General features: G+C 39.8%; 51 protein-coding genes, 2 tRNA genes and 1 riboswitch (2 of these 54 cut by a window edge). Of the genes, 23 read left to right on the plus strand and 30 right to left on the minus strand.

Going from position 1 to position 57,671, the window contains the following annotated elements; translation table 11 throughout:
- Positions 1 to 290, plus strand: partial view of a metallophosphoesterase family protein gene (locus AACZ73_RS08555; protein ID WP_339877142.1) — the 3' portion only. It extends 220 nt beyond the left edge of the window; the window shows 290 of its 510 coding nt (coding positions 221–510); the start codon falls outside the window, past its left edge; it ends in the stop codon at positions 288 to 290.
- A gap of 223 nt (positions 291 to 513) precedes the next feature.
- Here AACZ73_RS08555 and AACZ73_RS08560 read toward each other — a convergent pair whose 3' ends face one another.
- On the minus strand, positions 514 to 657 hold the full coding sequence (locus AACZ73_RS08560; protein WP_339877143.1) for a hypothetical protein: 144 nt from the start codon (positions 655 to 657) through the stop codon (positions 514 to 516).
- A gap of 166 nt (positions 658 to 823) precedes the next feature.
- Here AACZ73_RS08560 and hisS point away from each other — a divergent pair, with 166 nt between their 5' ends.
- Genes hisS through AACZ73_RS08575 form a run of 3 tightly spaced genes read left to right on the plus strand, consistent with a single transcriptional unit; the run spans position 824 to position 3,567 of the window.
- Entirely contained in the window at positions 824 to 2,185 is a 1,362-nt protein-coding gene (gene hisS / locus AACZ73_RS08565) for a histidine--tRNA ligase (RefSeq protein ID WP_339877144.1), read from the plus strand.
- Between the two features lie 42 nt (positions 2,186 to 2,227).
- Positions 2,228 to 2,563: a YbaB/EbfC family nucleoid-associated protein gene (locus tag AACZ73_RS08570; protein ID WP_339877145.1), complete on the plus strand. Its 336-nt coding sequence runs from the start codon at positions 2,228 to 2,230 to the stop codon at positions 2,561 to 2,563.
- Complete coding sequence (locus tag AACZ73_RS08575; protein ID WP_339877146.1) at positions 2,560 to 3,567, plus strand: glycosyltransferase family 2 protein; 1,008 nt, start codon at positions 2,560 to 2,562, stop codon at positions 3,565 to 3,567. The genes AACZ73_RS08570 and AACZ73_RS08575 overlap by 4 nt, the downstream gene beginning before the upstream one ends.
- On the opposite strand, the gene AACZ73_RS08580 is transcribed toward AACZ73_RS08575, so the two are convergent.
- Positions 3,564 to 3,782 (minus strand): PspC family transcriptional regulator, encoded by a 219-nt coding sequence (locus AACZ73_RS08580; RefSeq protein ID WP_339865933.1) that lies wholly within the window; start codon positions 3,780 to 3,782, stop codon positions 3,564 to 3,566. The two genes, AACZ73_RS08575 and AACZ73_RS08580, sit on opposite strands and share 4 nt — an antisense overlap.
- Before the next feature lie 135 nt (positions 3,783 to 3,917).
- Between AACZ73_RS08580 and AACZ73_RS08585 the strand changes: the two genes are divergently transcribed.
- The 4 genes from AACZ73_RS08585 (at position 3,918) to AACZ73_RS08600 (ending at position 14,861) form a co-directional block, all read left to right on the plus strand.
- Positions 3,918 to 5,645 (plus strand): hypothetical protein, encoded by a 1,728-nt coding sequence (locus AACZ73_RS08585; RefSeq protein ID WP_339877147.1) that lies wholly within the window; start codon positions 3,918 to 3,920, stop codon positions 5,643 to 5,645.
- A 481-nt stretch (positions 5,646 to 6,126) separates the two neighbouring features.
- Complete coding sequence (locus tag AACZ73_RS08590; RefSeq protein WP_339877453.1) at positions 6,127 to 9,414, plus strand: TonB-dependent receptor; 3,288 nt, start codon at positions 6,127 to 6,129, stop codon at positions 9,412 to 9,414.
- Between the two features lie 51 nt (positions 9,415 to 9,465).
- Positions 9,466 to 11,196 carry a RagB/SusD family nutrient uptake outer membrane protein gene (locus AACZ73_RS08595; RefSeq protein WP_339877148.1) on the plus strand — a complete coding sequence of 577 codons (1,731 nt, stop codon included), beginning with the start codon at positions 9,466 to 9,468 and terminating at the stop codon, positions 11,194 to 11,196.
- 140 nt (positions 11,197 to 11,336) lie between these two features.
- On the plus strand, positions 11,337 to 14,861 hold the full coding sequence (locus tag AACZ73_RS08600) for a VCBS repeat-containing protein (protein WP_339877149.1): 3,525 nt from the start codon (positions 11,337 to 11,339) through the stop codon (positions 14,859 to 14,861).
- Here AACZ73_RS08600 and AACZ73_RS08605 read toward each other — a convergent pair whose 3' ends face one another.
- Positions 14,862 to 15,623: a creatininase family protein gene (locus AACZ73_RS08605; protein WP_339877150.1), complete on the minus strand. Its 762-nt coding sequence runs from the start codon at positions 15,621 to 15,623 to the stop codon at positions 14,862 to 14,864.
- A gap of 85 nt (positions 15,624 to 15,708) precedes the next feature.
- Between AACZ73_RS08605 and AACZ73_RS08610 the strand changes: the two genes are divergently transcribed.
- From AACZ73_RS08610 to AACZ73_RS08625, 4 genes are all read left to right on the plus strand, one after another.
- A complete protein-coding gene (locus AACZ73_RS08610) occupies positions 15,709 to 16,698 on the plus strand; it encodes a N(4)-(beta-N-acetylglucosaminyl)-L-asparaginase (RefSeq protein ID WP_339877151.1) in 990 nt (329 codons plus the stop codon).
- Entirely contained in the window at positions 16,695 to 17,438 is a 744-nt protein-coding gene (locus tag AACZ73_RS08615) for a copper homeostasis protein CutC (RefSeq protein ID WP_339877152.1), read from the plus strand. Before AACZ73_RS08610 ends, AACZ73_RS08615 begins: the two co-directional genes overlap by 4 nt.
- Positions 17,435 to 18,979, plus strand: coding sequence for a VCBS repeat-containing protein (locus AACZ73_RS08620; RefSeq protein ID WP_339877153.1), 1,545 nt, complete (start codon positions 17,435 to 17,437; stop codon positions 18,977 to 18,979). The genes AACZ73_RS08615 and AACZ73_RS08620 overlap by 4 nt, the downstream gene beginning before the upstream one ends.
- Positions 18,980 to 19,097: 118 nt before the next feature.
- Entirely contained in the window at positions 19,098 to 19,559 is a 462-nt protein-coding gene (locus tag AACZ73_RS08625) for a CBS domain-containing protein (RefSeq protein ID WP_339877154.1), read from the plus strand.
- A 263-nt stretch (positions 19,560 to 19,822) separates the two neighbouring features.
- Here AACZ73_RS08625 and AACZ73_RS08630 read toward each other — a convergent pair whose 3' ends face one another.
- The 4 genes from AACZ73_RS08630 to AACZ73_RS08645 all read right to left on the minus strand — a co-directional run bounded on the left by AACZ73_RS08630 (position 19,823) and on the right by AACZ73_RS08645 (position 23,509).
- Positions 19,823 to 20,995, minus strand: coding sequence for a PLP-dependent transferase (locus AACZ73_RS08630; protein WP_339877155.1), 1,173 nt, complete (start codon positions 20,993 to 20,995; stop codon positions 19,823 to 19,825).
- A gap of 102 nt (positions 20,996 to 21,097) precedes the next feature.
- Positions 21,098 to 21,200: riboswitch (SAM riboswitch) on the minus strand.
- A 59-nt stretch (positions 21,201 to 21,259) separates the two neighbouring features.
- Positions 21,260 to 21,820 (minus strand): aminoacyl-tRNA hydrolase, encoded by a 561-nt coding sequence (gene pth, locus AACZ73_RS08635; protein ID WP_339877156.1) that lies wholly within the window; start codon positions 21,818 to 21,820, stop codon positions 21,260 to 21,262.
- A gap of 80 nt (positions 21,821 to 21,900) precedes the next feature.
- A complete protein-coding gene (locus AACZ73_RS08640) occupies positions 21,901 to 22,479 on the minus strand; it encodes a 50S ribosomal protein L25 (RefSeq protein WP_339877157.1) in 579 nt (192 codons plus the stop codon).
- Positions 22,480 to 22,582: 103 nt separating this feature from the next.
- Positions 22,583 to 23,509: a ribose-phosphate pyrophosphokinase gene (locus AACZ73_RS08645; protein WP_339877158.1), complete on the minus strand. Its 927-nt coding sequence runs from the start codon at positions 23,507 to 23,509 to the stop codon at positions 22,583 to 22,585.
- Between the two features lie 676 nt (positions 23,510 to 24,185).
- Here AACZ73_RS08645 and AACZ73_RS08650 point away from each other — a divergent pair.
- The 3 genes from AACZ73_RS08650 (at position 24,186) to AACZ73_RS08660 (ending at position 29,005) form a co-directional block, all read left to right on the plus strand.
- Positions 24,186 to 26,903, plus strand: a complete 2,718-nt coding sequence (locus AACZ73_RS08650; RefSeq protein ID WP_339877159.1) for a M14 metallopeptidase family protein — start codon at positions 24,186 to 24,188, stop codon at positions 26,901 to 26,903.
- 149 nt (positions 26,904 to 27,052) lie between these two features.
- Entirely contained in the window at positions 27,053 to 27,775 is a 723-nt protein-coding gene (locus AACZ73_RS08655) for an EcsC family protein (protein WP_339877160.1), read from the plus strand.
- Positions 27,776 to 27,847: 72 nt separating this feature from the next.
- Complete coding sequence (locus AACZ73_RS08660; RefSeq protein ID WP_339877161.1) at positions 27,848 to 29,005, plus strand: aminotransferase class V-fold PLP-dependent enzyme; 1,158 nt, start codon at positions 27,848 to 27,850, stop codon at positions 29,003 to 29,005.
- A gap of 62 nt (positions 29,006 to 29,067) precedes the next feature.
- Here AACZ73_RS08660 and AACZ73_RS08665 read toward each other — a convergent pair.
- A tRNA-Gln gene (locus tag AACZ73_RS08665) sits at positions 29,068 to 29,140 on the minus strand.
- A 317-nt stretch (positions 29,141 to 29,457) separates the two neighbouring features.
- On the opposite strand from AACZ73_RS08665, the gene AACZ73_RS08670 reads away from it, so the two are divergent.
- Positions 29,458 to 29,703 (plus strand): hypothetical protein, encoded by a 246-nt coding sequence (locus tag AACZ73_RS08670; RefSeq protein ID WP_339877162.1) that lies wholly within the window; start codon positions 29,458 to 29,460, stop codon positions 29,701 to 29,703.
- Between the two features lie 56 nt (positions 29,704 to 29,759).
- Here AACZ73_RS08670 and rplI read toward each other — a convergent pair whose 3' ends face one another.
- The 4 genes from rplI to AACZ73_RS08690 form a co-directional block, all read right to left on the minus strand.
- Complete coding sequence (gene rplI / locus AACZ73_RS08675; RefSeq protein WP_091695020.1) at positions 29,760 to 30,203, minus strand: 50S ribosomal protein L9; 444 nt, start codon at positions 30,201 to 30,203, stop codon at positions 29,760 to 29,762.
- Between the two features lie 39 nt (positions 30,204 to 30,242).
- Positions 30,243 to 30,494 carry a 30S ribosomal protein S18 gene (gene rpsR, locus AACZ73_RS08680; RefSeq protein WP_057937597.1) on the minus strand — a complete coding sequence of 84 codons (252 nt, stop codon included), beginning with the start codon at positions 30,492 to 30,494 and terminating at the stop codon, positions 30,243 to 30,245.
- A complete protein-coding gene (gene rpsF / locus AACZ73_RS08685) occupies positions 30,491 to 30,862 on the minus strand; it encodes a 30S ribosomal protein S6 (protein WP_339877163.1) in 372 nt (123 codons plus the stop codon). The genes rpsR and rpsF overlap by 4 nt, the downstream gene beginning before the upstream one ends.
- A 128-nt stretch (positions 30,863 to 30,990) precedes the next feature.
- A complete protein-coding gene (locus AACZ73_RS08690; RefSeq protein ID WP_339877164.1) occupies positions 30,991 to 31,920 on the minus strand; it encodes a hypothetical protein in 930 nt (309 codons plus the stop codon).
- A gap of 21 nt (positions 31,921 to 31,941) precedes the next feature.
- Between AACZ73_RS08690 and AACZ73_RS08695 the strand changes: the two genes are divergently transcribed.
- Positions 31,942 to 32,532 (plus strand): SAM-dependent methyltransferase, encoded by a 591-nt coding sequence (locus tag AACZ73_RS08695; RefSeq protein WP_339877165.1) that lies wholly within the window; start codon positions 31,942 to 31,944, stop codon positions 32,530 to 32,532.
- Here AACZ73_RS08695 and AACZ73_RS08700 read toward each other — a convergent pair.
- Together AACZ73_RS08700 and apaG are read right to left on the minus strand one after the other, a co-directional pair.
- Positions 32,521 to 33,324: a class I SAM-dependent methyltransferase gene (locus tag AACZ73_RS08700; RefSeq protein WP_339877166.1), complete on the minus strand. Its 804-nt coding sequence runs from the start codon at positions 33,322 to 33,324 to the stop codon at positions 32,521 to 32,523. The genes AACZ73_RS08695 and AACZ73_RS08700 overlap by 12 nt on opposite strands.
- Positions 33,302 to 33,688, minus strand: a complete 387-nt coding sequence (apaG, locus tag AACZ73_RS08705) for a Co2+/Mg2+ efflux protein ApaG (RefSeq protein WP_339877167.1) — start codon at positions 33,686 to 33,688, stop codon at positions 33,302 to 33,304. Before apaG ends, AACZ73_RS08700 begins: the two co-directional genes overlap by 23 nt.
- A gap of 64 nt (positions 33,689 to 33,752) precedes the next feature.
- On the opposite strand from apaG, the gene ung reads away from it, so the two are divergent.
- Entirely contained in the window at positions 33,753 to 34,415 is a 663-nt protein-coding gene (gene ung / locus AACZ73_RS08710; protein WP_339877168.1) for a uracil-DNA glycosylase, read from the plus strand.
- Positions 34,416 to 34,447: 32 nt separating this feature from the next.
- Here the strand turns inward: ung and lepB are convergent, their stop codons facing one another.
- From lepB to mltG, 13 genes are all read right to left on the minus strand, one after another.
- Positions 34,448 to 35,521 carry a signal peptidase I gene (lepB, locus tag AACZ73_RS08715; RefSeq protein WP_339877169.1) on the minus strand — a complete coding sequence of 358 codons (1,074 nt, stop codon included), beginning with the start codon at positions 35,519 to 35,521 and terminating at the stop codon, positions 34,448 to 34,450.
- Between the two features lie 15 nt (positions 35,522 to 35,536).
- Entirely contained in the window at positions 35,537 to 36,259 is a 723-nt protein-coding gene (gene dapB, locus AACZ73_RS08720) for a 4-hydroxy-tetrahydrodipicolinate reductase (protein WP_339877170.1), read from the minus strand.
- 94 nt (positions 36,260 to 36,353) lie between these two features.
- Entirely contained in the window at positions 36,354 to 36,959 is a 606-nt protein-coding gene (locus tag AACZ73_RS08725) for a DUF5683 domain-containing protein (RefSeq protein ID WP_339877171.1), read from the minus strand.
- 2 nt (positions 36,960 to 36,961) lie between these two features.
- Positions 36,962 to 37,873 (minus strand): ParB/RepB/Spo0J family partition protein, encoded by a 912-nt coding sequence (locus tag AACZ73_RS08730; protein ID WP_339877172.1) that lies wholly within the window; start codon positions 37,871 to 37,873, stop codon positions 36,962 to 36,964.
- Positions 37,874 to 37,875: 2 nt separating this feature from the next.
- A complete protein-coding gene (locus AACZ73_RS08735) occupies positions 37,876 to 38,658 on the minus strand; it encodes an AAA family ATPase (protein ID WP_339877173.1) in 783 nt (260 codons plus the stop codon).
- Positions 38,659 to 39,000: 342 nt separating this feature from the next.
- On the minus strand, positions 39,001 to 40,023 hold the full coding sequence (locus AACZ73_RS08740; protein WP_339877174.1) for a type IX secretion system membrane protein PorP/SprF: 1,023 nt from the start codon (positions 40,021 to 40,023) through the stop codon (positions 39,001 to 39,003).
- Complete coding sequence (locus tag AACZ73_RS08745) at positions 40,020 to 44,957, minus strand: PKD domain-containing protein (protein ID WP_339877175.1); 4,938 nt, start codon at positions 44,955 to 44,957, stop codon at positions 40,020 to 40,022. Before AACZ73_RS08745 ends, AACZ73_RS08740 begins: the two co-directional genes overlap by 4 nt.
- Positions 44,958 to 44,988: 31 nt before the next feature.
- Positions 44,989 to 45,486, minus strand: a complete 498-nt coding sequence (locus AACZ73_RS08750) for a thermonuclease family protein (RefSeq protein WP_339877176.1) — start codon at positions 45,484 to 45,486, stop codon at positions 44,989 to 44,991.
- 293 nt (positions 45,487 to 45,779) lie between these two features.
- Positions 45,780 to 45,864 (minus strand) — tRNA-Ser (locus AACZ73_RS08755).
- 121 nt (positions 45,865 to 45,985) lie between these two features.
- Complete coding sequence (locus AACZ73_RS08760; RefSeq protein WP_339877177.1) at positions 45,986 to 47,791, minus strand: DUF885 domain-containing protein; 1,806 nt, start codon at positions 47,789 to 47,791, stop codon at positions 45,986 to 45,988.
- 154 nt (positions 47,792 to 47,945) lie between these two features.
- Complete coding sequence (locus AACZ73_RS08765; protein ID WP_339877455.1) at positions 47,946 to 48,905, minus strand: YihY/virulence factor BrkB family protein; 960 nt, start codon at positions 48,903 to 48,905, stop codon at positions 47,946 to 47,948.
- Positions 48,906 to 48,909: 4 nt separating this feature from the next.
- A complete protein-coding gene (locus AACZ73_RS08770) occupies positions 48,910 to 49,326 on the minus strand; it encodes a thioesterase family protein (protein WP_339877178.1) in 417 nt (138 codons plus the stop codon).
- A gap of 2 nt (positions 49,327 to 49,328) precedes the next feature.
- Positions 49,329 to 50,372: an endolytic transglycosylase MltG gene (gene mltG, locus AACZ73_RS08775; RefSeq protein ID WP_339877179.1), complete on the minus strand. Its 1,044-nt coding sequence runs from the start codon at positions 50,370 to 50,372 to the stop codon at positions 49,329 to 49,331.
- A gap of 87 nt (positions 50,373 to 50,459) precedes the next feature.
- Between mltG and AACZ73_RS08780 the strand changes: the two genes are divergently transcribed.
- The 4 genes from AACZ73_RS08780 (at position 50,460) to AACZ73_RS08795 (ending at position 54,762) form a co-directional block, all read left to right on the plus strand.
- A complete protein-coding gene (locus AACZ73_RS08780; RefSeq protein ID WP_339877180.1) occupies positions 50,460 to 50,879 on the plus strand; it encodes a (deoxy)nucleoside triphosphate pyrophosphohydrolase in 420 nt (139 codons plus the stop codon).
- An 18-nt stretch (positions 50,880 to 50,897) separates the two neighbouring features.
- A complete protein-coding gene (locus AACZ73_RS08785) occupies positions 50,898 to 51,527 on the plus strand; it encodes an L-threonylcarbamoyladenylate synthase (RefSeq protein ID WP_339877181.1) in 630 nt (209 codons plus the stop codon).
- 1 nt (position 51,528) lies between these two features.
- Positions 51,529 to 52,155 carry a WbqC family protein gene (locus AACZ73_RS08790; RefSeq protein ID WP_339877182.1) on the plus strand — a complete coding sequence of 209 codons (627 nt, stop codon included), beginning with the start codon at positions 51,529 to 51,531 and terminating at the stop codon, positions 52,153 to 52,155.
- A gap of 81 nt (positions 52,156 to 52,236) precedes the next feature.
- Entirely contained in the window at positions 52,237 to 54,762 is a 2,526-nt protein-coding gene (locus AACZ73_RS08795) for an ATP-dependent Clp protease ATP-binding subunit (protein ID WP_339877183.1), read from the plus strand.
- An 83-nt stretch (positions 54,763 to 54,845) separates the two neighbouring features.
- On the opposite strand, the gene AACZ73_RS08800 is transcribed toward AACZ73_RS08795, so the two are convergent.
- From AACZ73_RS08800 to AACZ73_RS08810, 3 genes are read right to left on the minus strand one after another with little or no spacing between them, the layout of a single operon-like run.
- Entirely contained in the window at positions 54,846 to 55,313 is a 468-nt protein-coding gene (locus AACZ73_RS08800) for a hypothetical protein (RefSeq protein WP_339877184.1), read from the minus strand.
- A gap of 58 nt (positions 55,314 to 55,371) precedes the next feature.
- Complete coding sequence (locus AACZ73_RS08805) at positions 55,372 to 55,656, minus strand: hypothetical protein (protein ID WP_339877185.1); 285 nt, start codon at positions 55,654 to 55,656, stop codon at positions 55,372 to 55,374.
- Positions 55,657 to 55,715: 59 nt separating this feature from the next.
- Entirely contained in the window at positions 55,716 to 57,428 is a 1,713-nt protein-coding gene (locus AACZ73_RS08810) for a helix-hairpin-helix domain-containing protein (protein WP_339877186.1), read from the minus strand.
- Between the two features lie 223 nt (positions 57,429 to 57,651).
- On the opposite strand from AACZ73_RS08810, the gene AACZ73_RS08815 reads away from it, so the two are divergent.
- Positions 57,652 to 57,671 carry the 5' portion of an EVE domain-containing protein gene (locus tag AACZ73_RS08815; RefSeq protein WP_339877187.1) on the plus strand. The gene runs 379 nt beyond the window's last position, so 20 of the gene's 399 nt are visible here — the first part of the coding sequence; it begins with the start codon at positions 57,652 to 57,654; its stop codon lies beyond the right edge, outside the window.

The raw sequence follows: 57,671 nt of genomic DNA on the forward strand, positions 1-57,671 counted from the left end.
TGGAAGGGGTAAAGGTGCTCATGACACACATCGGGGGCAAACCTCCCCGCTACGCAAAAGGCATAAAAATTAAAATCAAAGAATTTGTTCCACATCTATTTATCTGTGGCCATTCTCATATTTGTAAAGTAGAATTTGATAAGACAGTCAATTGCCTTTACATGAATCCTGGGGCGATTGGTCAGCATGGATTCCATGTGATGCGGACGATGTTACTGTTTGATATGGAGGCTGGTCAAGTAAAAAATCTCCGAGTGGTGGAATTGGGGAAAAGAGGGAAGGTTTTGTGAAGTTTGTAAGTGGTAAGAAGTGAAAAGTGGGAGAGTGGCAGTTTTCAGTCGCAGTCTCAGTCGGCTTTGGAACTGACCTCTGTGCCGTGGTTTGTGTCTCACAAACCACTTCAGTTTATATTATTTCTAATGTCTTGTGTCTAACATCTTAAGTCTCAAAAAAAACTAGAAACCAAAAAAGGCGATCATTTGATCGCCTTAAATGTTTTTGCAGAAATAATAATTATTTCCCGAAAGACTTCTTAAGTTCTTCAACGTCCACGTTTCTGATTACAGGCTGAGCAGACAATTGCTTGATCTTAATCACACGTGTGGTCTGAGATTGTCTTTTTCTTTTAAGTTTTCTCTTCAGTGTAGTAACTGCCATGGTCGTATATTTTTAATAGTATTGTTTCGAAACGAGTCGCAAAAGTAAATAAAGATTTCTTTTTAGCCTAAATTAATTTGGGATTTAATTCTTTGACTTTCACGATATCAGGGAGCGTTTCCTTTTTTTTGAATAAATTTGGCAGCTAATCACCAAAAAACAAGCTATGCAAAAGCCGAGTCTGCCAAAAGGAACCCGAGATTTTGGAACAATCCAGATGGCCAGAAGAAATTATATCCTAGACACAATCAAAGGTACTTTTCAACTTTTTGGCTACAATCAAATAGAGACTCCGGCAATGGAGAATCTTAGCACCTTGACTGGGAAATATGGGGATGAAGGTGATCAGTTGCTGTTCAAGATTTTAAATAGCGGAGATTATCTCAAAAATGTGGGTGCGGAAGATTTGGAAAATGGTTTCAAGCAGACGTTGACCAAAGTGTCAGAGAAAGGCTTACGATATGATCTGACTGTTCCATTTGCCCGCTTTGTGGTGATGAATAGAAATGAGTTGACCTTTCCATTTAAGCGTTTTCAGATTCAGCCGGTTTGGCGTGCAGATCGGCCTCAGAAGGGTAGGTACCGTGAATTTTATCAGTGTGATGCAGATGTGGTAGGGACTGATAGTTTGCTTTGCGAAGCAGAGATTATCCTGATGATCAGATCCGTTTTTGCAAAACTAAAACTGAATGATTACAGCATTAAGCTGAATAATAGAAAAATCTTAACTGGAATTTCTGAAGCAATCGGAGAAGCTGGCAAAGAAGGCCCGCTCTGTGTAGCTATAGATAAGCTGGATAAGATCGGCTGGGATAAAGTAAAAGAGGAATTAAGTGAAAGAGATTTTGCTGCTGATTCAATAGAAAAATTGACTCCGCTTGTGCAATTGGAAGCTGATCAGACCGGTAAGTTGGCTTTTCTTAAGGAGTTCTTAGCGACCAGTGATATAGGTCTTCAGGGAGTTAGCGAATTGGAAGAGGTATTTCAAATACTGACTGACATGGGTGAGAACCTGGATTTCGTTGATCTGGATATTATGCTTGCCCGAGGTCTCTCTTATTATACAGGGGCGATTTTTGAAGTAAAAGTGAACAATGTGTCCATAGGATCCGTCAGTGGTGGTGGTCGATACGATAACCTAACTGGAGTTTTTGGACTTTCAGGAATGTCCGGGGTCGGATTTTCCTTCGGGGTGGATCGTCTATATGATGTGTTGGAGGAGTTGGATTTATTTCCGCAGGATAGCATTCAGAGCACTAAACTGCTTTTGGCGCACTTTGATGAGAAAGCATTTGTTTATGCTTTAAGTCTTTTGAGAAAATTCCGGGAAGAAGGAATCAAAGCCGAGGTTTTTCCGGATGTGACTAAAATGAAAAAGCAATTAGATTTTGCAGATAAGAAATCTATTCCATTTGTTGGGATATGTGGAGATGACGAAATTAAAGCCAATGTAATAGCATTGAAAAATCTTGAAACTGGAACTCAGGAATCTGTTAGTTTAGAAGAGGCGATAAAACGATTAAAGTAAATTCAACATCATAATTTTATAGGAGATTTTAATTAGAAATATATGTTTGATATAATGGGCATGATGGGCAAAGTAAAAGAGGCCCAAGCAAAAATTAAAGAAACACAGGCCAAGCTTGTTTATCTGACGGCAACGGGAGAATCAGGTGCCGGGATGGTAAAAGTGACTGTAAACGGCGACAGGAAAGTTGTTAGCATAGAATTCGATGATTCCTTGCTTTCTCCAAAGGATAAGGAGATGCTCAGCGATCTGATCGTGGCAGCCACCAATATCGCGATGACCGCCATTGAAGTAAAAATCAAAGCGGAGATGAAAGCCGCTACGGAAGGCATGATTCCTAACATCCCAGGGATGGATTTAGGCGGCATGTTTGGATGAGCATCTGCGCCATCGTCATACTGAATTACAACGGGGAAGAAATGCTAAAGACATTTCTTCCTTCAGTTTGTATGCATAGTGCTTACGACGTTTGGGTAGTTGATAATTCTAGTACAGACAATTCACTTGATTATTTAGATAAAAACTATCCGAGGATTAAGCAGATAAAACTTGAAGAGAATTTTGGTTTTGCCGGAGGCTACAATAAGGGGCTTGACCTGCTAAAGGGTCAATATTCATATTATATATTGCTTAATTCGGATGTCGAGGTAACTCCTGCGTGGGATCTTGATCTGATCTCTTGGATGGAAGCAAATCCAGAATATGCTGCGCTTCAACCAAAAATTCTGTCTTGGAAAAACAAAGATACCTTTGACTACGCAGGAGCAGGTGGAGGTTTTTTGGATGCTTATGGCTATCCTTATTGTAGGGGGAGGATTTGGGACACTATTGAAAAAGATGAGGGGAAGTACAATGATATCATTGATGTGGATTGGGCATCAGGCGCTTGCATGGTGCTAAAAGCTGCACCTTTCCATGAATTGTTGGGTTTCGATACAAGTTTTTTTGCCCATATGGAAGAAATTGATCTTTGCTGGCGCTTTCGGAAATCAGGATGGAAAATTGGCTACAACGGAAATATCAAAGTGTTTCACCTAGGTGGGGCAACCCTGGATAGGGCAAATCCTAGGAAACTGTATTTAAATATTAGGAATAGCCTGAGTATGGTTTATAAAAATGAAAGCAGGAATAGGTTTGCGAAGATTTTTGTGGTCAAGTCTTTGTTAGAGCACTTAGCTGCGTTAAGTTACTTAACTCAGGGAAAAAGGGAATATTCGAAAGCGATAAAGAAGGGGTATAGTGACTTTAATTTAATGAAGGGCTCATTAGGGAGATTTCACCCCAATCTGGAAGGAAGAAAAGAGGTGGAACGAGTTGGAAAAGTCAATCTTATCTTTTGGAATTGGAAGATATTAGGAAAAAGGACCTTTGATGAACTTTAATCGAATAGAACTGGATTGTTCTTTTTTCTGAAAAATTTCCTGATTTTCATCGTCATCGCCATGCTTACATATAAAATGACAGGAGAGCCCATAGTAACGAAAGAAGCGTAAATAAAAAATAAGCGAATACTATCTATAGGGAAATTGAGCTTTTCACCCATGCGTGAGCAAACTCCAAATGCTCTTTCTTCGAAGAATATTTTCAGTTTTTCCATAATTATAGGTGGTTTCGTTTCAGTAAATTTAGTAAAACTCTTGCGATTTAATAAATAAGAATGATATACCAATTGTTTAGTAAAAGGCCGTTTCTCCTGATAGTGATATTATTGCCGCTCATCTGCAGTTCAATAATGGTGCCCGAGACTGATTTTTTAAAAGATTCCAGAGTAACTCCCGGCAAGCTGGAATTCTTCAGGGATTCCGTCCGTTTTGAAGTCACAGGGACGATTCCTATTGAATCCGCACTAAGTCCCAAGAACCCAAAAATAATTATTCTACTCAAATCGTCCGAAAATTCGATTCTCTTTGATGAGATAGAGCTGACAAAGAATGTAGCTGAATATGCTTATAAAAAATCTTTTGCCCTCGCATATGAGCCTTGGATGGAGGGAGCCTATTTAGAGACACAATTTTTTCAGGGAAAGAAGGAACAAACTGAACCATATCAGAAAAAGATTCTAGCGAGGGGAATTATTACTACTCCATTGTTGGCAAAAATTGGCCATGTCAATTCAGATGAACCTATTCCGCAAGTAGGACTTTTTATTTCCACTGGAGCCATGGATAGAGATATGTCCCGGACCAAAGAATTCCTGATTAGATTTGATGCTGGGTCCTCTTCAGTAAAAATGACAAATTCAAACACGCAGGCAATCGCTGACTTGAAGACTTTTTTGACAGAAAACAGCTCAGTGGTTTCTATGAGAGTAATAGGAACACAATCTCCGGAAGTATCAGAAGGGAGAAGCAGTAAGTTAGGGATTGATAGAGCAGAGTCTGTAAAACGGCTATTGGAGGAATCCAATATTAGGATTAGGGATTCTTTAATGCAGCTAAGTTCACGATGGAATGACTGGTTTGATTTTAGGCTGCAGCTGCGGGAATATGAAAAGCTCTCCACTCAGAGAAAGGATCAATATTATGCTGTTTTGCTAAATGGACTAGACTACGAATCTCAAAGTCAGTCCCTAAGGAAGATTGCTGGGTTCAGTCAGGTAGCTGCTGATTTATTTCCAAGCCTCAGGGCTGTTAAAATTGAGGTGGTGGCAAAGCCACTTCCAGGTCTTAATCAAGCTCAGTCAGCGTTGCTGCAAAAAGCTTTGGGAGAAAACGCAATTAGCTCTGGACTTGATCTGACTGACTGGGCCATAGCAGGTGAAACCGCACCTAGGCTTGAGGATAAAGCGGAGATTTACAGCAAGATGACAGAGTTATTTCGATCGGTAATTCCATATAATAATTTGGCAGTAGTGAAGATGCGTTTGGCTCAGCGCACCCTCGATGAGGAAGCAAAGAAAAAACTTTGGAAGGAAGCGGAAAACCTGCTTTATCAGGCTTCTAAAATTGGTACTGATCCTTATGTGCTACATAATCAAGGGCAAATTATGGTGCTGCAAGGCAAAACCTGGGATGCCTACAAAAAACTTTCAGATGCATCCGTTTTGACCCGGGATGAGGATTTTCTAAAGTATAATGAAAGCTTGAGAGGAGCCCTGGATATTATGAGAGGTGATTACAAGCTGGCAACTTTACGATTTGACTACGACTATACCGAACCCAAGGATTTTTTTAATAAGGGCTTAGCTTATTTTCTTTCGAAGGATTTTGCCAATGCTAGTTTATCCTTCGAGGAATCAGTGATGGCAGGTAGAAACTATGGATATGGTTTTTACGGATTAGCGATGATCGCTGCAGCAAGTGGTCAAACGGAGATAGCTTTGCTGCAATTGGATAAGGCAATACATGCAAGTGAATTAATTTATCAGAAAGCTTTGGTAGATCCGATTTTTGAAGAAATCAGGTCATCTGATGAATTTTTCCAAATTTTTAAGTCATCTGTTACCATAAATGAAAAATAAGTAACAATCTATTAATTATTTGCCTACAGTATTAATTCAAAAAGTGTGAATTGGATTATTCTGATTTTTGGTTTAGTCACGAAATACCTTAAATTGACGCAGTATTCGAGTCAAAAGATTCTAATTAGTGCAGTTAGCCTAAAAAAATCCAAATTTTATTTTAGCCTTTGAATTTGAAATTTGTTTTAGAATCTTTAACATTGATGCTTTAGTACAATTCTTGTAACCCAAAATATTTGCCTATGACCTATTCTACTTAAGAAGAAGTGTGCCCTCACCTATGCAGCATCACTTACAGATGCTCTCAAACCTAAAGGTTTCTCATTAGTTGGTTTTTAAAAAAGCCGCGGTATAGTCGCAAAAGAATCCTGCAAAGCAGGAGATGACCTTTTGCTATTATTTTGAGTTCAATCGCAATCGATTGCGATAACATAATAAAAAAGACAAGTTTTTGAAATTAATCTTGTTACCCAATCTATCTATGTTTATGAAAAATATTTACAAAAATCTAAGTGCACTTTTTGTGCTCTTAGTTCTAACTGGTGCGGCTGCCTTTGCGCAAAAAACCGTAACCGGTACAGTACTGGATGAGTACGACGTGGGACTTCCTGGTGTCTCTGTCTTAGTGAAAGGCACGACTACAGGTACAGCCACAGACATTGACGGAAAATTCTCCCTTAATGTGCCAAATGATCAGGCTGTTTTAGTTTTTTCCTTTATTGGATATGCATCTATCGAGCAGCCAGTTGGCAACAGAAGTATAGTGGATGTCAAAATGGCACCTGATGAAAGAACTCTTACCGAAATGGTTGTAACTGGTTATACCATTGACAGTCGTAGAGAGACAACAGGTGCAATTGCAACTGTGGATGCCAAAGACTTAGCAGTAATTCCTACTGGTAACGTAGAGCAGGCCCTACAAGGCCGTGTTTCTGGTGTTACTGTGATTACCAACGGTCAGCCAGGTACCACTTCAATTATACGTGTTCGTGGTTTTGGTGCCTTTGGTGGTAACCAACCTTTATACGTTGTAGACGGTGTTCCTGTAGGCTCCACTGATTTCCTTAACCCTGATGACATCGAATCAACTACGGTATTGAAAGATGCTGCCGCTGCTTCTATTTATGGAGCTAGAGCAGCAAGTGGTGTGATCATCTACACTACTAAAAGAGGTAGAAGAGGGAATCAAAAATTGAGAGTTGATTACAACGGTATGTACGGTGTGACTACTCCTGGTACAGGCATCGATATGATGAATCCTCAGGATCAAGCGGAATACACTTGGTTGGCTGAGACAAATGCCGCTGCTGCTGAAGGAAGAGAGCCGAACTATACACACCCGCAGTTTGGCACCGGAACTTCCCCAGTATTACCTTATTATATTCGAGTAGGTGCTCAAGGAGGACTTGCAGGTCCTTTCTCTCCAGACAGATTAGCGGAAGAAGCAGCTAAGTATAATGTTGACTATGGTAAAGGAGATATCTATCAAATTGTTAGAGCGGCTACTGGAGAAGGAACGGATTGGTACGATGCAATCACAAGAAATGCTCCATTAAACCGTCATTCCTTAGGAATTAATGGTGGTTCTGAATTTAGCAGATTCTTTATAGGATTAGGTATTCAGGATCAAGCAGGTATTCTATTAAACAACTCACTTCGCAGAATGTCCTTGAGAGCAAACTCTGAATTTGATGTGACTAAGCGAATCAGAGTTGGCGAAAACTTCCAAGCAACTTATAGAAGATCTTTAGGTATAAACGGTGGTAACGGTGGACAAGGGGTTTCTAGGGAAGAAAACTCTATTCTAGGTGCTTTCCGAATGTCTACCATCATTCCTATTTATGATGAGTTTGGAGGTTATGCGGGTACTGCCGCTACAGGTTTTAACAACCCAAGAAACCCTGTTGCAGAAAGAGATGCTCTAAAAGACAACAGAAGTTTTAATGCTAATATCTTCGGCAACGTATACGCTGAAGCTGATATCATTGACGATTTGACATTTAGATCATCTATCGGTGGTCAGTATAACAATTATTATTATTATAACTACTCAAGACGTCAATACGAAAACTTGGAGAACAACTCCGCTTTCGGATATGGTGAAGGGTCAGGTTATAATTTTGCTTGGACATTTACTAATACATTAGCTTACAAGAAAACATTTGAAAAACACTCATTTGATTTCTTAGCAGGTATGGAGGCTTTAAATACAGGTTCAGGACGTGATATGTCTGCTTCTGGTCAAAACCCATTCTCACAAGATCCGGACTTTATTACAATCTCCAATCTTCCGGTTTCTTCAAGACAAGTGAATTCAGGGCTTTACAGAGGAGTTAACTTCTACTCTATTTTCGGCCGTTTGAATTATACATATAATGATAAGTATTTATTCAGTGCTGTTGTTAGACGTGACGGATCCTCCAGATTTGGTGAAAATTCCAGATATGGTGTATTCCCTGCATTTTCCGCAGCTTGGAGAATCTCGTCTGAAGGTTTCATGGCAAGCTCTACATGGATAGATGAATTGAAAATCCGTGGTGGTTGGGGACAAATGGGTAACTCCAATAACGTAGACCCTAACAACCAGTATTCTCTATTTGGTGGTGATATCGGGGCATCCTCCTATGATATTTCCGGATCTAACTCTTCCGCACTTATCGGGTTTAGAAGAACTAGAATTGGCAACCCGAATGCTCAATGGGAAACTGCAGTTACTCAAAATATCGGGTTTGACGGTACTTTCTTCAATGGCCGTATGGATGTGATATTTGATTTATGGAAAAAAGAGACTAAGGATTTGCTATTCCAGGTTCCGATTCCTGCTACTGCTGGCTATAATGCATCTGCACCGGCAGTGAACATTGGTGAAATGCTAAACCAAGGAGCTGATCTATTGGTGGCTTTCAAAGGAAATCTTTCCAGTGATTTCACTTATGATGTATCTGTTAATGGTTCACTCTTAAAGAACGAGATTGTTTCTTTGGCACCTGGTTTAACCGTGATTACTTCTGCTAATCCAGCATTTAGAGGCATTGAGCCTATTAGAAACATGGTTGGTGAGTCACTTTCTTCATTCTTCGGATATGAGGTAGAAGGATTGTTCAGCTCTGCAGAAGATGTTTCATCCCATGCTACTCAAGATGGTGCTGGTATTGGTCGATTCAAGTATAGAGATATCAACGGTAGAGATGCGAATGGCAATTTGACAGGTCTGCCTGATGGCAAAATTGATCCAGATGATAGAAAAATCCTTGGATCTCCAATTCCAAAATTCACAGGTGGTATGAACTTCACCTTGGGTTACAAAGGTTTTGACTTATCTGCATACGTGTATACATCATTAGGAAATGAAATTTGGAATCAGTCCAAGTGGTTTACTGATTTCTATTCTACTTTCGAAGGTGCAGCTACTTCCGAGCGTTTAAAAGATGCTTGGACTCCTCAAAATCTGGATGCTACCATTCCGATTGTAGAAAAAGCAGCGAATTTCTCCACCTCAAGTGTGGGTAATTCATTCTACGTAGAAGATGGTTCTTATTTAAGGCTTCAGAACGTTACTCTTGGTTACACTTTACCAGCTCCATTATTGGAAAGATGGAGACTTGAAAGACTAAGAGTTTTTGCTTCCGCAAACAACCTGTTTACAATCACAGGATATGAAGGACTTGATCCTGCAGTAGGTGGAGATGCTGATTTGACGTTTGGTATCGATGTAGGTAACTATCCAGTTACTCGTGGTTATACATTCGGTGTGAACCTAAGCTTCTAAGCTTAAGCCTCAACTAGAATCGAGTTATAGAAACTATAATTGATTAAAAACATGAAAAATATAAAATTAAAAGTCGGCGCTCTATTAGCATCCACAGCATTGATGGTTGCAGTGAGTTGTAGCGATGATTTTCTGGAAATTGCGCCAACAGGCTTATTGTCTGAGGCACAGCTAACCTCCCTAGCTGGATTGGACGCCTCCTTGATTGCTGCGTATTCTCAAGTAAATGGTAGAAACTTCAGAATGGCATCTCCTTCCAACTGGGTTTGGGGAAGTATCAGAGGTGGAGATGCAAATAAAGGAACTGACCCTGGGGATTTCAATACGATTAACCCAATTCAGCGTTTTGAAACCGATGCAACCAATGGAAACTTATTTGAAAATTGGCAAGGTCTATATGAAGGAGTTGCTCGTGCAAATAACGTATTAAGACTGCTATTGAATAAGTCCGATGATGTATCAGATGCCGATGTTCAGCGTATATCTGCTCAGGCAAGATTCTTAAGAGGTCATTACTACTTCCAGTTAAAGAGAAATTTCGACAACGTACCTTATATAGATGAGAATATTGATTACGGAACTGGACTGGAAGATGTAGTCAATAATGTGGATATCTGGCCAATGATTGAAGCTGATTTCCAATTTGCGGCAGACAATCTTGCGGCGACTCAATCTCAAGTTGGTAGAGTGAATTCTTGGGCTGCTAAAGCTTATTTAGGCAAGGTTTACTTATATCAAGATAAATTTGCTCAGGCAAAAACAGTTTTTGATGATGTAATCGCAAATGGTGTGACAAGCGGAGGTGAAAAGTATGGATTGATGGCTGATTATGGTAATCTTTTCAGAGGTGAATTTGACAATGGAAAAGAATCCGTTTGGGCTTACCAAGCGGCAGCAAATACAGGTTCTGTAAACAATGCGAACCCTGAATTTGATTTAAATAATCCATATAACTCAGCAGCTCCAGGCGTATGCTGTGGTTTCTTTGCACCTAGTTTTACTTTTGTAAACTCTTTCCGTACGGATTCAAATGGTCTTCCTTTACTCGATGGATCATACAATACACCAGCCAATCTTGTAAAGAACGATATGGGTATAGCTACTGATGAAGCATTTACCATCGATCAAGGCCCAATTGATCCACGTGTAGATCATACTGCAGGTAGAAGAGGTATTCCTTATATCGATTGGCAAGTGCATCCAGGACAATCCTGGATTAGGCAACAGTCTTTCTCTGGTCCATATTCTGTAAAGAAATTCGTTTACTCTAGGACAGAAGTTGGAACATATCAGGATAACAGTTCATGGACTCCAGGTTACACAGGTATCAATGTTAACATTATCCGTTTTGCTGACGTGATATTAATGGCAGCCGAAGCTGAGATAGAAACTGGTGGCCTTGAAAAAGCTAGAGAGTATGTGAACATGATTAGAAATAGAGCAATGAATTCCAATGTTATGAAGCTTGATGGCTCTGGAATGGCAGCTAACTATAAGGTTGGTCTTTATACTGCCCCATGGTCAGATGCTGCTGCAGCTAGAAGAGCAGTTCGTTTCGAAAGAAAACTTGAATTAGGAATGGAAGGTCATAGATTCTATGACTTGGTAAGATGGGGTACTGCATCTGAAGAGTTGAATGCTTACTTATCATTTGACGGAGCTCGCTTATTGAACGCTTTAGGTGGAGCAACTTATACTGACAAACATTCTATTTTGCCTATTCCTCAAAACCAAATAGATCTCGTTGGACCTGATAAATTGATTCAGAATCCAGGTTTCTAAATTATTAATTGAATACTTTAAAGGGGAGGCATTAGCTTCCCCTTTTTTTTGGCATCAAAGGCTAAAAAGCACTTGAAATATTTCTGGTATGGCCTAAAAATGCTAATTTCAGCACAACCCAAGTACCAACCTATTTACTCATGAAGTTCTCTTATTCTGGCCTTTTGGTTTTACTCCTTTTGGCATTTTCCTCTTGCAAAAAAGATTCAACGTTATTTGAGCTTATTCCCGCAAGCAAAACAGGTATTGAGTTTAACAATGAAATAGTAGAAACGGATTCATTCAATATACTTACAGACGAATATATCTTTAACGGTGGAGGGATAGCTGTTGCGGATTTCGATAATAATGGACTTCCAGATTTATTTTTTACAGGAAATCAGGTTGCGAATAAACTATACCTTAATTCGGGCAAATTTAAATTTGAAGATGTTACAGAGGCTGCGGGAGTTGGGGCCGATGACCAATGGTGTACGGGTGCTGTGGTAGTAGATATAAACGGAGACGGCTGGATGGATATCTATATAGCATCAGCTATGAAGCTAGGTCCGGGCGAAAGAAATAATTTACTCTTCGTCAATCAAGGGAAAGATGAATCGGGATCTATTTCTTTTAAAGAAATGGCTTCTGATTATGGTATAGCTGATGCAGGAAATGCAATGTGGGCTGCATTTATTGATTATGATTTAGATGGAGATCTGGATCTCTATGTCCTAAATAACCAACAAAGTCGAAGCGTACCAAGTAATTACCGACTGAAAATCACAGATGGGTCAGCAATCAATAATGACTCTTTTTATAGAAATAATGGCGATGGTACCTTCACAAATGTCACCCTAGAAGCAGGAATTACCATTGAAGGATATGGTTTGGGTGTTTTGGTTTCTGATTTGAATAATGATGGTTGGCCTGACATACATGTAAGCAATGATTATGTGACCAATGATATTTTGTACATCAATAATCAGGATGGTACTTTTTCCAATCAATCCAAAGATTTCCTAAGACATCAGAGTCAGTTCTCTATGGGAGCTGATATTTCCGATTTTAATAACGATGCGAAGCCGGATATTATCACCCTTGATATGCTTGGCGAGGATAATTACCGGAAGAAAACGACCATTGGAAATAATTCCTATCAAGTATACATAAGCAACGAACAGTGGGACTACGAATACCAATATGTTCGAAATATGTTGCATATGAATAATGGCGAAGGAATTCCATTTAGCGAAATAGGGATGTTGGCAGGCATGTACCAGACGGATTGGAGCTGGGCTCCCTTATTTGGTGACGTCGACAATGATGGTTACAGGGATTTGTTGGTGACCAATGGTTTTCCTAGAGATATTACCGACAAGGATTTTGCTAACTATAGAGCGGATGTAGGAAATATAGCATCAAAACGCCAATTGCTCGATTCTATACCAATCGTAAAAATTCCTAATTATGCATTTAAGAATAATGGTGATTTAACTTTTGCCGATGAGGGAAAAGCTTGGGGATTGAACAAGCCTTCCTTTTCAAACGGCGCGGCCTTTGTGGATTTGGACGGAGATGGTGACTTGGATTATGTGGTAAATAACATTAATGATCCGGCATTTGTGTTTGAAAATACCCTGAAAAATTTAGATGGAAAGAATAACTTTTTAAGGATAAAACTGAATGGCCCAAAACTTAATCCCCAGGGGTTAGGCACAAAAGTTCTGCTTACAATGCCAGGGGGAAATCAGCTTTACCAAGAGCAGCAAGTAGTAAGGGGATATATGTCATCCATCGAAGAAGTGATGCATTTCGGAATTGGGAATGTGTCTGAAATCTCATCTATCAAGGTGATTTGGCCGGACGGCAAAGAAATAACGCAGGAGAATATCAAGCCAAATCAAGTAATTGAAATTAAATATTTGGATGCAAAGCAAGGTAAGAATCAGTTAGCCATTATAGATTCAGCCCCGTCTAATGCACTGTTTGCAGAAGTTTCCTCGGAAAAAGGTTTGGAATACACCCACGAAGAAGAAGATAAAGTTGATTTCAATATTCAGCGGGTAATTCCACACAAGTTGAGTCAATATGGACCAAGTCTAGCCGCTGGAGATGTGAATGGAGATGGCTTGGAAGATTTGGTTATTGGATCGGCATCTGGCTTTGCTCCGCAACTGTTTCTTCAGGATGTGGATGGAATGTTTGCTGCCAAGGAATTGATTTCTGAAGATGGCAATTTCTTTGAAGAAATGGGGATTTTGCTAGTTGATGTGGATAATGATTCTGACTTGGATATGTATTTGGTTGGGGGAAGTAATGAGTTTTTGGGCGATGCGACTGAGTACAATGACAGACTGTTTTTGAATGATGGAAAAGGAAACTTTAGCTTAGATAAGAATTTTTCTTCCGTAAAGGCCAGCGGATCTGCTGTTCGTGGAGCTGATTTTAATGGAGATGGATTCATGGATTTGTTTGTAGGTGGCAGGACTCCGGTGACCCAATATCCTTTACCGGAAAGAAGCTTTCTTCTAAAAAACATCAATGGCCAATTTCAGGATGTAACTGATGAAGTAGCTCCCGGGCTTCGCAAAGTGGGGATGGTGACGGACGCCATCTGGTCGGACGTGGATGCTGATGGTCTGGTAGATCTTGTCGTAGTAGGGGAGTTGATGGAGATTACTATTTTCAAAAACTCAGGAGACAAGCTTACCAAACTTGAAGGAACAGGGCTGGAGAATTACTTAGGCTGGTGGAATTCTATCACAGCAGGAGATTTTGATCAAGATGGCGATACTGATTTTGTAGTAGGTAATCTTGGTGAGAATAATTCCCATCACCCTACAGCAGAAAGGCCGGTTAAAATTTACGCCAAGGATTTTGATAATAATGGAAGCGTAGATCCCATTACTTTTGCTTACTACAAGGACCGCGAAGGCAACTACAATTCTTTCCCGAGTCATTTCTGGGGAGATTTATATGGGCAAAGTCCAATGTTCCGAAGGAAGTTTGAGCGCTATAAGCTATACGCTTTGAGCACAGAACAGTCTCTTTTTACTGATCAGGAAAAACAAGATGCGCTTATCCTTACTGGCAATTATGACAAGACAGCTTACATTGAGAATCTGGGAAGCGGCAAATTTCAGGTAAGCAGACTTCCTACTTTAGCACAAATCGCCCCAGTAAATGGATTAATAACTGAGGATGTAAATGGTGATGGGTTTCCGGATGTTGTGATGATAGGAAATGATTATGGCAACGAAATCTTTGTGGGCCGACTTGATGCCCATTTAGGGTTGGTTTTACTAGGGGATGGCAAAGGTGAATTTACACCGATGAGTCCACAGGAAAGTGGATTTATGGTTCCGGGTGATGGAAAAGCTTTGGTGAAAATCGCATCTTCAAAAGGTGAGCCTCTATTGGTAGCTTCTCAAAATAGAGGAAAGTTGCTAGCATTCCAGAATAGTACTTCACAGGGTAGCCGTACAATTGCTCCAGGACAGGAAGTGATGGCTGTTATTTTAGAATTGGAAAATGGTCAAAAACAGCGAATTGAAACCAGCCTAGGATCTGGGTTTTTGTCACAATCAGGAAGACAAATAGTTCTTCCAATAGGACTAAAAGGAATTCAATTGCAGGACTACAAGGGGAATCTCAAAGACGTTGATATGAGTTCCTTGGAGTAATTACTTATACATTTCCCCTGACTTTGCTTTGCAGATATCCACCATCAGTTCAGCTACTTTATCGGTAACATCTTCAAAATATTTCCTCCCTTTTTCAGGGGAGGATTTTTTTGGGTTACCTATTCCAGTGTCTTCTGATACTTCAGACCATTTCCGCTCGGCCCATGCCCATTTCTCCTGAACTCCTTTTATTACAGATTTTTTCTCAGATCCATCCCCGGCTTCCTCCAGTGGCAAAACCAATTCTGGATTTAGATGCATTATGATGGAAGTCTCCATCTCATCTGCATGGTCTCCTGACTCATCGAAGTATTTTGCCTTATCCAAAGCCTGAAACCAGTTGCAAGTGAACAGCATCATTTCTGGAAATTTCAGCCCAAGTTCTCGAAGCATGGTTTTGAAGTCATTACCACCATGGCTATTTACAATTAAGAGCTTCTTAGTTCCTTGTCGATCAAGAACCGTTATAATATCCTGAAGGATCATCAGCTGGGTACTTGGATTCAGGTTGATGTCAAGATAAATATCCGACTGACCAGTGTTTACACCAAAAGGAATGGTTGGCATGATCGTGACGTTAGCTCCTTTTTCCCAAGCCTTTCTGCCGGATTCTCTTGCTACAGCATCCGCCTCGTACACATCAGTGCCATATGGCATATGGTAATTATGAGCTTCTGTTGCTCCCCAGGGTAATACAGCTAGTTCAAAACGATGATTTTTAAGAGTCTTCCAGTTGGATTCGGCAAGGATGTATGGGGTCATAAATTGATTTTAAAGGAAATGAAGGATAGTTAGCCTATTTACCTTCAATTTTGATAATTTGAGGCCTGATTCTAAATTAAGTCTAATGTCACAAAGAAGAAAATTTATCAAGCAATCCTTAATGGGATCTGCATTATTTATACCTGGAGTTTCTACTATTGCTGAGGCTAAAATACCAACACTTCTTGAAGGTGAAAAACCACTAATCCTTTCTACCTGGAATCACGGTTTACCTGCAAACGCCGCGGCTGTAGAAAAGTTGAAATCAGGTGGAAGTATAATAGATGCAGTGGAAACTGGTGTAAAAGATACGGAGCTTGATTTGAGTAATCTGTCAGTAGGTTTACAAGGCTTACCAGATCGGGAGGGAATTACCACACTTGATGCTTCGATAATGTCTGGAGACGGTTCGTGTGGAGCAGTGGCGTTTGTAAGGCAAGTGAAGCATCCCATTTCACTGGCAAGAGTAGTGATGGAGAAAACACCCCATGTAATGATAGTAGGTGAAGGTGCCAGACAATTAGCAATTGCTGAGGGTTTTCCAATCGAGAAAGAAGAACTAAGTCCGAAAGCTAAGGAAGAATACGAAAAATGGAAAGTTACGAGTAAGTACAAGCCTGTAATTAATATTGAAAATCACGATACCATCGGGATGATCGGAATGGATGCTAAGGGTAACCTAGCGGGGAGCTGTACTACTAGTGGTCTTTCTTATAAAATGCACGGTCGAGTAGGAGATAGTCCTATCATCGGTGCCGGATTGTTTGTTGATAATGAAGTCGGGGCGGCTACAGCGACCGGGCTTGGGGAGTCTATCATTCGGATTTGTGGAAGCTTTTTGATTGTGGAATTAATGCGCCAAGGCAGGACTCCTCAGGAAGCTTGTGAAGAAGCTGTGAAGCGATTGATCGCCAAAAACAGCAAGGATATAAAAGATATACAAGCTGGTTTCCTTGCCATGAATAAAGATGGAGAAGTAGGGGCTTTTGCAGTTCACCCTGGATTCAACTTTGCGCAGGCCACTTTGCAAAAAAACTTAATGATTGATTCAGGCTCACATTTCAAAAAAGGATGAGTAAGATAATCTTAGAATCTCCGGTTTTTAATGTGGAAGCTGCTATGGATGCAGCAAATTTTGGAGTAAACCGACTGGAGCTATGCGCCAATTTTCCTGAAGGAGGAGAAACACCCAGCGCAGGGATGCTTAAGTTTTTAAAGACTGAGATTGATATTCCGGTTTTTGTTATGATCCGGCCACGAGGTGGTGATTTCGCCTACTCCCAAAAGGAATTGATGGTGATGAAGAGGGATATAGAATTGTTGGGTGAGCAAGGCGCGGATGGTTTTGTTTTTGGGGCGTTGGATAAGTATGGATTTGTCGACATTGATTCTTGCAAATCATTGTTGCGAACTGCTTCCGGAAAACCATGTACTTTCCATAGGGCTTTTGATGCTTCAGCAGATTATTTCGACTCGTTGGAGAAAATAATTTCCTGCGGTTTTGATCGGATTTTAACTTCTGGTGGAAAGAATTCTGTCACCGAGGGACTAGAGACCTTGAAAGAATTGCTTATTAAAGCCCAGGATAGAATCAGCATAATGCCTGGGGGAGGCAGCAAGCCAGAGCATGTAAATGAGTTGAGAAAAACAGGTTTTCTGAAAGAGATTCATGCTTCATGCAAAACCTTCAAGCCCTCTACTAATCAATTTATTAATCCGGATTTGTCATTTTCGGATGATCCAAAATCCTTTACACATCATCTAAGGATTGATCAGGAAGTTGTGGGGCGGTTTTTGAGGGCAATAGGAGAATGAGGTTTAGAAGCTGGATTGTCTTGTTTTTTGCATCATTGGCATTTTCATGTAGCCCGATTTCGGAGCGGAAGCAGCCGCCGCCTTCCTTGGAGCAACTTGCCGCCACAGATCTGAATCTGAATGGAGAGCAATTGGCAAATGCCTACTGTGCAACTTGCCATCTGAAACCGGAGCCGGAAATCTTGGACAAAAATACCTGGAAGGAAAAGGTGTTGCCAGATATGCGAAAGCGTATGGGGTTAATATTGCCGGAGGATTTTGGTCAACCACTACCGGAAGACAGTGGAGTGCCAGCAGGCATATATTCTAAGCAACAGTTTATAAGAGCAAAGGACTGGGAGAAAATCTTATCCTATTACATAGAGGAATCTCCAGATTCGCCTTTGCCGCAGGCTGAAAAGGCAATGCCGGGTGAAGGTATTCCAGGTTTTGATGTGTCTAGACCAGATTTTCAAAGAATAAAAGGTAATCTATCCACTATGCTCAGAATCCATCCATCGACCGGAGATTTGTGGCTAGGTGATCGTCTGGAGATGATCTATATATTGGACTCTCAAAACGGATTTAGAATCAAAGATTCTATCCCCACTGAAGTTGCGCCAGTGGATATCAATTGGAATTCAGATAATTCCTTTGATTTGCTGACAATGGGACGAATGGATCCTTCCAACGACACCTTAGGGAAAGTCATCAATTTTAGGAAAGATGGAGCTGAATGGAAGAGTGAGGAGTTGTTGGCAAAGCTAATTCGTCCGGTAAATTTGACTCTGGCAGACTGGAATTCTGACGGTGAATCCGATAGGGTAGTTTCGCACTTTGGTAATCACTTCGGGAAATTGAGTATCTATCTTTCAGGCAATCCAGACCCAAAAGAAGTGATTTTAAATGCCAATCCTGGGGCTCGGAGAACAATGGCTGTGGATTTTGATAAAGATGGCGACCTAGATGTGATTGGTCTGATGGCGCAAGCCAAAGAAGGTGTATATGTTTGGTTAAATGAAGGGAGTGGGGTATTTAAGGAAAGAGCATTGTTACGCTTTCAACCAGCATTTGGATCCAGCGATTTTAGATTTGAAGATGTGAACCAGGACGGTCATCAAGATATCATAGTTGTAAATGGTGATAATGCTGATTTGTCTCAGGAGCCTAAATATTTTCACGGAGTCCATGTTTTTTTAAACGATAGTGAAAATGAGTTTGAAGAATCTTGGTTTTACCCTATGTATGGTTCAAGTGGAATCGAAATAGCGGATTTTGATGGAGATGGAGATCTGGATTTCTTCATTTTAGCATTCTTTCCTGAAGAATTTCAGGACCCCAAACAGAATTTGGTGTATTTCAGGCAGAACGATAAAGGCGAGTTTGATCCCTTCGTGATGAGTCAAAAGATAGAGGGGAATTGGCTTACCATGACTTCTGGAGATGCAGATTTAGATGGGGATATTGATGTAGTAGTGGGAGCATTTGAATTTGACGATCTTTATAAGGGAGCAAAAAATGTCTGGAAGCCTTTTTTATATTTCCAGAACCAAATGAACTAAAATTTTGAATAGTTACAATATGTGGAAATTAAGTATTGATTAATCATATTTTTTAAACTATTATTTTTATTTGTGATTCATTATCGGTAATTTATTCTTTCATCCTTAATTTTATTTTATGGTAAAAAGTTATCAAGGGGTTAGAGTGGCAGAGCCTAAGAAGGCCCCGATTCCTCAAATTCTAGTCAAAGAGTACATGAGTACTAATTTGATCACCTTCCACCCAGATGACACCATTGATCAAGTGATGGAAGTGCTTACTAAGAAAAGGATTTCTGGAGCTCCAGTAATTGATTCTTCGGGAGCATTGGTAGGGATTATTTCTGAGGTGGATTGCCTAAAAGAAATTATTAAAGGAAAGTATACAAATACCCCGAAATTTCCAGGAAAGGTAAGTGAGCACATGTCTGTGGATGTAATGACACTTTCTCCTGATTTATCGATTTTTGATGCTGCCTCCGAGTTTTTAGAGCATAAAATCCGAAGATTTCCAGTGATGAAGGATGGTAGGCTGTTAGGGCAGATTAGTCTTTCAGATATAATTAGGGCTTTTCCGACGATGAAACATACGACTTGGTAATTGGTAAGTTGGTTTAAAATGTAAAAGCCCACTGGTATTTTAGTACATCAGCGGGCTTTTTTGTGTTGTTTAAAACCTATGCTTACCTCCGCTATTCAACCAATAAGGTCAAAAGCAGTCTTGGATATGTTTAATTTTATAATTGAGGCAACTTCGGTCTTCCCACCAAATAAGTAAAGAATCCAAGGCTACTAACATCACTGTGAATAATCTTAAAATCTAAATATCATATTGATTTTCACAAATACTGAAATCATATCAGATTACTTTGAGGAATCAATAGCTCTTTCCACATCCTGAATAATGTCTTCGTAATGCTCCAGGCCTACCGATAATCTCACTAATCCATCAGAGATTCCAACTTGAGCTCTTTCTTCAACAGAAAGTTTGCTGTGGGTAGTCGAAGCCGGGTGAGTCACTATGCTCCGGCTGTCCCCTAGATTTGCAGTGATGGACACCATTTGAAGCTGATCAATAAAACGCTGAGCACGCTGGACGCCACCTTTTAGGTCCAAAGTAATTACACCACCACCTTGACTCATTTGTTTTCTTGCAATTTCGTATTGAGGATGGGATTTTAAAAATGGATATTTTACAGCTAGCAGTTCTGAATTGCCTTCGAAATACTCGGCAACTTTCAATGCATTACTGCAGTGTCTGTCCATTCTCAATCCCAGTGTTTCCATGCTTTTTGCAAGGATCCAGGCATTGAATGGCGAAATGGAGGGGCCAGTATGTCTAGCAAAAAACTGTACTTCTTTCATCAGGTCTGCCTTTCCCAAGATCAATCCGCCAAGTACCCGCCCTTGTCCATCAATGTATTTGGTAGCACTATGCGTCACGATATGAGCTCCCCACTTTGCAGGTTGCTGTAAATATGGTGAAGCAAAACAATTGTCCACTACTAAGATTAAATTGTGAGCAGCAGCGAATTTTCCCGCCCACTCCAGATCGATTATCTCCAGCCCAGGATTGGAAGGAGTTTCGATGAAAAGCATTTTAGTATTAGGCTGAACAAGTTTGTCCCAATTCAGATAGTCAGAAATATCGCCGTAAGTAGATGTGATTCCCCATTTAGGAAATACTCTGGTTAATAACTGATGCGTAGATCCGAAAAGCGAACGAGCAGCCAGCACATGATCTCCTTGCTGAAGGAGCGCTGCTATGCTTCCAAACATTGCTGCCATCCCAGATGCGGTTGCGAATCCATCTTCAGTGCCTTCCGCTGCGCAGACTTTCTGGATTAAGTCGCTGGAATTAGGATTGGCATATCGGGAATAGATGTTCCCGTCAATTTCATCTGCAAAAGTGGCTCTTGCCTCCTCAGCCGAATCAAATGTAAAACTGGATGTTAGATAAATCGGAGCTGAATGCTCGCGTTGGCTGGACTTGGATGGTGAAATTCGTATGGAGTTCGTTTCAAAGTGCTTACTCATTTATTGATCAGTTTAGAATTTACATTACTAATCAAGCAGATTTGAGAAAATCAAACCCAGAGGCGGAATACGAACTAAAAGGGATTATTTGTAAAGTAAGCCAATCTATAGTTCCCGCGTAGGGTAGGATTTGGCACCGTTCTCCGTTTCGGGATGGTTGCCAGAGGGTCATAGAGCCTAATCTCTCGCCTCTTCTTTATAAATCAGTTGCCTGAAGTGGTGCAAAGAAAGACCTTGATTTGTTGAATTCCAAATCTTATTTGATCAATCGTTAAATTGATTCATAGTTCGATCAACTCCGATAGCACAAAAACTCAGGGTCATCTCTATAGCTTTGTCCATGATGGTAGGTAATTCTGCGAATTCGTCAGAAGTGAATTTGCCCAAAACAAAATCGATCTGCCTTCCTTTAGGGAAGTCATCACCTATTCCCATTCGTAGTCTTGAGTAGTTCTGGCCCCCTGTCAATTCCTCAATATTCTTAAGCCCATTGTGGCCAGCTGCGCTGCCTTTTGGTTTCATACGAAGTTTTCCAAAAGGAATAGCTACATCATCCACGATCACAAGCGTGTTCTCTTTGGCAATCTGAAGTTCCTTCATCCAGTAGTTCATGGCCTTCCCACTTAGATTCATGTATGTAGTGGGTTTGATCATGTGGATTGTTCTGCCTTTGTGTTTAAATTCTGTTTTGAAGGCAAGCCTATCGCTTTTCCATGAACATTCTTTTGCGTCAGCAAGTCTGTCCACTGTCAAAAATCCGATATTGTGCCTAGTAAGTTCGTATTCCGGGCCAATATTACCCAAGCCAATAATTAAATATTTCATTGTACAATTGCGAGAAAGGGTCGAAAATAAAAAATCCTGCCCAGTGAAAGGCAGGATTTATGTCAATTTCAATTGGAAGATTATTCTTCTCCGGCTTTCTTGCCTCTAAGAGCTCTTGGTACACCAATAGTCACAATAGAAACGTTAGGGCTTGTAAGGATTTCGAAACCTTCAACATCTAAATCTTCAACTTTGAAAGATTTACCCAAATCAAGATTAGAGATATCTACAGGGATAACGTCTGGAAAATCTTTTGCAAGACCTTTTACTTTCAATACTCTTGTTTTTAACTCCAACTTACCACCTTTTGCAAGTCCTGGTGAGCTACCTGAAACTTTTACAGGGATCTCAAACTTAATTGGCTTGTCTTCAGCATAAGCAACAAAATCAGCGTGTAGAATTGCTTCACTAACTGGGTGATATTGCGCATCTTTCAATACGGCTTTGATGATAGTTCCTTCGATGTTCAAAGAAACCATGTGCACTTCAGGAGTGTAAATTAAGTCTCTGAACAGAATGATAGGAGAGTAGAAGTGAATCTGCTCTTTGATACCAGGTCCGTAAACCACGCAGGGAACATTACCTGATTCTCTCAATTCAGAAAGACTGGCACCGTCGAGATTTGCTCTTTTAAACCCTATAATCTCTAAATTTTTCATATGTATTGATTTTTAATTTCTATATAATTCCGCGTTATGGATTGTCATCCCTCCTTGAGATGCATCTCCTTGCTCGATTACACAGTATTTTTAATATTGGTTCTTAGATAAACAAAGAACTGATAGAAGTATTTCCTGTCACGGCGTGAATAGCCTTTGCAAATAGGTCAGCGACTGTCAATACTTTGATCTTGGATGATTTTTGCCTAGGAGTAATGGTGTCTGTAATCACCAATTCTTCCAAAACTGAGTTTTCGATGTTTTCGTAAGCTTTGCCTGAAAGTACCCCGTGCGTTGCAATGGCTCTTACTGAATTAGCTCCTTTTTCCATGACAATCTGAGCAGCTTTGCAGAGCGTTCCCGCTGTATCTACCAAATCATCCACTAGAATCACATCTTTACCCTCAACATCCCCGATAACTTGCATGGAAGCAATCTCGTTGGCTCTTTTTCTGTGCTTGTCACAGACCACCATTTCTACTTCAAAATGCTTGGCATAAGCCCTAGCTCTAGCTACTCCCCCCACATCCGGAGACGCGAAAATCATATCCGGAAGTCTTAGCGAATTCAAATAGGGCACAAAAATAGCTGATCCATTTAAATGATCCAAAGGTATATCGAAAAAACCTTGAATTTGTCCGGCATGTAGATCACAAGTCATGATTCTGTCCGCTCCTGCCGATGTGATCATATTTGCAATAGCTTTCGCAGCAATAGAAACCCTAGGTCTATCTTTCCTGTCTTGCCTTGCATAGCCAAAATAGGGTATCACTGCGCATACTTTATAGGCGCTGGCTCTTCTGGCAGCGTCTATCATCAAGCATAGTTCTAGTAAATTATCACTTGGAGGAGTAGTGCTTTGGACTAGAAATACGGTGCAGCCTCTGATGGATTCATCAAAACTTGGCGATAATTCTCCATCGCTAAATTTGGAGAGAGTGAGCTCTCCCAATTTTTTACCATAATTTTTGGCGACTTTTTCTGCAAGTGATTGGCTATTGGTGCCTGAAAATATTTTAACCTCGGACATGGTTCGATGTTTTTGACGGGAAAGATTTGGAATGGGTTTAAGAGCAAAAGTAGTGATTTTTGAATGGAAGGCTAGGATGTCGAGATTTGAATCATAAGAATATTATGAGATTTGCAGTGATTTCAGGTAGTTAATTTCCAGTTAAAAGTGCCGTTATCATCCTGATCAAATTAACTACAGGCGATAGAGACTTTGCAAATAAAATTTTAAAAAAAATAAAGTTAGTCTAGTTCCTATCCGAATAGAAATTGGTGTAGGTAATAATCTGACTATACGCAATGTTGCCAGTTAAATTAAATTTTTTCCTTTTCGGGCCGGAAGACCAATGACCGAAGTGGCCTCAACTCATAAGTTTAACATATCCTAAATTGCTTTTTCCTCTTAACTGATAGAAATGCGGATATACATAATTAATGGTTTATTATTAAATGGTATTTTATTCCAAGTTGTTTAAACCTAGAAATTTGGCAGGTACCGTTTATTCTTTAATAAGAAAATCGACTCAAAAAATCAGATTTTTTGTTGAAAAGTAGTATCACGCGTTTAAAATTCACCGCAATAGTTCCATTCCTGTAATATTTTAGGAAAAGAGGGATTTGATCCGTGATAGACTTTTTTTTCATACTATTTTAGAAAAGTATTACGCAGAATATTTATAAAACCAACCCACAAGCATATGAGATTAAGATTTACTTTTCTATTGCTGCTTTATGCCCTATCCTTTGGCATATTCGCACAAAATGTACCTACCCCAAAATCACATTTTGGATTTGATATCGGCGATGATTATAAGCTTGCCAATTTTACCCAAACAGAAGCATACTTTAAGAAAGTAGCTGATGCCAGCGACCGCGTTCGCATGGTCGAAATTGGTAAGACCGAGTACGGAAGATCGCAGCCAATGATGATCGTGACCTCCCCGGCTAATTATAATAAGCTTGATCGATATAAAGAAATTTCCCAGACCTTGGCTCATGCTGAAATCACTAAAGAGGAAGCTGAAAAACTTTCGGTAGAAGGCAAGCCTGTCGTTTGGATCGATGGAGGATTGCATGCTAATGAAGTAGTAGGCCCGCATCAATTGATCGAAACACTCTATCAATTAGCGTCCAGAGATGATGCTGAGACCTTGAAGATTTTGGAGGATGTCATTGTACTGATCGTTCATGCCAATCCGGACGGAATGGAAATCATGTCAGACTGGTATATGAGAAAGGAAAATCCGGAAGAGCGTGATCAAAATATTCCCATTCTTTATCAAAAATATGTAGGGCATGATAACAACCGTGATTTCTACATGAACAATATGAGTGAGGCGGCGAATATGTCCCTTCAGCAATACGTAGAGTGGATTCCTCAGATAATTTACAATCATCACCAGGCTGGACCTGCTGGTACAGTAGTGGCAGGTCCTCCATACAGGGATCCTTTTAATCATGTGTTCGATCCATTAATCATCACAAGTCTGGACGCAGTGGGAGCAGCGATGATTAACCGCATGCATCAGGAGGATCGACCTGGATATACTCGTTTAGATGGCTCGGTTTTTTCTACCTGGTGGAATGGAGGTCTCCGTACGACTCCTTACTATCATAATATCATCGGTATTTTGACGGAGATCATAGGAAATCCCACCCCTTCCAAAGTTCCTTTGGTTCCTGAGCGACTGATTCCAAATAATGGAACACCTTATCCTATCACTCCTCAGGATTGGCATTTCAGAAGATCAATTGATTATTCAGTCTCCTTGAACTATGCGATATTAAACCATGCTGTAAGACATGGGGATGAATTGCTTTACAACATCTGGTTGATGGGCAAAAAGGCCATTGAAAAAGGCAGCCAAGATAATGTAACCATGTATCCAAAATACGCGCAAGCCGTGGAAGAAGCATTTGCCAAATCGCAAAAAAAGAAAAGTGATGACGATGAGGATGCTGCTTTTTATGGCTACAGATCAGGTTTACCGGAGCAATTTTATGATTCAGTCTATTTGGATCCAGCAAATAGGGATCCACGTGGCTACATACTTTCTGCTGATCAGCCGGATTTCCCAACTGCGGTGAAATTCATGAATGCGCTGATCAAATCAGGTATTTTGGTTGAAAAAGCCACTGCTGATTTCACTGTGAATGGTAAAGAATATCCGGCTAACTCGTTTATCGTTAAAACTTCGCAGGCATTCCGCGCGCATGTAATTGATATGTTCGAGCCACAGGATCATCCAAACGATTTCCTATATCCTGGAGGTCCCCCTATCAGGCCATATGATGCTGCAGGCTGGACACTTGCTTATCAGATGGGAGTAGAGGTGGATCGTTTCTATGAAGGCTTCGATGGTCCATTTGAGCATATACCTTATGGTGAGATTCAATCTCCCCCAGCAAAAACTCTCGCCAGCGGATCTGGATATCTTCTGGATGCTAGAAACAATAACAGCTTCATGGCTGTCAATGATCTTCTTAAAGCTAAAGTGAAAGTTTATAGAACCAGCACTTCAGTGGATGGATTACCAGTTGGTTCATTCTACGTAAGCGGAGGTAAAAAAGAATTGGAAGTAGCTGCCAAGGAATATGGCGTGTATCCTGTACCTGCTGCTTCCATGCCAAAAGGAGCAACGCAGATCCAACCCGCACGTATTGGCTTGTACGATTACTATGGGGGGTCGATGCCTTCTGGTTGGGTTAGATGGATGATGGAGCAATTTCATTTTGAATACCAGCTTGTGTTTCCGCAGGAGATCGATGCAGGAGATTTGAATGATAATTACGATGTGTTAGTATTTATAGGGCCTGGTATTCCTGGAGTAGGCGCTAGAGGATATTCCAGATCTATGCCGAAGCCTGAAGAAATAGATGAGCAATACAGACACATGCTTGGAAGTTTTTCTGCAGACAAATCTGTTCCGCAGATTAAAGAATTTTTGGAGCAGGGTGGAGAAGTAATTACCGTTGGTTCTGCCACTGATTTGGCTTTCCACCTAGATCTTCCAGTGGAAGATGCATTAGTAGAAATAGGAGCAAATGGTCAAGAAAAATCTCTGAGTGGTGAGAAATATTACATTCCAGGCTCAGTGCTGGAAATGTATGTGGACAATTCTGTACCTATCAATTATGGAATGGGTGAAAAGACTTTCATCATGTTCAATAGAAGTCCAGTCTTCAAATTAGCTCCTTCTGCTGCTAATATTGGGGTGAAGCCGATCGCATGGTTTGGAGAAGAAGAGCCATTAAAAAGTGGTTGGGCTTGGGGTCAATCCTACCTTAAAAATGGAGTGACAGCCTTCGAAGCGCAAATAGGCAAAGGCAAGTTCTACGCTTTTGGGCCAGAGATTACTTTCAGAGCACAATCCCACGGAACATTTAAGATGTTGTTTAATGGACTATATCAATAAAAATTTTACTATTAGATAAACAAAAGCCATCGTAAAAGATGGCTTTTGTTTTTTAGCTGAGGGTTTAAAAAATCCGTACTATGCTAGAGTAGTTAGTAAAATATCAAAAAGTAAATTTTCTTAATAAAACCGGATCGAAATTAAACTAAATGGATAATTATCTCCAATACACAGAAGCTGAGTTAGGACTCTGGTTATTCCAAATGAAGAAGCGTCCAAGTCTCGGTGGGCGTCTGACTCATGGAGTGCAGAACAAAATCAATGAGTGGATTCCTGAGAAATTTCATACCGTAGTGACAACAGCGATTGAAAATATGGTGAAGGCGGTGCTTACCGGTTCTGGCTGGATAGTACCAAATCCTTCGAAAGAACTACCATTTAAGGTAAGGGAATTGAAAGTCCGAAACCGGATCAAGTGGTATAGAAATACAGCTTCTGCAGAAGGAGCGATCACAGGAGCAGGAGGGATTTTACTTGGGTTCGCAGATTTTCCTGCTTTTCTTACCATCAAAATGAAAATGCTATTTGATATAGCTTCCCTTTATGGTTTAGATACCAAAGATTACCATGAACGCTTGTATCTCTTATACATTTTTCAGTTGACTTTTTCGAGTCAGGCAAGGAGGAACGACCTGATTGGCCTTGTGGAAAATTGGGGTGAATTTTTGGATACTTTACCCCCAACTTTAAATGAATTTGACTGGAGAACTTTTCAGCTTGACTATAGGGACTATATAGATTTGGCGAAGCTTGCACAGCTAATTCCAATAGTTGGAGCAGGAGTTGGAGCCGTTGCAAATTATCGGCTCACAGAGCAGCTCGGGAAAAATGCCATGAATGCTTACCGACTTAGGATTTTAAAAAAGGCATAATCACTTTTCACACCCAGTTCCCTAACTTAACAAATCTAATTTTAACTAAATCTAGATTCCAAATTTTAAACTATGGACTCTCAAAAACACCTTTTTAGTCTTGACCCGACTATTCGTTATCTCAACTGTGGGTACAAAGGACCTCTTATGAAGGCCTCAGAGCAAGCTGCTGTCGATGCTTTGATAAGGGAAAGAAATCCTGCTAGTATTAAGCCTGAAGATTTCTTTAATGGAGCAAAAGAGGTTAAAGGCCGATTTGCTGAACTTATTAATTGTGATCCGCTTCAGGTAGCATTAATCCCTTCCACTTCCTACGGATTTGCTACTGCGTTAGGAAATATTACATGTGAGCCGGGTCAGCACGCAATCGTTTTGGAGGATGAGTTTCCCAGTGGTCACTTTTCCATTAAAACCTGGTGCGACAAAAATCAAGCAATACTAAGGGTAGTAGGACCAGATAAGGATGCCCCCACACCAGGAGAAAGTTGGAACAGAAAAATCCTGGATAGCATTACATCTGAGACAGCCGTGGTGCTGATGTCATCTGTCCATTGGATGAATGGCCTGAAATTCGATCTGGAGAGTATAGGGCAAAAATGTAAGACCGAAGGAGCGATATTCATTGTAGATGGCACCCAATCCACTGGAGCTGCAGAAATGGATGTCAAACGCTTTAAAATTGATGCCTTGATCTGTGCCGGTTACAAATGGCTTTTTGGGCCATATGGAATGGGGATTTCCTATTTCGGACATGCCTTTGATGGAGGTAAACCCCTCGAAGAATCTTGGCTAAATCGCACTAATTCTCAGGATTTTGGGAATTTGACAAAATACGATCATGAGTATACTGAGGATTCGGGCAGATATAATGTAGGAGAGATGAGTAATTTTATTCTTTTGCCTATGCTTAATGAATCCTTGAAGCAGATTAATGAGTGGACTGTAAAGGAAATCGGGAATTACTGTCAGGTGCTTACCCTTCCTCTCTATAAATATTTGTTAAGCAGAGGTGTTACAGTCGAAGAGGAACAATTTTCTTCCCATCATCTTATAGGTTTAAAACTTCCAAAGGAATTTGATTCTGAGCTATTGGTAAATAACCTGCAAGAAAATAAGATTTCTGTATCCAATCGTGGAGGAAATCTGCGAGTGTCTGTCAATGTGTTTAATACTGCAGAAGATATTGAGAAGTTAATTGATGCTTTGGAAGCTAGCCGACTGATAATCTAACTTTCAATTTTATAAAGGAGCATAAAAAAAGCCGCTGAATTTCAGCGGCTTTTTACTTTCTGTTGGTCTACCAGGGCTCGAACCTGGACTCTTCTGAACCAAAATCAGACGTGTTGCCAGTTACACCATAGACCAGTTTTGGATGAGATTCCTTTAGGTCTCTATTAAAGTGTCACAAAGGTAGAGTCTTGCTTCTTTTTTTCCAAGTCTGTATTTAAACATTTTTGAGTTTTTAGGCTAATTGCCTTTTAATCAGCTGAAAATAATGGTCAATTTAAAGTTAATGACTTCATATTTTTCATGACCAGTAATTTTTATTAATCAGGGAAGATTAGTTAGGAAGGATTATTAAATTGTGATATTGTTAACAGTGAGTGGGTTATATTGTATTATTGGAAATATATATTCATTTTTGTCTCAATTTATTAGAACCTACCAAACCATTATTAACTATGCAAGTTGACAAATTAGAGAAATTAATACCTGAAGTGGTACAGAAGTTATCAAAATTAAAATCCGGAGAAACTTTATCTGAAGAGCTTACTTGGTGCTGGGGAAGTTTTCAAAATGACAATAATCCAGTGGGGGTAATTGAAAAAGGACAGGCAGCTCTTGAGCTGCTAAAAGAAGCCAGAGAAAAGAATAGTAAGGCTGTGTCGAAGAAACTGGTAGAAAGTCTGGAGAAAGCACTGAATTAAGCATAAAAAAAACCCCGAAAATTCGGGGTTTTTATTTTTATCAAAGTAGCGGAGGATTACTCTCCTGATACGTTGAATTTAACGTTGGTTTTCACTTCTCTGTGAAGGTCAACTTCTGCAGCAAACTCTCCAGCACCGTCTACCGGTGTATTGATAGAGATTTTCTTTCTGTCGATGTCGATACCTTGAGCTGCTAATGCATCAGCAATCTGAAGAGTTGTTACTTTACCGAAGATTTTACCTGACTCACCGATTTTCGCTTTGATCTCTAAAGTAAGAGCTTCAAGTTTTTCAGCGATGTTCTGAGCTTCAGTTTTAATCTTTTCTGCTTTGTGAGCAGCTTGCTTGATATTCTCAGCAAGAATTTTCTTGTTAGAACCAGTTGCAAGTACTGCGAAACCCTGAGGAATCAGGTAGTTTCTTCCGTACCCTGGCTTTACAGCTACCAAGTCATTCTTATAGCCAAGACCTTTGATGTCTGTTTTTAGTATGATTTCCATTTGTAATGATCTTTTGTGATTGGACGATACAAGACCGAATTATTTCAACCCATCGGTTACGAATGGCAACAACGCCAAATGTCTTGCTTTTTTGATAGCCTGAGCTACTTTTCTCTGGAATTTCGCAGAGTTACCAGTAAGTCTTCTTGGAAGAATTTTACCTTGCTCATTTACGAACTTCAACAAGAAATTAGGATCCTTGTAGTCAATGTACTTGATGCCGTGCTTCTTAAATCGGCAATACTTTTTTCTGATTTCGCCTCTATTGATTGGCTCGTTTACTAGTGTCATTTGGTGGCTTCCTCCTTAGCTTCAACTTTTTTGTTAAACTCTCCTTTTCTTCTTCTTTCGGCATAAACAATTGAATGCTTATCCAAAACAGTAGTCAAGAATCTCATCACTTTCTCATCTCTTCTAAATTCTACTTCGAATTTGCGGATAAGAGTAGGATCGGCCTTGAATTCAACCATAACGTAGAAACCTGTAGTCTTTTTCTCAATAGCGTAAGCCATTTTCTTAAGACCCCAATTTTCCACATTAATAACGTCTGCCCCCAGTTCTTTTAACAAGTTCACAAACTTGTCGACAGTATCCTTCATCTGAACATCAGATAAAACGGGAGTTAAAATGAATACCGTCTCGTAATTTCTTTGGAACATTTTTTTAATGTGTTTAAGGAATTTAATAAACAGGATGCAAAAGTAGGGGAAATACTCCTGTATTCCAAACAACTAGCTAAACCAAAAGTAACATTAGAACAAAAAAAGCCTCCCGAAGGAGGCCTTGATTATTTTACTGTGAAAGTCTTTGAGCCGACTTCATAGTTGTCTACGAAAATTTTAACTTGATGAATTCCTGAAATATAATCAGAACCTTTCTCATAAAAGAATGTAAGTTCCTGCTCGGTATTGTCAAATATGATATCCTGTTTTACAGTATAGAACTGTTCTGCTCCATCCATCACAAACGTTCCTGATCCTTTTGCTACATCAAAAATAGGTTGCGCATTTGGTGCCAAAACCTGCACGTATATGTTTCTTGGTCCCTTTTCGGCAACTTTATTATCAGCTAAATTGAAGCTCACTTTGATACGTTCGATTTGACGGTTTTTAAAGTCTTTGGTAGTTTCCACACGTTCTTTACCCCTAGAATTCACCGCAGCTATTTCAATGTTCTCGGCCTTAAGTACTGAAGCTACATTGACTTTGGCTTGGAGATCCTCTTTTTGAATATTTAGTTGGGCTACTTCTTCCTCTATCTCTGCCTGGGTAGTTTTGAGATCTTGGTTTTCGGTGAATAGCTGCTGATTCATGGCTCTTAATTCCAGAATTTCCTGGTCTTTTTCCACAATCATAGAATTGTAGCTTTTTATTTTCTCATTCAGAGCGACTATCTCTGAAGAACTTCTTTGCCTTGAAGTATTCCTTTCGGCGATCAGCTGGTCCCTAACTTCTTCAAGAGCCTTCACGTCACCACCTAGCTTTTCGATTTCCTGAATTCTAAGATCCAATTGATAGGTAACTGAATCCAGACGTTTGTTTAAATCGTTGTTTTCGGTAGAAAGTAAGAGGATTTCTTCTGTCTTCTTAGTACGGTCTATGTAATCCGTATAAAGTTTTATTCCGCTTATTATGACTAAGAGTATTAAAACAATTATGATTATGTTTTTCCCTTGGTCTTTCTTTTCAGGAGAGTTTTTTTCAAATTCAGTATTCATGATTCATTTAAAGGCTATATAATGGTTTTTTTAGATAAAGATTATTGGACTGACAGGTATTCTTCGGGCAAGACCATATGGGATATAGGATTTGCCTCTCCACCACTTGTGCAATATTTAGACCAAATTGAAAATAAGGATATCCGAGTAATGATTCCGGGTGCTGGCTCGGGTTATGAAGCAGTTTATGCTCTTCAAACTGGTTTTACTGATTTTCATATTTTGGATTTTTCTAAAAGTCCTTTGGAGCGATTTGTTGCCTCAAACCCTGAATTCCCAATGAATCATGTTCATCATGAAAATTTCTTTAAACACGAAGGTCTTTATGATTTGATTTTAGAGCAGACATTTTTTTGTGCCCTTGATCCTTCGCTAAGAATTATGTATGCTAAAAAAATGCAGGAGCTACTAAAACAAAATGGTAAGCTAGTAGGAGTTTGGTTTGATCGGGACTTTGACTTGGACGGACCACCTTTCGGTGGGGAGGCAAAAGAGTATAAAGATCTTTTTGAAAAGTATTTTGAAATTAAAACAATAGCTCCTTGTTATAATTCAATTTCCGAACGATTGGGCTCGGAAGTGTTTTTAATTTTAGAGAATTCAAAAATCTAATATGTAATCTGCTTTTTCACCTGAAAAGTCAAAAAATAGAATTCCACATTCATAAAAATCCAAGGAGAGCTTCACTTCTGGTTTGTTCCTGATTTCCTGCCATGCTTTTTCCATTCCTTTTGACCAATGAATATCTCCGATAGCAATGATAGATTTTGAATGTGTTTTTTCAAGTATTTGATTGAAATAATTTAAAGTACCCTCATAGGTGTGGGTAGCATCGATTAGGGCAAAGTCCACTTTTTTCACATTTTTAAGATATGTAGGCAAAGTTTTGCATAGCTCTCCTGTGATTATCGAAAGGTTTTTGAAATCTTTTGCCGGCTGAGCAATTCTCGCAATTTCCTCACATCCTTCAAAGGAGTAGAGTTGTCCTTGGGTTACCGTGGAAAGGTATCGACTGCTAATGCCTGTGCAAGTCCCTAATTCAAGTACAGTTTCTGCTGGAGTTAATGTGCAAAAAAATTGGTACAGTTGGGCAAATTTTCGATTGCTCGTACTGTATTTGGTAATGTCAGATACTTTCCTTTTTGCAGTATTAACACTTTTAGACCCTGCACCAAAGTCTTGCACCTCTATCACTTCCTTTGAAAGGAGAAGTTGTTCTCTGAAAACTTCTATTTCGAGATCAATTTCTTTTCTGTTTTTAATAAAGCTGAAAAGGTTTTGATAGGTTGTAAATAAAAAGGGAGACTGAAGGGAATACTTGTCTTCCTTTTCAAGCCAATATTTAAAATAGGAAATAAGTGGAGGAACTTTGTTCAACAAATCAATTGTGGAAGTAATTTGCAATCATCTGAAATTCTGGAATTACCACTTCAAATTGAGTTCCATCAAAAAGTTTTTCCATGTAATAAACTCCTGTCATTTTACCCAAGCCGGATTTTAAGTTACATCCTGAAACGTAGCTATGAGTTTCGCCTGGTTCCAGTATAGGCTGTTGGCCAACTACTCCATCACCTTCTACGATCTTCTTTTCTTCTGCTGCATCAGAGATTTCCCATCTTCTACGCATTAGCTGCACAGTTTGGCTGCTTTTGTTTTCTATAGTTACTTTGTACGTAAATACAAAATGATGCTGATGTGGGCTGGAAAATTCAGATTGATAGGTGACTTCAACACTCACCTGAATCCCAGATGTAACTGCACTTACCATATATGTAGAAATTTAAGAGCCTGTAATTTTACGATTTATAATTTGAATATCAATCCAATACTAGATGGAAGTAAAAATAGAACCAAGCTGGAAGAGTGCTTTAGATTACTTATTTGAGAAGAAATATTTTAAGGATCTGGTGTCTTTTGTGAAAGACGAATATGCTACCACAAAAGTTTACCCGCCTGGAAAAGAGATTTTCAACGCTTTCAATCATACTCCGATTGATTCTGTCAAAGTTGTAATTCTTGGGCAGGATCCATATCATGGACCTGGTCAAGCGCATGGACTTTCTTTCTCCGTAAAGCCAGGGGTACCTTTTCCGCCTAGTCTTCAAAATATTTTTAAGGAGATTGAAACCGATTTGGGAAAACCTATGCCTTCAAATGGCGATCTAACCAGATGGGCCGAACAAGGAGTTTTTTTATTGAATGCTACACTTACGGTTCGTGCTCATCAAGCTGCTTCTCATCAGAAAAAGGGTTGGGAGGAATTTACAGATGAGGTGATACGGAAGATTAGTGATTCCTGTGAACATGTGGTATTTATGTTATGGGGATCATATGCTCAGAAGAAGTCCATATTAATAGATTCTTCAAAGCATCTGGTGCTAAAAGCACCACATCCAAGCCCACTCTCTTCTTACCGAGGGTTCTTTGGTTGTCAGCATTTTTCTAAAGCCAATAATTACTTAATCTCAAATGGAATGAAACCGATCAATTGGTAAAAAAAAACCCTGAATTCATCAGGGCTTGTAGTTTAATTTATTCCGTTGAAAATCCTACTCCAGCGAATTTTGCTAAACATTGATTCGTGCTTGTCAAGAGAAAGCCATAAGAACCAAGCTTTGCCTACTATGTGATCTTCCGGGACAAATCCCCAAAAACGAGAATCCAATGAATCGTGGCGATTATCGCCCATCATAAAGTAATAATTCTGTTTAAACGTATAGCTATCAACTTTTTGTCCGTCGATAAAAAGCTGGCCGTCTTTTGCTTCTACGTTTTCTAGTCCTTCATAATTAATTATGGTGGAACTGTATCTCATTACATTATCTGCATTCATCTGGATTGTCCAGTCCTTAGCAGGAACCTGAAGTGGCCCATAATTATCACGATTCCATCCCAAGGCTAATCCATCAGGAAAAACGGTTGAATCTCCAGAATTTTTCTCAATACGCTTGGTTACTGATGTAACCACAGGAGATGATTTTAATCTATTGATCACTTCGTCCGTGGCGAATACCAAATAGCCTGAATTGTCACTAAAAACGTAATGACTTTCTGGATTGATTCCATAATCATTAAAAAAGTCTTCTGTGAGAGGCCGGTTAGTGATCACATCGTATGAAAATTGCATCTCAGCAGGTATAGGTGCAAGTTCATTATTCACATACGCATCCCCTTCCCTTACTTCTACTATATCACCTGAAATGCCAATGGCGCGTTTGATGTAGTTGGTTTTGAGATCGGTTGGATATTGGAACTCAACTGGGTAATTGAATACCACCACATCATTTCTTTCCACATCGGAAAAGCCTGGTAGCCTATAGTACGGCAGTTGGATCGCATCTGAATAAGATGGAATTTCTGTACCCCATACTTTCTGATGGGTAAGTGGAACTTGCAAAGGTGTAATCGGGAATCTAGTCCCGTAGTGCATCTTACTTACGAAAAGAAAATCACCTACTAAGAGTGACTTTTCCATGGATGCTGTGGGAATTGTAAATGGTTCTAGTAATAGCCAACGGATCAAACTCGCTGCTACTACTGCAAAAATCAATGCATCGCCCCATTCCCGGGCAGCTGATTTTTTCTTTGTTGACTTACTCATGATTCGTTTTTAAGATCAGAAAGATAGGAAATCATCCATGGAAAATACACCTTTCTTTCCCTGAATCCACTCAGCCACCAAAATTGCGCCAAGAGCAAAGCCCTGTCTGCTATGTGCAGTGTGTGTGATTTCAATATCATCGATTTCAGAAGAATAGCGGATAATATGTGTTCCAGGGGCTGGATCTATTCTCTTGGATGTGATCGGAAGAGTGTGTTCATTTCCGGGCGCACCATCGGACAGATTCCAGGCAGTCAGCTTACTTATGTTTTTGATTATTCCTTCGGCCAAAGTTATGGCTGTGCCTGAAGGAGCATCTTTTTTGGCAGTATGATGAATCTCTTCCACGGAGCTGGTATAGCCTGTAGTTTCGTTCATAAGCTTGGCAAGCAACTCATTGACTTTGAAAAAGATATTTACTCCGATGCTATAATTTGAAGCATAGAAAAAAGCTCCATTGTTATCCAAGGTAAGTTGATCGATATCAACCTTTTGGTCTAACCAACCCGTGGTGCCCGATACGATGGGAATTCCATTTTTAATAGCCCATTTTATGTTTTCAACGGCTGATTCCGGCTGACTGAATTCGATCGCTACATCAATGGCGGCTAGGTCAAGAGAATCCAAATCAGCAAGGTTTTCTATATTGATTTTTCCTGCAATACTATGGCCACGCGATTCTGACAACTGACCAATCAGTTGTCCCATTTTACCATAGCCTAGAAGTAAAATATTCATGTGTTAATAAATTGAGTTGTATGGAAATAGGAAGCCATGAAAGTTACAATATCATTTCATTGTATGATAGCCTTCAAAATGCTCGATTTCATAATTAAAAGTTGAGTTTTACAGATAGCCCAACGGATCGATTGTTGGATGAAAAACTTTCATAATGGGGTTCAAATTTTAATGCGATATCATCAGAGACATCAAATCCAGATAAATGGGCGTCCACGTTTGCATCAATTAAATTTAGAGCATAGATCCCAACCAAAACCAAATAACAAAGATCACGGCTTTTTCTCCAATAGTTAACATTTCTTACTAAGCCATCACGATTTAAACTAGGAAAGTCAGTTGGCAGTTCATCATCAAAGTCAGCCAATGCCTGCTTGAAAATCTGGTACCTTCTATTATTGAAATTAATAAAATAAACATCTGTGATAATGCCTCCATAGATAAGCGGGACTTTCCATGCCTTTCCGTTGTAAACCTGCCCTGCTCCTGGCAGAATCGCAGAAAGAATAGTGGCTTTTCTTGGATTTTTGGGCAGTAAGGAATAGTCGGGCTTTGCTTCTGACTTTTCTGTAGTTGCCACTGGTGGTTCCGATTCTTGGGCAAATGAAACTGAATCCAAACCAAAACACAAAAGCAAAAGACCCACTAAAATCAGCGGGGCTTTGGTTTGAAATATGCTATGGGAAGCTAGGAACTCCAATGTTAGATGATTTCCAGGATTTCTAAAATCCGATTCAGGTCAGAGGCAGAATTAAATGGAATTTTTATTTCTCCTTTGTTTTTAGGATTTGATTTCAGCGCCACTTTAGTTCCGAAATGAGATGCAAGTCGCTGCTGAAGTTTATTGATCTCGTATTTTCTTACAGGATCGAGCTCAGGAGCAGAAACCTTTTCAGGTTTGCCTTCATTCAATGATTTCACTAAAGCTTCCACCTGTCTAACACTCAATTCTTCTTCTACTGCTTTTTTGAAAATAGCAAGTTGCTTATCTACGTCTTCGATATTGATCAACGCACGTGCATGACCCATAGACAATTGCTTATCACGTATGGATGCTTGTATTGTCGGTGGTAGTTTAAGAAGTCTTAAATAATTATTGACGGTAGTTCTGTTTTTACCCACGCGATCACCCAACTCCTCCTGCTTCAGATCACATTCTGCCAGCAACCGTTGGTATGATTGAGCGATTTCCAGTGCATTTAGATTTTCTCGTTGTATGTTTTCTATGAGTGCCATTTCCAGCATTTGCTGGTCATTGGCAGTACGGACATATGCTGGTATTTGAGTTAATCCTGCAATTTTTGAGGCCTGAAATCTTCGCTCTCCTGATATAAGTTGGTATTCGTTCGAATCGAGTTTTCTTACGGTAATGGGCTGAATGATGCCCTGAACCTTGATGGATTCTGCTAGCTCAGCTAAAGCTTCTTTATCGAAATGTACGCGGGGCTGAAAAGGATTAACCTGGATTTGCTCAAGTGGTATTTCAAAAATCCCGGTCTTAACTACCTCAGGCAAGATTTCCTCAGATTTGTGCTTGGCAGGACTGTCCTCTAGCAAGGCACCAAGACCTCTTCCCAACACACTTTTTTTTCGATTTGGTTTTTGGTCTGACATAGTTATTTATTCACTTTTTGCAGGTTGTTTTTCTGGACTATTTCGCCAGCCAAGTTTAAATAGGAGACGGCTCCCTTGCCATCTGCATCAAATGAAATGGCAGGTAAACCAAAACTTGGTGCCTCGCTCAGTCTTACATTCCGGGGAATGATAGTGTCGAAAACCATGTTTTTGAAATGCAATTTCACTTCTTCCACGACCTGATTTGAAAGTCGAAGACGAACATCGTACATGGTAAGTAAGATGCCTTCTATTTCCAAATCAGGATTCAATCTAGTTTGGATGATTTTTATTGTATTCAATAATTTGCCCAAACCTTCTAATGCGAAATATTCACATTGAACTGGAATTATAACGGAATTAGCCGCAGTTAGTGCATTGATTGTAATTAAACCTAATGACGGAGAGCAATCTATGATGATGAAGTCATATAAATCTTTAAGCGTATGTATCACCTCCTTCATCTTTTCTTCCCGGTTATCCAGATTGATCATTTCTACTTCCGCGCCTACCAGATCTATGTGTGAGGGCACTAATTCCAGATGCTCAATTTCCGTGGAAAGAATGATCTCTTTGACATCAATTCCATCGACCATGCATTCGTAAATACTGGTGTTGATGGATTTGGGATCATGACCCAGCCCAGAGGTAGTATTGGCCTGTGGGTCAGCGTCAATCACCAGGGTCTTAAATTCCAAGACAGCTAAACTCGCGGCCAGGTTCATCGCTGTGGTAGTTTTGCCTACTCCGCCTTTCTGATTGGCTATGGCAATGATTTTTCCCATGGTGTTATTTAAAGAGTAATATAATCTCAATATTAAGCAAAATGAATTCTTTTCTGACTGATCTCTCCGCTTTTTTTAGCCCAGTGAAATTATGGCATCAGGCTTCTATTATGGAAAAGGTTAGATTTCAATAAGGTGTAAATAATTGGTAATTAGCTTATTGATTTTAAAATAAACTGTTCAATTTCCATTGTAAAATAGATTCCTATAGCCATTCAGCCCTGTTAATGGAAGTTAAGCCAAATGGATAGAATTTCGTTTTAACATAATTCCGCGACGCTAAGCTTATTGTTTGGCAATCTTTTGAAAGAATTATCCTGACGTATCTTGTCAATTTGAGTTTTACATCATAAAGTCAAAACACTTTAGAATCCGGCTACGCTGTCCCCGATATCTTGGCTCCCCAATCAGAAATTGATAACGAATAGATAGCTCATGTGCTCCTTTTGTTTGCGCACCGATGTTTGAAACCATGAAATCGTAACTATAGCCTATCACCATTCCTGATTCAAGTTTTAGTCCCAGCATGAATATGATAGAGTCTTGATTAGGCATATCTCTCAATCCTGGAATTCCTCTGTAACTAATTCCGGAAATAACAGAGCTGTAAAGTAGCTGAGCCCCTATGTCCATTTGCTGGAAAGCTCCCTGCTTTTTATAATTAGCCATTATGGAAGCCATGTTATCAAACTTGGAACCAAAATATTGGTTAGCGCCCAAAGGAAAATTCCATCCACCGTGAATACTCCACTTGATGGGAAGATATCCACTCTCATCATCCGGATAATAACTTAAATGAGGCTCATTAACATGGTGAAACGAAGATCCTAACCAGAAATTTTCATGGGTAAGTAGACCTCCAAAGGAAAGGTCAAAGTAGGAGTAGGGATCAAAGTCTGGGACGTTGTCCATGGTGTTTGGGTTGATAGTTCTGTTAAACAAATCTACCTGATCGCCAAAGACCAAATTATCCAATGCAGCACTTCTCCTTACTATAGAAGCCTGTGTTCCCATTCTGAAGTTCCATTTATCAGCTATCTGAAGGTTATAAGAAAAATAGAATGAAACATCTGAAGTATTGAGATGCATATTCGTCTCTTGGAAACTATTTACTGATATACCAATCCCACTTCTAAGGTCATAACTGTAATGATCAAAATATGCAGAATATGCATTGAAATCCTGATCTAAGCCTGGCCATTGTTTTCTATAGTTAATTCCAACCCGGGAAAGCTCGGTACTTCCTGTCATCGCAGGATTAAGGTATAGTGGAGCTGCGTAAAACTGCGAGTAATGAAAATCCTGAGCTTCAATACTACCTGTGGTCCAAATCCCAAGAATAAATAATAAGAATAGTTTTCTCATTTCAGTAGCATAAAAAGATCTGTCATGGTCTGGGTTCTTCCGTCAGGCGTTTTGATTCTAAGTTTGTAAACGTAGTTACCAGGAGTTGCCGCCTCGTCGTTAAGCTTGCCATCCCAACCCTGAGTGTTCAGATCACTGGTATAGAAGATGGTCTCACCCCATTTATTCAACACCCAGAATTCCAGGGATTCAATTCCTACAAACTTTGGAAAGAAATAATCATTGATACCATCACCATTTGGGGTAAAAATATTTGGGACAACTAAATAATAATCAATGACACTTATCTCTTTTCTCACTTCCACAGTACAGCCAAACACATCCGTCACTGTAAGAACAATTTCATAATCGCCTTCTGATTCATAAGTGTGTTTAGGATTTTCATCAAAACTTTCTGACCCATCACCAAAGTCCCAGTGATAAGTCAGTATTTGGCCAAATGATCTGTTCCAGAATTGAATCTCAAAATTCACTAAATAGGCATTGTATTGATCGAAAGCTGCCGATTCAATATCTGCCTCAGCTATGGTTTCCGTATTTTCTATTTCAAAAGACTGCACAGTTTCACATCCTTTTCCGTCTACTACGCTGACTTCATAATATCCAGGCTCAATGGTCGTCATCGTTCTTTGGTCCGCAGAAATATCTCCTCCAGACCATGAAATGCTGTATGGGGCCACACCTCCGGATATCGTAATATTTACCTTATTTTCTATTACTCTTGGTTCACATTGCGCATTGGTACTTTGGAATGCTGTAATAGCAAGAACAGGTGGGCGAATCACTTCAAACACCCTATTGATTTTACATCCAGAAGCATCAGTTATAGCTACGGCATATTGACCTGCTGTAATTTGAGTTAAGTTTTGACCTGTTGCTCCATTACTCCATTCTATAGTGTAAGGAGGGGTGCCACCAGAAATTCCTAAGAGAATTTCACCACTCTGAGGATTATCACATTCTAATGCATTTGTGACTTTCGATTCTAAATCTAAAAGCGCTGGCTCAACTATGTTGAATTCACTTCTTATTTCACAATCCGTCTGATCCTTTATAGTCACACCGTAAAGACCAGGCGGTAGATTAAATAGGTTTTCGAGCTGTGCGCCATGATCCCATCTTATTGTCGTAGCTCCCTGACCACCTTGCAGATTAAGCTTTACAGAACCATCCTGAGCCCCAAAGCAGGAAATGTTCGTGATTTCAGGTTCGACATTAAATAGTGTGGCATCTTCTATGGTAATGGTCTGAGACCTGATGCAACCACTTTGATCTGACACGGTGAGGGTGTAATCGCCAGGGCCTAAATTATTAAAGCCACTTTGTGTAGATCCAAATGACCAGTTGATTGTATAAGGAGGGAGTCCGCCGCCTACGTTCAGATCCAAGGAACCATCATTTGCTCCATAGCAGCTTATATCAGTCTTGGTATAATTAATTACAGTAGCGGCAGCTGGTTCCGTGATTCGAATATCTTTAATTACAGAGGTGCAGCCGTTCGCATCTGTTACGGTTACTTCATAGATTCCCGCCGGAATTCCTGATAGATTTTTTGTGGTTTCATTGTATAAAACGCCGTCTTTTAGCCATTCAAATTGATAAGGTTCGGAATCTAATCCTCCGCTTACTTCCAACTCTATCCCTCCTGATTCATCTCCGGCGCAAAGCACATCGATCGTTGAAGCAACCGATGCGGTAAGTTGCGCAGGCTCTTCAATATTAAATGATCTGCTTAATTCGCATCCAAATTCATCCTCGATTCTAACCTGGTAATTTCCCGGACTTAGATTTTCAATAGCACCGATATTTGAGGTAAATCCATTTGGGCCTGTCCAGAAAAAAGAGAAAATTCCATTTCCGCCAGATGCATTAAGATTGATAAACCCATCTGATGCTCCATAACAACTGATTTGATATCCCTTGAACTCGGAAATCTCAGGAGCTATTTCAATTGCTGGATTGACAGTGATACTATAAGTTTTTGGTATCCCCGAGCAAATCCCCCCAGCACTCGTATTTGCACTTACCTTATATTGAATGGTAATGGGTTGGTTGGTGGGATTTATTAGTGTTTGTTCAGGGATAGTTGGACTGGATCCGGATTCTACTACTCCAATTACGCCTTTGGCATCAGCAGTCCATGAAAATGTAGAACCAGATACATCTGATGAAATGATAACTTCCTTGGAGGAGGAACCGGTGCAAATATTTTGATCAAGTTCGGAGAATGTTATAGACGGGGCTGGTTGAACCGTTATGATTAGTGTAAAATCTTCTCCCGCACAACTGCCTATGGATGGAGAAATGGTGTAAGTCACATCCAGGGGTGCATTCGTAGTGTTTACCAAGTTTTGATTTATGGAACTTTCTGCTCTAGAGGAATTGGTTGCTCCCATAATGCCAACAGGTGAATTCACAGTCCAGGTGAAAGTTGATCCTGAGATAATTCCCGCCGGCTTATAGTCAACCTGCTCATCACTACAAATCGTCAGCTTATCATCTTTATATTCAGGTTCGGGATTCACAGTAACTGTGTAAATAGCAGGCACCACAGTGCAATTTCCTTGGGTTGAATTTTCAATCAGAGCAGTAAAAATAACCTTGACTTGGCTTCCTGTGGTGTTAGTAAGTATTTGGGCGGGAATGTCATTTGTGCCCGAGGGCAATACTCCCGTTACTCCAGCTGCCTCAGAAGTCCATGTGATCGTTTCTCCGGAAGGGGAGGAGGTGAGCAGAACAGGTTGGGTTTCTTCGCCAGAACATATTTCCTGATCTGGTAGATTAAATTCAATGGTTGGAGATGGGATTACAGTTATAATTATTTGTTCTGAGCTAGTGCATTTTGTGACTTTATCTGAAACAATAAGGGTATAAGTTGTGGTTTGAGATGGTCTTACGGTAATTTCACTTTGTGTCGATCCAGAGATAGTACTAGTAGGATTACTTGTCCAATTATAAGTGTAATTGCCACTTCCTTCTGTGACTGCAGTGCTGAGGGCTACCTCTTCTCCTCTGCATATTTCTTGGTCAGCATCAATAGTAATTACCGGTGGGTTATTAACAATAAAAGTTTTTTCTGCTGTAGTACTACCACATGAAGAAGTTACTTCCAAGGTTATTTTTTTGGGACCCACCGATGTGAATTCTACAGGTCCAGGATCAAGGGATGTTGACGAGGCAGGAATACCGCCTTCAAATATCCATTTATATGTGGGAGGATCAATCGCACAGACATTTACAGTTGCTTTGGGCGTAAAAGTAGTTGGGCCACAACTGTCTTCTATGGTAGAAATGGTGACCACCGGTGGAGCTAGAACTGTGATAGATTGTTCTTCGCTGAAAGTACCACAGCTAGCCTTAATGCTAAGTGTTATAGTGTATTCACCAGGGTTGGTAAATAGAAAACTTGGACTTTCAGAGTTCTTGTCTGAGCCTGATGCAAACTCCCAATCTGAAGTCGTTCCGCATGAGCCTTTGGCATAGCTCACCCCCCAGGTATAGTCTTTTGGATCCAGAAGTCCCAAGACATTGGAGGTATTGGATGCTTTGACAGTGGCTGGACCACAAACTTCCGTTTGATCTAAGGTAAACGAAGGTTCAGGTATAGGGATAACTGTGATGGTCTTCGTAGTATCACCTAATCCACATCTGTTGCCTGTCATTAATTTTATAGTGTAGGTACCTGGAGTAGTGAATTTTGGGTTTATGATATCTGAACCGGAAGTCCATGAGTTAGGCTCAGATGGATTGGGTTGATTTCCAAGGTTTCCATTAGTCAAAGTCCAACCCGTATTAGGAGTGATTTCCCAAACAAACTTTTTATTTACATTGCAATTTCCATTGACACTTACTTCCCCGGTGAAATCAGTGATATTTTCAACTGATATAGTTTCATCCACGCAAACAATATCTGATTCAGTTTTTATCTCTGGAACTGCTGGTTCAGAAACATAGATGGGTAATACTGAGGCTTGGGAAAAGGAACATGGATTTGCTGCAATTATGGTAACGACATAATAATTGCCAAAGCTAGAGGGCTGGGCTCCACAGGAGCCATCGGTGAATATGTGTGAGACTGTTGGAGGCGGAGGATGAGTAAAGATTTCTGGAGGTGATCCGTCTGAGAAATTAACGGTATAGATAGTGCCATCTGGATTATTTGCTGGTACGGAAATAGGGAATGTAAGCTCTTCGCCCACGCACACATTTGTATTCCCTGGAGTACCCAATCCAACCGATGGATTTGATCCTATGAATACGCCAACTTTTTTACTAACCTTACATCCATTTGCAGGAGTTACAGTGTAAGTAATGTTATAAATACCTACTTCGTAGGAGTGTTTTAGCTCAGTCCAATCTGCTCCACTATAAGATGGACTTCCATCACCCCAGTTTATTTCATAGAGGATGTTGTTTTCGTTTGATGATTTTCCATTATAGAAAGTGAATTCGGTTGCCTGAGTTTCGCAAACAATGAAATATTGAAGGTTGTTAAAGGTAGTTTCTTGTTGATCACTGTATACTTTTAGAGAAGGGACTTCTTTTACACTTATGGACTTTGTGGTACTGCTAGTTGCTCCTTCTTTATCTTTGACAGTAAGGCTTACGTTGTAAGACCTAGTTCCATTGCCAATTGCAGAAGAAAAGGTGTGGGAGGGATCTTTGGAAGTTGAGTTTTCTCCATCCCCAAAATTCCATTCATAAGTCAGTCCATCTCCTGTTGAGGAATTAGTGAATTTTACGGGGGTGTTAGCACAATCTCCAGACTGTGTAAAGGTAAAGTTAGCTGTTGGAGCAGCTAGATCACTTTTTAATAGCGCTAAAGCTTTTAAATTATACCAATTTTTATCTGCACCAAAAATCGTAATAGAACACACTGTGAGTACAATAAAAAACAAACTCAGAGCAAGTCCCCGTAATAACTTTGCTTCCATGAAAAAACATTCTTTAACTATGTATTATAATCTAACGATCTGCCCATAAGCCTTTTTCTTCAGCTCTTGCTTTTTTCTCAAGATCAATAAAAAGGTCAACATACTTTACATTCGGAGGATATGTCGCAACTTTAGCATAACCTTCTTTAATTAATAGGGCATTAAGAAATGTCCCATCTGCCAAGTAGACATAAGCAAGTGTTCTTTGATACCGATCATATCGCTGAACGTCAAATTCAAGGCGTACTTTCTTTCCTGTCAAAAATTGACGAACATATTCTGATGCTTCCTTACCGTAATACTCAACTTTAGTTCTTCCACTATTCCGTATTTCAGGAGTGTTTATGCCTATAAGTCTAATTTTTTCTTCCTCTCCATCCGGATGTTTTACCCAAAATGTATCGCCATCTACAAACTTGGAAGGCTCTAGAAAATATCCTTTTTCCTGAGCTATAGGTTGAGCGGAAATAAAAAATATAAAAAGTATTACAATAGACCGACGAAGTGTATTGATCACTTTTATATTCATGAAAGAGAATTTAATTGGTGTAAAATAAAGATTGTTTTTAAATATAATTTACTTCCTGCCTAGTTAGCGGTAAATATTTCCAATTGAAATTGAAAAGTTTTCCCTGGTAAAATTTTGATCACCAAAAAATCTAAGTTATTCTTTATTTCAATACATTTTTTAATGTTTTGGGCTAATAAAAAGTCAGTAAAATTTCTATCCCCAAGTATTACAACTAATCCTCATCTTGCTATAATTTAAAAAAAAAGAAAACCCTAACTCTCAAAATTTCAGAAAGTTAGGGTTTCATAGTGCAGAGGAAGAGGGATTCGAACCCCCGGTACCTCGCGGTACAACGGTTTTCAAGACCGCCGCATTCGACCGCTCTGCCATTCCTCTAGGTCGTCATCAGGTTTGTGCCCTGATTAGGAATGCAAAAGTAGGATAAATGTGAACTTTTGCAAAACACATTTCACCTTTTTCTTCTAACCTGCTGATTGTTTTTGGATTAAATTTTAATTTACTCCACTGTCCCCTGTTTTGTACCTGCAGTTTTAGCTATCCAGAGATCTACTTCCTCCTCTAAAAGATTTAACGGAAGTGCCCCTTGACCTAAAACCAAATCATGAAATGCTTTCAGGTCAAATTTTTCACCCAATGCATTTTCTGCTTTCGATCTTAATTCCTGGATTTTCAGCATTCCAATTTTATAACCTGTAGCCTGACCAGGCATCACCATATATCTTCTTACTTCCGATTGTATAGCTCCAGCAGAAATAGAAGAATTATCTTCAAAATAGGCGATGGCATCAGCTTCTGTCCATTTTTTAGAGTGTAATCCTGTGTCAGTCACTAACCGAATGGCTCTCCATATTTCGTTTACAAGACGGCCGAAGTCATAATAGGGATTTTTGTATCCACCCATTTCCTTCGCTAAAGTCTCCGAGTACAATGCCCAACCTTCTACATAAGCATTAAAGAAAAGCTGCGTTCTGAATTTGGGAATATCTTTAAGTTCTTGCTGAATCGAGATTTGCATATGATGACCTGGAATGCCTTCGTGATAAGCTACGCCCTCCATTGTGGATTTTGGCATCGCCTTCATATCTGATAAATGGACATAATAGGTTCCGTTTCTACTTCCATCAGGAGTTCCTTGGGAATAATGTTGAGGGGCACCGTCTTGTTCTCTGAAGGCTTCCACTCGCTTGACATCTAACTTAGCCTTAGGCAATATTCCAAAAAAATCAGGTGTCTTTTTATTCATGGTATCCAGAAACGCTGTCGATTCATCCAAGTATGCTTGTCTTCCTTCATCTGTATTCGGGAAGAAGAATTGTGGATCACTATTTACGAATTTGAAAAATGCCTTTAAGTCTCCTTCAAAACCTACTTGCTCTTTTATAGCAAGCATTTCTTTTTGAATTCTTTCTACTTCTTTTAGTCCGATTTCGTGGATTTCCTCTGCTGACATATCGGTTGTAGTAGCATTTTTAAGTCTGAAAGCATAGAATTTTTCACCATCGGTATGCCGGCTCAGACCGGTTGGACTTTCCTCCAGAGTAGGTAATTCCGATTTTAGCCAAGTGATTAAGCTGGAATAGGAAGGTTCAAGAACATTTACAAGTGATTCTTTGGCGCTGGTTGTCAGAGTTTCTGCTTCTTCTGAAGATATCTTTCCGTCATCTTGTAGCTTTTTTATTTTCGAAAGTGCATCATTCCAGAGTGGAGAGGATTTTTCTAAATCATCAAATGGCTGCCCCTCAATGAGGGCTTCTGATTGCTTAATTACATATTCATAGGCGAACTTTGGAGGTTTGTTTCCTGCTTCAGCCTGTACTTTTGCTCTATCCAAAAGCTGACCCATTGCTCTGCCGAGTTCGCTATATCGGGAGATCAGCGCTTCCATATCTGCCAATGAATCGACCTTGTGATAATTGATCAGCATATTGGGAAGTGATGTATGGGGACCGGACATTTGATTGAACACATAGCCGGAATTCCTGAATTCGTATTCAGATTTTGCCTGCTCAAATTGATACTCCCATAGCTTCCATGACAACTGAGCCTCGTGGTCAATTTCTTCCAAAGAAAACTTTTCCTTCATTTCGGAGACACTTGCCTCCATCCAATCCAGAACTTTCTTTTCACCTGCCTCGCTCATATCGTCTATCTCTGAGTAATGGTCTTTTCGGCCCTGAGTTGTGAGCTGAAGTGGACTCATTTGAAGTAATTCTTCATATTCTTGATCAAACCAACTGTTTATTTCAGGAGTGAGGTCAGTTATTCTTCCGGCTGTGTGCAGCCATTCAGAAAAATTAGGCACAAAAATAAAAGAGGAGTAATCTTTAGTGCAGTAGTTTTCATAGGGTTGGAGGTGTTTATTTTACGGAAATATAAGCAAAATAATAGCTGAGATTTACCTATATGTGAATCTCAATGAATATAGAAATAAGTTAATTGGGGATACTGTTTTTCTACTAACCAGCTACTTCAGCAGTTTCAGAAATTTTCTTTCTTTTTTTCTTCTCATCTATTAAATCCAAACTCACATTGACCTCAAAGCACACAATTACTATAATAGAAGTAATTAATAGCCATAACATCAGAGCGATCAAAGTGCCGATCGAACCATAGAGTTTATTATAACTTGCGAAATTGTTGAGATAGAAGGAGAATCCGTAAAATCCTAAAGTGATAAGCAACCCGGCTAATTTTGCTCCGGTTGAAAAAAATATCCATTTGTCATGCACGGCTGGTGCAAACCTGAAAATGAATGCTGTAGTGATATAAAACATAAACAGTAGAATCAGGAACTTTAGGCTCGAAAATAAAAAAATCATAAAACCTGAATTAAACACCTGAAGCTCATCGAGCCTTCGTATGAGTACTCCCCCTAGGATCATCACTATGCTGGCAGTGATGACAGTGAAAGCCAGCACAATCACAATGCTCACTGCAATTCCACGGCTTTGAAGAAATCCCCGATTATCTTTTGTTTGATACACCGAATTAAAGGAATTCATCATAGACATGACTCCCTGCGTAGATGCGAATAATGCAAAGAAAAAGCCTAGAGAAAGCATGCTTTGCCTAGGTTTGGACACTATATCCATGATAGTATTCTCCGATTGACTGTAGACTTCCTCTGGCAGAATTTCCTGGATAAATGTCAGGATATTCTGGGTTGTGATGTAGGGAAAGATATCCTGTAGGTAGGGGATGAGGTTAAGTAAGAAGAGAATTAACGGGAAGAGTGCAATGGTGAAATTAAACGCCATCGATCCTGCACGTTCAATAATGTCGTCCTTCTGCAGCTGAACCAAAAAAATCCTTCCCACATCGAAAATGTTTTTGTCAGGATCTCCAAAATGGATTTTCTTGAGCTTTCGAGCTTGCCAAAGTAGCTTGACTTCTAACCTAAGGATTTTTGTTTTGATCACTTTATCCTACTTCTTGAAAATACTCTTTCAATAAAGCTACTAAATTCTGTGGAGGTCTGGTCGGACGGTGACTGTCTTTTTTGAGGAAAGTAAGTATAGTCCAGCCCTCGGTGATCAATTTTTTCTGCTCATTAAAGACCTCGTATTCAAATCGGATCCTGGCTCCCGGAAGGGTCGGGATCGTTGTTTTGATCGTTAGTAACTCGTCGTATTTGCCGGGCTGAAGATATCGAAAGTGACTTTCGAGCACAGGCATCATCACGCCCTCATCTTCCAATTCCTTATATGAAAACCCAATGCTTCGCATTGCTTCTACTCGGCCCACTTCGAAATACATCGCATAGTTACCGTAATAGACATAACTCATCTGGTCGGTTTCAGCGTAGCGAACTCGGATTTGGGTTTCGGCCGTGTACATGCTTAGTAGATCTTCGCTGCGTTAAGCGCTGCTTGATATCTTCTGGCATTCGCATTATGCTGAGCTAATGTGCTAGCGAAGGAATGATAACCCGAGAAATCTTCTTTCGCACAAAAGTAGAGGTAATCATTTTCTTCTGCATTCAAAACTGCGTCAAGTGAATTGATATCCGGAAGATTTATAGGTCCAGGAGGAAGTCCTGCATACATGTAAGTGTTATATGGACTGTCAGTCTCTTTGTGGACATTTAGTACGCGCTTTAATTCAAAATCACCCAGAGCAAAAACCAGCGTTGGGTCAGCCTGAAGCGGCATGTTTAAGCGTAGACGGTTCAGATATACTCCTGCAATTCTTGGTCGCTCATCTGCCTTCTGACTTTCTGCCTGGACAATACTTGCCAAGGTGCTCACTTCTTTTGGGCTCAGGCCAAGTAGACTTGCTTTTTGTTTTCGTTCATCAGTCCAGAAACTTTGATATTCCCTATGCATTCTGTCAAAAAGCGCCTCCGGGCTGGTATTCCACCAAAGTTCATAGGTATTTGGAATAAACATGCTCATGATGGTTTCTTCATCAAAATCAAACTTTCTGATATAGACAGAATCCTGGACCAACTGCAAAAATTGCTCTTTGGAGATTTCCATATTTGCGGTAATCTTCTCAGCCAGATCTTCCTTGGTCCTTACATTATTAAAAGTAACTCGTACTGGTGTTTGCTTTCCTGAGCGAAGTAATCTCACCAGTTCAAGGTTGGTCATCTTTGGTACAAGGGTGTAAAGTCCTGGCTTTACATTTTCCTGATAATCCAATATTTTGGAAAGAAAGCCAAAGCTCACCAAATCGTTTACAACTAGATCGTCGTAAAGTCTGTTGGATACCGTTTTGAACGTGTCATTACTTCCTATTTTCAACATATAATTCCGGTCAGATTCAATCAGCACATTTGGGCTGAAGAAAATCTGGTAGAAATAGAAACTGAGGGAGATAGCCATCACCGAAAAAGCAATGACAAGGACTAGATAAATGTTTTTTCTTTTTTCGCTTAGCATACAGATGCCAAAAATAGGAAAAAATCTAAGTCTGAGTTTGTGCTTGCCGTAAGGTAATTATACCTTTCTGCACAAATCGGTTTTTTAATGGAAGTGATTCCCGTCACCTGTGCCCTTATTCTTTTAAATGAAAGAGTACTTTGTGCTCAAAGATCCGATGCAATGCCGCTTCCTGGTTTATGGGAATTTCCTGGAGGAAAAGTTGAAGTAGGCGAAAACCCTGAAGCTTGTCTCAAGCGTGAAATATTTGAGGAACTGTCGATTTCAATTAGGATCATTTTCCCTCTAAAGCCTAATGATCATTCCTATTCCAATCGGAAAGTGATCAATTTAATGCCATTTATCTGTAAATGGGAAAGTGGTGAGATTAACTTACTTGAGCATCAAAAAGTGAAATGGCTTTCAAAAGAGGAATTGAGGTCTCTAAAATGGGCGCCAGCAGATATTCCAATTGTGGAAGACCTTCTAGCAAATTGGAACAATATTCAAAAACTACTAGTTGAATAAAGCCTAGAAACTAAAGATATGCCTGCTGAATTAATAAAATTATATGAGGAAAATCCTGATCCGGATAAGATCAGACAGATCGCTTCTACACTTAGGGATGGAGGAGTTGTGATTTATCCAACTGATACCGTATATGGGATGGGCTGTGATATCATGAATTTACGGGCGGTGGAGCGTATTTGTAAAATAAAGGGAATCAATCCCAAAAAGCATAATTTCTCCATCATCTGCGCTGATCTGAGCAATATCTCTCAATTCACTAAGATGATCGATAAGCCAGTATTTAAAATGATGAAAAAAGGCTTGCCTGGACCATATACTTTTATTTTGGAGGCTAGTCACCAAGTGCCGAAGATTTTGCACAGTAAAAAGAAAACTATTGGAATCAGAGTTCCAGATCATAATGTGCCACGCATGTTGGTTGAGGAATTGGGACATCCTATTCTGACAACTTCCATTAATGATGAAGATGAAGTAATAGAATATAGCACTGATCCAGAATTGATTTTTGAAAAATATCAGCATCTGGTGGATGTAGTGATTGACGGAGGATATGGACAGAATATCGCGTCTACCATATTGGATTGCACAGGGTACGAAGTCGAAGTCCTAAGAGAAGGTTTGGGAAAGCTTGAAGATTTAGAATAATATGATAAAGAGCGTTGCAGCCGATCTGCATTATTTCCCTAACCTTGAATTTTTTGCTGCAATTTCAAATGCGGATGAATTGGTTTTTTTTCCAGACGATCTATACAAAAGGCAGTCTTTTTTTAATCGGACCCAAATTCGTTTGGCTAATAAAGTAGGAACGCTAAGTATACCGATTCAGGGACGGCGACCAAGAATTTCCCAGGATCGAATCAAGATAGAAAATAGTCAAAACTGGGTGAATATTCATCTTAGGGGAATTCAGAGTGCTTATGGAAAGGCTCCTTTTTATGAATATTATTTCCCTTATTTTGAAAAGGTTTTTGATCAGAAAACAGAAAATCTGTGGGACTTAAATTGGCAAATGCTGACAATCTGTCTCAGGTTATTAGACATGCCTGTCAAAATGCGCGTGTGTGAGAGTGGAGGGGATCTAAATTGCACGGATGATATAAGAGGCCTTTTGATGCCCTCAGTGCCTTTTTCGGAAAGAGATTACTATAAGCCAGTGTCCTATTTCCAACTTTTTGGCTTAGACTTTGATCCTAACCTCAGCGTTCTGGATTTGTTGTTCTGTGAAGGACCTGCATCTAAAAGCATAGTATTTAAGTCAGCAAAAAAACAATGAACAATCCGCAAAAGAATTGTGTTTTTAAAACAAATTCGGTAACATACGTACAGGATTATTAAACAATCAGATAGGAATTCAATGGAAGCAAAATTTTCGAATAGAGTCAAAGAGGTGATCTCTCTTAGCCGCGAAGAAGCACTTCGCCTGGGACATGATTACATTGGCACAGAGCACCTCTTGTTGGGGATGATTCGTGAAGGAGAAGGTGTTGCTGTTTCCATTCTTAAGAAATTGGGAGTGCCGATGGACGAATTGCGGAATGCAATAGAACGCGCTGTAAAAGGCACCGCAAATCATAATGCTAAGAACATGGCCAACATTCCTTTGACCAGGCAGTCAGAGAAAGTGTTGAAAATTACTTATTTGGAGGCAAAAATTTTCAAGAGTCAATTGATAGGTACTGAGCATTTGCTTTTATCCATCTTAAGAGATGAGGACAACATTGCCACTCAGATACTTAATAAATTTGAAATTAATTACGATTCTGTAAAAGAGATGCTGGAAATGTCATCAGATACTCCACCAAGATCTAAAGCTGAGGCTGAAGATGGAGATGACGACGGATCTAAGCTTTTCGGTTCTACAGGAAGTGGTTCAGGAGCATCAAAGCCTGGAGCGGAAAAGTCCAGAACCCCTGTTTTGGATAATTTCGGAAGGGACTTGACAAAAATGGCTGAGGATGATAAGCTAGATCCTATCATCGGTCGTGAAAAAGAAATTGAGAGAGTGGCTCAGATTCTGTCAAGGAGAAAAAAAAATAACCCGATTTTGATCGGAGAACCAGGTGTTGGTAAGACAGCAATTGCAGAAGGTCTAGCGTTAAGAATAATTCAGAAGAAAGTTTCTCGTGTGCTTTTCAATAAGCGGGTAGTGACTTTGGATCTGGCTTCATTAGTAGCTGGAACAAAATATAGAGGACAGTTTGAAGAAAGAATGAAGGCCGTAATGAACGAGCTGGAAAAATCTCCAAATGTCATTCTGTTTATTGACGAGCTCCACACTATTGTCGGAGCAGGCGGAGCTTCCGGATCTTTGGATGCATCCAATATGTTCAAACCAGCTTTGGCACGTGGAGAAATCCAATGTATCGGAGCTACGACTTTGGATGAATATCGTCAGTATATAGAGAAAGATGGAGCCTTGGCTCGTAGATTCCAGATGGTGATGGTAGATGCTACTACTCCAGAGGAAACTGTGCAGATTCTAAATAACATCAAGGATAAATATGAGGATCACCACAACGTCAACTATACCGATGAGGCTATAGTAGCTTGCGTGAAACTTTCCGATCGATACATTTCCGATAGATTCTTACCGGATAAAGCAATTGATATTTTGGATGAAGCAGGTGCTAGAGTCCACATTAATAATATCCATGTGCCGGAAGATATTCTGAAACTGGAAGCTGAAGTAGAAGATATTAAAACTGAGAAAAACCGTGTGGTGAAATCTCAGAAATATGAAGAAGCTGCTCAGTTGCGAGATAAGGAGAAGAAATTGCTTGAGCAATTGGAAGCTGCTAAAAATAGATGGGAAGAGGAAAGTAAGTCTAGGAGATTTACAGTGGAAGAAGATAATGTAGCAGAAGTGATTGCGATGATGACCGGTATACCTGCGAAGAGAATCGCCCAGAAAGAAGGTGCTAAGCTTTTGAATATGAATGGTGATTTGTCTGGCAAAGTGATTGGTCAGGATGAAGCGATTAAGAAATTGACAAAGGCGATTCAGAGAACCAGAGTTGGTTTGAAAGACCCTAAGAAGCCAATTGGATCCTTCATTTTCCTAGGCCCAACCGGTGTAGGGAAAACTGAACTGGCGAAGATGTTAGCGACTTACTTGTTTGACAAAGATGATTCTCTGATCAGAATTGATATGTCTGAGTATATGGAGAAATTCTCCGTATCCAGATTGGTTGGAGCGCCTCCAGGCTATGTAGGTTATGAAGAAGGCGGTCAGTTGACTGAGAAGGTTAGAAGAAAGCCGTATTCAGTAGTTCTTCTTGATGAGATAGAAAAAGCTCACCCTGATGTATTCAATATTCTATTGCAGGTGTTAGATGACGGTATCCTGACAGATGGATTAGGTAGAAAAGTTGATTTCAGAAATACAATTATCATCATGACTTCTAATATTGGAGTTCGTGACTTGAAAGATTTTGGTGCAGGAATTGGCTTTGCCAGTCAGGCCAGATCTGATAATATGGATGAAGTGATGAAATCAACTATCCAATCTGCATTGAAAAAGGCATTCAGCCCTGAATTCCTAAATAGATTGGATGATGTGGTGGTGTTTAACTCACTTAGTCAGGAACATATCTTCAAAATCATTGATATCAGTTTAGGGAAATTGTTCTCAAGAATTACTGACCTTGGATATAAGATAGAATTGACTGAGAAAGCGAAAGAATTCTTAGCAGAAAAAGGATATGACCAGCAATATGGTGCTAGACCTCTAAATAGAGCGATTCAAAAATATCTGGAAGATGCCATTGCGGAGGAGATCCTGAAAGGAGATCTTTCTGAAGGTGATATCATCACTGCGGATTATTCTGGAGAAGGTACAGAATTGACTATTGTAGTGAAGAAAAAAGAGAAAGCTGATTAATCAGTTGTCTTAACTAGATTGAAAGCCCCGAATGATGGATTCGGGGCTTTTTTGTTTTTGGATTTTTTTAAAATCTCAACTGTTTATTTTGAGAAAAATAGCCGTGTGATTAGCATGCCAGTTAGATCTCCATCTCCTGCATCGCTTTCTATTGCTGAGGTGACATAAATTAGGTTCCATCCCTCTTTCACCATGCTGTTGATTTTAGATGAAGTCATTGCATCATTAAATGCTACGTTTTTAGGCGAGACTTCAAATCCATCGAATAGATTGCGCAGTTTTATTTCTTCTAACTTATCGACTTTGATATGCCTTCCTTCAAGTGCCCTGTTTTTAGCTTTGGATCCGTCTGTTTTAAAAGCTGCATACTCAGAATCATCCACTTCTGTTTGTGAATCAATTATCCTTGACTCGCCATTTCCCCTAAAATTTATTGATTCTACAATTGTAACTATTTTGAATTCTGGTTTCGCGGAATTATCAGCTTGCTGAGCATAAGTATAAGTAGATAGGGAAAATAGAATAGCTAAATAAGAAAGGCGCGTTTTCATTTGTCTCTGAGGTTTAGATTCTTCAGAGCTTACGGAGAAACAATTATTTAGTTTGTTTTTATGCCAGAATAAAAAAAAGTAGCCCCACGGCTAAAACCAAAATCATTTTTTGAGCTCTTTCTTTGGTTTCTGGTGCAAGTTTTCGTTTGCGAATCACTAATACAGCCAAACTCAATCCAACTAATTGCAATGCCATTCCCACTCCATTTAGTGGGCCCATAGGAGCTTCGAGAACCTGAAGCTGTGTATTTAGTAGCGCAAGGACAGAAAGAACTATGCCGGTGATCCCAAACAAAAAAGAGCGTTGAAGTAAAATTTTGGGCGGATGATTTGTCCAATTCATTGTTTCTAAATCTAAAATTTGGGTGCAAGTTAAATGACTTCTTTCCTCAAGCCGTGCTTTCACTTTTTGACAGTTATTTTCTCCAATTTGGCACCAAAGTAGTTTCCTATTTCATCTGCGTTCATCGCATTGAGCGTCATAGGTTTATTTAGCCCGCCTTTTCTTCCAACGAGTACACCATATTTCATGTCCGAATAACCTTCCATTGCATGTGCATCCGGATTGATAGAAAGCATCACTCCCTGCTCCAACGCATAACTCACCCATCTCCAGTCCAAATCAAGTCTCCAAGGGTTAGCATTGATTTCTATTACGACATTATTCGATGCGCAGGCGTCAATGATCGCTTTATGATCGATAGGGTAACCCTGCCGGCGAAGTAGAAGTCTGCCAGTCGGATGACCTAAAATGGTGGTGTAAGGATTTTCAATCGCCGTTATTAGTCTATTTGTCGCTCGGTTTACATCCATGTTTAGGATAGAATGTACAGATGCGACGATAAAGTCAAAACTTGCCAGTATTTCATCAGAATAATCCAGTTTTCCATCAGAAAGAATGTCGCTCTCTATTCCTTTGAAAATCCGGAAAGGAGCCATTTCTATATTCAGCTGATCTATTTCCTGGTGTTGTTTTAGAATTTGATCTTCCGTCAGTCCCCCAGCATAAAAAGCAGTTTTGCTGTGATCTGATATCCCTAAGTATTCATACCCTAGTTCCCTACAATACTCAGCCATTTGTCTCAGGCTGTGCTTTCCGTCACTATAAGTGGAGTGATTGTGAAGAATTCCTTTGAGGTCTTTTTCCGTGAGTAGCTCAGGAATTTTATTTTCTTTTGCCAGTTCTATTTCCCCATATCCTTCCCTCATTTCCGCAGGGATAAATTGGAGATTATTTATGGAAAAGAATTCTTCTTCAGTGACATAGTTCTTTTTCTGAAGCTTTCTCGCCATACTTTCTTTGTCGTCTACCAAATTTTCCAAGTGAAGTGGTGCTGCAACAAGTGAGAGTTTTTTCCAGAGAAAATCCTCTGGAGAACAAAAGTGAATACTCACTCGAAGATCAATATCCTTTAGTTTTCCACGTAAGGTTCTTGGTCCAGATTCCAGCAAAATCCATTCAATCGACTCCATTCCCTTGATTTTGGATTTGACCGAGGCTAGCTCATCAGAAGCTATAAGAAATTCAGCTTCGGTAATGATTTCCATCTTCCTCGTAAAATCCCCAACTATTGCTAACATGGAACTTGGAGCCAGAACATGGAAGGTCTCTTCCAGCTGAGCCACCATTTCCTCAATATCCGCATATAGCCACTTACCGGAATTGGATGCTGTAAATTCTAGATTGGCAATTATTGTATTCTGGGTTTTCTCTCCGAAACCTTTGATTTTGGCCACTTTTCCCGATTGACAAGCTTCCATCAATTCGTGAGTGGAGGTTATTCCTAGTTCATTCCAAAGTATCTTGATTTTCTTCGGTCCTAATCCTTTAATTTGAAGTACTTCTAGAATTCCCTCTGGAGTTTTTGCCAATAGCTCCTCCAGAAAAGGAAATGTATCGGTCACTTTTAGCTGTTGGATAGCATCTACCATGCTTTTTCCCACACCCTGAATTTTCGCTAGTTCTGCATTCTCCAGCTCCATGATATCTTGGTCTCCACGCTCCAAGGATATCAAGGCACTTTGATAGCTACGGATTTTAAAAGGATTTTCGTCATGGAGCTCCATCAGTTGAATGCTGAGCTTTATTTTTTTAAGAAGAGTCTTGTGATCCAAAATTTCTGGGTTCTATTATGATGTTGAGACAAATGTCTTGAAATAAAGTTTCAATTTAGTGGGCTATAGCTTAACTTAAAATTGAAAATTGATTTTCCTGAGAGATTGACCCGCAAACCACTTTCTCTTGAAGGATTTAGTCTCTGAAGCTTTTCCTTTAAACAGGAAGATTTTATTTTCGCTAAAACTGTCATTGACTTTTTAACTATAAACCTGAATAAATATGAAGTACTGGATGGTCAA

Origin of the sequence: uncultured Algoriphagus sp. (assembly GCF_963974835.1) — a bacterium.
Taxonomy (GTDB): domain Bacteria; phylum Bacteroidota; class Bacteroidia; order Cytophagales; family Cyclobacteriaceae; genus Algoriphagus.

Coding starts and splice junctions, on each gene's coding strand:
- AACZ73_RS08750 (WP_339877176.1), bottom strand. CDS start 45,486: ATGAATATAAAAGTGATCAATACACTTCGTCGGTCTATTGTAATACTT.
- AACZ73_RS08785 (WP_339877181.1), top strand. CDS start 50,898: ATGCCTGCTGAATTAATAAAATTATATGAGGAAAATCCTGATCCGGAT.
- dapB (WP_339877170.1), bottom strand. CDS start 36,259: ATGAATATTTTACTTCTAGGCTATGGTAAAATGGGACAACTGATTGGT.
- AACZ73_RS08670 (WP_339877162.1), top strand. CDS start 29,458: ATGCAAGTTGACAAATTAGAGAAATTAATACCTGAAGTGGTACAGAAG.
- AACZ73_RS08800 (WP_339877184.1), bottom strand. CDS start 55,313: ATGAAAACGCGCCTTTCTTATTTAGCTATTCTATTTTCCCTATCTACT.
- AACZ73_RS08780 (WP_339877180.1), top strand. CDS start 50,460: ATGGAAGTGATTCCCGTCACCTGTGCCCTTATTCTTTTAAATGAAAGA.
- AACZ73_RS08745 (WP_339877175.1), bottom strand. CDS start 44,957: ATGGAAGCAAAGTTATTACGGGGACTTGCTCTGAGTTTGTTTTTTATT.
- AACZ73_RS08695 (WP_339877165.1), top strand. CDS start 31,942: ATGGTTTTTTTAGATAAAGATTATTGGACTGACAGGTATTCTTCGGGC.
- AACZ73_RS08620 (WP_339877153.1), top strand. CDS start 17,435: ATGAGGTTTAGAAGCTGGATTGTCTTGTTTTTTGCATCATTGGCATTT.
- AACZ73_RS08655 (WP_339877160.1), top strand. CDS start 27,053: ATGGATAATTATCTCCAATACACAGAAGCTGAGTTAGGACTCTGGTTA.
- pth (WP_339877156.1), bottom strand. CDS start 21,820: ATGAAATATTTAATTATTGGCTTGGGTAATATTGGCCCGGAATACGAA.
- AACZ73_RS08730 (WP_339877172.1), bottom strand. CDS start 37,873: ATGTCAGACCAAAAACCAAATCGAAAAAAAAGTGTGTTGGGAAGAGGT.
- mltG (WP_339877179.1), bottom strand. CDS start 50,372: ATGCTAAGCGAAAAAAGAAAAAACATTTATCTAGTCCTTGTCATTGCT.
- AACZ73_RS08770 (WP_339877178.1), bottom strand. CDS start 49,326: ATGTACACGGCCGAAACCCAAATCCGAGTTCGCTACGCTGAAACCGAC.
- AACZ73_RS08560 (WP_339877143.1), bottom strand. CDS start 657: ATGGCAGTTACTACACTGAAGAGAAAACTTAAAAGAAAAAGACAATCT.
- AACZ73_RS08660 (WP_339877161.1), top strand. CDS start 27,848: ATGGACTCTCAAAAACACCTTTTTAGTCTTGACCCGACTATTCGTTAT.
- lepB (WP_339877169.1), bottom strand. CDS start 35,521: ATGAGTAAGTCAACAAAGAAAAAATCAGCTGCCCGGGAATGGGGCGAT.
- rpsF (WP_339877163.1), bottom strand. CDS start 30,862: ATGTTCCAAAGAAATTACGAGACGGTATTCATTTTAACTCCCGTTTTA.
- AACZ73_RS08610 (WP_339877151.1), top strand. CDS start 15,709: ATGTCACAAAGAAGAAAATTTATCAAGCAATCCTTAATGGGATCTGCA.
- AACZ73_RS08600 (WP_339877149.1), top strand. CDS start 11,337: ATGAAGTTCTCTTATTCTGGCCTTTTGGTTTTACTCCTTTTGGCATTT.
- AACZ73_RS08590 (WP_339877453.1), top strand. CDS start 6,127: ATGTTTATGAAAAATATTTACAAAAATCTAAGTGCACTTTTTGTGCTC.
- AACZ73_RS08790 (WP_339877182.1), top strand. CDS start 51,529: ATGATAAAGAGCGTTGCAGCCGATCTGCATTATTTCCCTAACCTTGAA.
- AACZ73_RS08585 (WP_339877147.1), top strand. CDS start 3,918: ATGGTGCCCGAGACTGATTTTTTAAAAGATTCCAGAGTAACTCCCGGC.
- hisS (WP_339877144.1), top strand. CDS start 824: ATGCAAAAGCCGAGTCTGCCAAAAGGAACCCGAGATTTTGGAACAATC.
- AACZ73_RS08795 (WP_339877183.1), top strand. CDS start 52,237: ATGGAAGCAAAATTTTCGAATAGAGTCAAAGAGGTGATCTCTCTTAGC.
- AACZ73_RS08805 (WP_339877185.1), bottom strand. CDS start 55,656: ATGAATTGGACAAATCATCCGCCCAAAATTTTACTTCAACGCTCTTTT.
- AACZ73_RS08645 (WP_339877158.1), bottom strand. CDS start 23,509: ATGTCCGAGGTTAAAATATTTTCAGGCACCAATAGCCAATCACTTGCA.
- AACZ73_RS08690 (WP_339877164.1), bottom strand. CDS start 31,920: ATGAATACTGAATTTGAAAAAAACTCTCCTGAAAAGAAAGACCAAGGG.
- AACZ73_RS08615 (WP_339877152.1), top strand. CDS start 16,695: ATGAGTAAGATAATCTTAGAATCTCCGGTTTTTAATGTGGAAGCTGCT.
- AACZ73_RS08740 (WP_339877174.1), bottom strand. CDS start 40,023: ATGAGAAAACTATTCTTATTATTTATTCTTGGGATTTGGACCACAGGT.
- AACZ73_RS08595 (WP_339877148.1), top strand. CDS start 9,466: ATGAAAAATATAAAATTAAAAGTCGGCGCTCTATTAGCATCCACAGCA.
- AACZ73_RS08625 (WP_339877154.1), top strand. CDS start 19,098: ATGGTAAAAAGTTATCAAGGGGTTAGAGTGGCAGAGCCTAAGAAGGCC.
- AACZ73_RS08735 (WP_339877173.1), bottom strand. CDS start 38,658: ATGGGAAAAATCATTGCCATAGCCAATCAGAAAGGCGGAGTAGGCAAA.
- rpsR (WP_057937597.1), bottom strand. CDS start 30,494: ATGACACTAGTAAACGAGCCAATCAATAGAGGCGAAATCAGAAAAAAG.
- AACZ73_RS08650 (WP_339877159.1), top strand. CDS start 24,186: ATGAGATTAAGATTTACTTTTCTATTGCTGCTTTATGCCCTATCCTTT.
- AACZ73_RS08630 (WP_339877155.1), bottom strand. CDS start 20,995: ATGAGTAAGCACTTTGAAACGAACTCCATACGAATTTCACCATCCAAG.
- AACZ73_RS08570 (WP_339877145.1), top strand. CDS start 2,228: ATGTTTGATATAATGGGCATGATGGGCAAAGTAAAAGAGGCCCAAGCA.
- AACZ73_RS08640 (WP_339877157.1), bottom strand. CDS start 22,479: ATGAAAAATTTAGAGATTATAGGGTTTAAAAGAGCAAATCTCGACGGT.
- AACZ73_RS08580 (WP_339865933.1), bottom strand. CDS start 3,782: ATGGAAAAACTGAAAATATTCTTCGAAGAAAGAGCATTTGGAGTTTGC.
- rplI (WP_091695020.1), bottom strand. CDS start 30,203: ATGGAAATCATACTAAAAACAGACATCAAAGGTCTTGGCTATAAGAAT.
- apaG (WP_339877167.1), bottom strand. CDS start 33,688: ATGGTAAGTGCAGTTACATCTGGGATTCAGGTGAGTGTTGAAGTCACC.
- AACZ73_RS08605 (WP_339877150.1), bottom strand. CDS start 15,623: ATGACCCCATACATCCTTGCCGAATCCAACTGGAAGACTCTTAAAAAT.
- AACZ73_RS08575 (WP_339877146.1), top strand. CDS start 2,560: ATGAGCATCTGCGCCATCGTCATACTGAATTACAACGGGGAAGAAATG.
- ung (WP_339877168.1), top strand. CDS start 33,753: ATGGAAGTAAAAATAGAACCAAGCTGGAAGAGTGCTTTAGATTACTTA.